Origin of the sequence: Streptomyces sp. NPDC016640, from assembly GCF_043076215.1 — a bacterium.
Taxonomy (GTDB): domain Bacteria; phylum Actinomycetota; class Actinomycetes; order Streptomycetales; family Streptomycetaceae; genus Streptomyces.
In genome coordinates, this window is record NZ_JBIBRG010000019.1 from 115,344 (window position 1) to 157,455 (window position 42,112).

At 74.9% G+C, this 42,112-nt stretch carries 21 protein-coding genes (1 of these 21 running past the window's edge); 12 read left to right on the top strand and 9 right to left on the bottom strand.

Going from position 1 to position 42,112, the window contains the following annotated elements:
- Both ACF07S_RS30600 and ACF07S_RS30605 read left to right on the top strand, forming a co-directional pair.
- Positions 1-363, top strand: partial view of an FMN-dependent NADH-azoreductase gene (locus ACF07S_RS30600; protein WP_391966684.1) — the 3' portion only. The gene continues 288 nt to the left of window position 1, outside the view; only the last 363 of its 651 coding nucleotides appear in the window; the start codon falls outside the window, past its left edge; its stop codon occupies positions 361-363.
- 253 nt (positions 364-616) lie between these two features.
- Positions 617-2,530 (top strand): AMP-dependent synthetase/ligase, encoded by a 1,914-nt coding sequence (locus tag ACF07S_RS30605; protein WP_391975665.1) that lies wholly within the window; start codon positions 617-619, stop codon positions 2,528-2,530.
- A 236-nt stretch (positions 2,531-2,766) separates the two neighbouring features.
- Here the strand turns inward: ACF07S_RS30605 and ACF07S_RS30610 are convergent, their stop codons facing one another.
- Positions 2,767-3,993: a cysteine desulfurase-like protein gene (locus ACF07S_RS30610; RefSeq protein ID WP_391966686.1), complete on the bottom strand. Its 1,227-nt coding sequence runs from the start codon at positions 3,991-3,993 to the stop codon at positions 2,767-2,769.
- 48 nt (positions 3,994-4,041) lie between these two features.
- Positions 4,042-5,139, bottom strand: coding sequence for an AI-2E family transporter (locus ACF07S_RS30615; RefSeq protein ID WP_391966687.1), 1,098 nt, complete (start codon positions 5,137-5,139; stop codon positions 4,042-4,044).
- 122 nt (positions 5,140-5,261) lie between these two features.
- Between ACF07S_RS30615 and ACF07S_RS30620 the strand changes: the two genes are divergently transcribed.
- Positions 5,262-7,919: a SpoIIE family protein phosphatase gene (locus tag ACF07S_RS30620; protein ID WP_391966688.1), complete on the top strand. Its 2,658-nt coding sequence runs from the start codon at positions 5,262-5,264 to the stop codon at positions 7,917-7,919.
- Between the two features lie 239 nt (positions 7,920-8,158).
- Here ACF07S_RS30620 and ACF07S_RS30625 read toward each other — a convergent pair whose 3' ends face one another.
- The 6 genes from ACF07S_RS30625 to ACF07S_RS30650 all read right to left on the bottom strand — a co-directional run bounded on the left by ACF07S_RS30625 (position 8,159) and on the right by ACF07S_RS30650 (position 20,192).
- On the bottom strand, positions 8,159-9,373 hold the full coding sequence (locus ACF07S_RS30625; protein ID WP_391966689.1) for a glycoside hydrolase family 64 protein: 1,215 nt from the start codon (positions 9,371-9,373) through the stop codon (positions 8,159-8,161).
- A 161-nt stretch (positions 9,374-9,534) separates the two neighbouring features.
- Positions 9,535-10,347: an aminotransferase class IV gene (locus ACF07S_RS30630; protein ID WP_391966690.1), complete on the bottom strand. Its 813-nt coding sequence runs from the start codon at positions 10,345-10,347 to the stop codon at positions 9,535-9,537.
- Positions 10,348-10,393: 46 nt separating this feature from the next.
- Complete coding sequence (locus ACF07S_RS30635; RefSeq protein ID WP_391975666.1) at positions 10,394-11,053, bottom strand: PAS domain-containing protein; 660 nt, start codon at positions 11,051-11,053, stop codon at positions 10,394-10,396.
- 538 nt (positions 11,054-11,591) lie between these two features.
- The gene (locus tag ACF07S_RS30640) at positions 11,592-14,399 is read right to left on the bottom strand and encodes an ATP-binding protein (RefSeq protein WP_391975667.1); all 2,808 of its coding nucleotides are present in this window, start codon (positions 14,397-14,399) and stop codon (positions 11,592-11,594) included.
- Positions 14,400-14,403: 4 nt separating this feature from the next.
- Positions 14,404-17,289, bottom strand: coding sequence for an AAA family ATPase (locus ACF07S_RS30645; RefSeq protein ID WP_391975668.1), 2,886 nt, complete (start codon positions 17,287-17,289; stop codon positions 14,404-14,406).
- A 5-nt stretch (positions 17,290-17,294) separates the two neighbouring features.
- Positions 17,295-20,192 carry an ATP-binding protein gene (locus ACF07S_RS30650; protein ID WP_391975669.1) on the bottom strand — a complete coding sequence of 966 codons (2,898 nt, stop codon included), beginning with the start codon at positions 20,190-20,192 and terminating at the stop codon, positions 17,295-17,297.
- Between the two features lie 337 nt (positions 20,193-20,529).
- On the opposite strand from ACF07S_RS30650, the gene ACF07S_RS30655 reads away from it, so the two are divergent.
- The 9 genes from ACF07S_RS30655 to ACF07S_RS30695 all read left to right on the top strand — a co-directional run bounded on the left by ACF07S_RS30655 (position 20,530) and on the right by ACF07S_RS30695 (position 35,404).
- Positions 20,530-21,906 (top strand): glycosyltransferase, encoded by a 1,377-nt coding sequence (locus tag ACF07S_RS30655; RefSeq protein ID WP_391966694.1) that lies wholly within the window; start codon positions 20,530-20,532, stop codon positions 21,904-21,906.
- Between the two features lie 80 nt (positions 21,907-21,986).
- A complete protein-coding gene (locus ACF07S_RS30660; protein ID WP_391966695.1) occupies positions 21,987-23,045 on the top strand; it encodes a DegT/DnrJ/EryC1/StrS family aminotransferase in 1,059 nt (352 codons plus the stop codon).
- Positions 23,046-23,113: 68 nt separating this feature from the next.
- Positions 23,114-24,295, top strand: coding sequence for a cytochrome P450 (locus tag ACF07S_RS30665; protein WP_391966696.1), 1,182 nt, complete (start codon positions 23,114-23,116; stop codon positions 24,293-24,295).
- A gap of 116 nt (positions 24,296-24,411) precedes the next feature.
- Positions 24,412-24,606 (top strand): ferredoxin, encoded by a 195-nt coding sequence (locus ACF07S_RS30670; protein WP_391966697.1) that lies wholly within the window; start codon positions 24,412-24,414, stop codon positions 24,604-24,606.
- A 266-nt stretch (positions 24,607-24,872) separates the two neighbouring features.
- Positions 24,873-25,643, top strand: a complete 771-nt coding sequence (locus tag ACF07S_RS30675; protein WP_391966698.1) for a thioesterase II family protein — start codon at positions 24,873-24,875, stop codon at positions 25,641-25,643.
- Between the two features lie 159 nt (positions 25,644-25,802).
- Positions 25,803-28,007: an aminodeoxychorismate synthase component I gene (gene pabB / locus ACF07S_RS30680; protein ID WP_391975670.1), complete on the top strand. Its 2,205-nt coding sequence runs from the start codon at positions 25,803-25,805 to the stop codon at positions 28,005-28,007.
- Between the two features lie 134 nt (positions 28,008-28,141).
- Positions 28,142-33,382, top strand: a complete 5,241-nt coding sequence (locus ACF07S_RS30685; RefSeq protein WP_391975671.1) for a beta-ketoacyl synthase N-terminal-like domain-containing protein — start codon at positions 28,142-28,144, stop codon at positions 33,380-33,382.
- Between the two features lie 119 nt (positions 33,383-33,501).
- Positions 33,502-34,524: an ATP-binding cassette domain-containing protein gene (locus ACF07S_RS30690; RefSeq protein ID WP_391966701.1), complete on the top strand. Its 1,023-nt coding sequence runs from the start codon at positions 33,502-33,504 to the stop codon at positions 34,522-34,524.
- A 31-nt stretch (positions 34,525-34,555) separates the two neighbouring features.
- Positions 34,556-35,404, top strand: coding sequence for an ABC transporter permease (locus tag ACF07S_RS30695; protein WP_391966702.1), 849 nt, complete (start codon positions 34,556-34,558; stop codon positions 35,402-35,404).
- A gap of 694 nt (positions 35,405-36,098) precedes the next feature.
- Here the strand turns inward: ACF07S_RS30695 and ACF07S_RS30700 are convergent.
- The coding region (locus ACF07S_RS30700) for an SDR family NAD(P)-dependent oxidoreductase (RefSeq protein WP_391975672.1) at positions 36,099-42,112 on the bottom strand (6,014 nt) is incomplete at its 5' end.

The window sequence follows — 42,112 nt, forward strand, 5'->3', positions numbered from 1 at the left end:
ATGTACAACTTCACGATCCCCTCGACGCTCAAGGCGTGGCTGGACAACGTGATCCTCATGGGCCGCACCGCCGGCGAGAACCCCTCCGCCCAGGGCACCCCGGTCACCGTGATCGCCAGCCGCGGCGGCTCCTACGCGCCCGGCACCCCCCGCGAGGGCTTCGAGTACGTCCAGAACTACCTGCGCGCGGTGCTCGGCGACGGCCTCGGACTCGACGTCGACTTCATCGTCCCGGAGCTGACCATGGCCCCGCACAACCCGGCGATGGGCGAGCTGGTCCCGCTCTTCGAGAGCTCCCGCGAGCGCGCCCACGACGACGCGGCCGCCAAGGCCAAGGCCCTCGCCGGGCGGCTGACGGCGTAGCCCCGGTCACGGCGCGCCCGACGCCGGGTCACGCCCGGCGCCCCCGGTCCGGGTGAACCCTCCGAGTGCGCCTGGCCGCCGGCGGCCAGGACCGGGGATCACGGCATCCGCGAGCCGGCCGAGGCGGTCCGCACGGCGGACCGTCTCGGCCGACCCGCCCGTCGGCTCTTCCTTACGCATTAGTAAGTTTACTCTCGGGTAAGTAAGCAGGGCAGCACCAGCACGAGAGCATCAGCCGCGACCGGGAGCCGTCATGGGCGTACGCAGGGATCTGGAACGGGCGAGACGACGCACCGATCCGGCGGGCCGTACCAGAGCCGAGACCGTCAGGGACGAGCGGGGCGTCGTGCGCGAGGCCCGTACGGCGCCCCTCGCCCCGCCGGCCACCGGCACCACCGCCGACATCCCGTACACCAACGCGGCCGAGGCGCCCGACGCGGTGGTCCTGCGGCGCGAGGAGCACGGCACCTGGCGTCCGGTCACGGCGGCGGCCTTCGCCCAGGAGGTCACCGCCGTGGCCAAGGGGCTGATCGCCGCCGGCCTCGAACCGGGCGACCGGGTCGCCGTGATGTCCCGTACCCGCTACGAGTGGACGGTCCTGGACTTCGCGATCTGGTCCGCCGGCGGCCGGACGGTGCCGGTCTACGCCACCTCGTCCGCGGAGCAGGTGGAGTGGATCGTGCGCGACTCCGGCGCCCGGTACGTCGTCACGGAGACCGCGGAGCACACCGCCACCGTCACCACCGGCACCGCCGCCCACCCCTCGCCCCCGCGCGTGTGGGAACTGGAGGCGGACGCCCTCGCCGACCTCACCACGCTCGGCGAAGGGGTCCTGGACGAGGAGGTCACCGAGCGCCGCGCGGCCCTGACCCCCGACACCGTCGCGACCCTCTGCTACACCTCCGGCACCACCGGTCGCCCCAAGGGCTGTGTGCTCACGCACGCCAACCTGCACGCCGAGGCCGCCAACACCGTGGAGTTGCTGCACCCCGTCTTCAAGGAGGTCACCGGCCAGGTCGCCTCGACCCTGCTGTTCCTCCCGCTGGCCCACGTCCTCGGCCGCACCATCCAGATCGCCTGCCTGCTCGCGCGCATCGAGATCGGGCACTGCCCGAGCATCAAGCCGGACGAACTGCGGCCCGCGCTCAAGTCGTTCCGCCCGACGTTCCTGGTCGGTGTCCCCTACCTCTTCGAGAAGATCCACGACACCGGCCGGGCCACCGCGGAGAAGATCGGCCGCGGCGCCTCCTTCGAACGCGCCCACCGCGTCGCCGTACGCTTCGGCGAGGCCCACCTGGACCGGTTCCTGGGCCGCGGAAAGGGCCCCGGCCCCGGTCTGTACGCCGCCTGGGCGCTGTACGACCTGCTGGTCTACCGCCGTGTCCGCGAGGAACTCGGCGGGCGCCTGCGCTACGCCATCAGCGGCGGTTCCCCGCTGGAGCGCGACCTCAACCTCTTCTTCTACGCGGCCGGAATCATGGTGTACGAGGGCTACGGCCTGACCGAGACCACCGCCGCCGCCACCATCGTCCCGCCGCTGGGCCCCCGCCCCGGCACGGTCGGCCTCCCGGTCCCCGGCACCGCGGTCCGGATCGCCGGCGACGGCGAGGTGCGCGTCAAGGGCGGCATCGTCTTCGGTGCCTACTGGAACGATCCGGCCGCCACGGGGGAGGTGCTCGACGACGGCTGGTTCACCACCGGCGACCTCGGCTCCCTGGACGAGGACGGCTATCTGACCATCACCGGCCGCAAGAAGGACATCCTCGTCACCTCCGGCGGCAAGAACGTCTCCCCGGCCGTCCTGGAGGACCGTCTGCGCAGCCGCCCGCCCGTCGGCCAGTGCCTCGTCGTCGGCGACAACCGTCCCTTCGTGGCCGCGCTGATCGCCCTCGACCCCGAGACGGTCGCCCACTGGCTGTCGGTCCGCCGGCTGCCCGCCGGCACCCCGATGTCCGAGGTGGTCCGCGACCCGCGGATGCGGGCCGACGTGCAGCGGGCCGTCGACCACGCCAACGAGGCGGTCTCCCGCGCGGAGTCCATCCGCGCCTTCGCCCTCGTCGAGGGCGGGTTCACCGAGGAGAACGGGCTGCTGACCCCCTCGCTCAAGGTCAGACGACAGGCGGCGCAGGAGGCGTACGCACGGGAGATCGAGGCGCTGTACTCCTGACCCGCTCCGTCACGGCGAGGAACGGAGGCACCGCGCGCGGACGCGGTTCCGGGCCGGCAGCAGGAGGGGGAGGAGCTGCCGCCAAGGGCCCGCCGGCGCGGCCCGGACGTCCTCTCCCCGCCCGGTCGTCACGGTCGCCTCGAACCGGCGGAGGCCCGGGCGGGGAGGCGGGCCGGAGCGGGGCGTCCGGGGCGGTGGCGCCGCGGGGGCCGTAGGTGAGGCCGGTGACGTCGCCGTCACCGGCCATGCGCCCCCGCCGTCCGTCCGAGGAAGGCGGACAGGCCGGCCAGGAGGCGGTCGACGTCCTCGCCGCTGGTGTAGGGCGCGAGGCCGAGGCGGAGGCCGCCGGTGTCCCCGAGGCCGAGACGGCGGGAGGCCTCCAGCGCGTAGAACGAGCCGGAGGGCGCGTGGACGCCGCGTTCGGCGAGGAAGCGGTAGGCGTCCTCGGTGCGGTGGCCGTCGAGGGTGACCAGCAGGGTCGGGGTGCGCCGGGCCGCGCGGGACAGGACGGTGACCTCCCCGAAGGCCGCCAGACCCTGCTCCAGCCGGCCCCGCAGCGTGCCCTCGTGTTCCTCGATCACCGCGAACGCCGAGCCGAGCCGTTCCCGGCGGCTGCCGCCCGGCCGCGCCGCCAGGCCGGCCAGGAAGTCGACGGCCGCGCGGGTGCCGGCGAGGAACTCGTAGGGCAGCGTGCCGAGTTCGAACCGCTCGGGGACCGCGTCCGCGGAGGGCAGCAGCTTGTCCGGGCGCAGTGTCTCCAGCAGCTCGGGGCGGGCGGCCAGAACGCCGTGGTGCGGGCCGAGGAACTTGTACGGGGAGCAGACGAGGAAGTCCGCGCCCAGCGCCTCGATGTCGACCAGGCGGTGGGCGGCGTAGTGCACGCCGTCGACGTACAGCAGCGCGCCCGCCTCGTGCACGATCTCGGCGATCTCGGCGACCGGGGGGATGGTTCCGATCAGGTTGGAGGCCGCGGTGACCGCCACCAGCCGGGTGCGCTCGCCGAGCACGGCCCGGACGTCGTCGGCCGTCAGTTCACCGGTGGCCGGGTCGAAGTCCGCCCACCGGACGGTGGCGCCGGCCCGCTCCGCCGCCTGCACCCACGGGCGGATGTTGGCGTCGTGGTCCAGCCGCGTGACGACCACCTCGTCGCCCGGCGACCAGCTCCGGGCCAGCGTGCGGGAGAAGTCGTAGGTGAGCTGGGTGGCGCTGCGCCCGAAGACGATGCCCGCCGGGTCGGCGCCCAGGAGATCGGCCATGGCGCGGCGGGCCTCGACGACGAGGGTCTCGGCGTTGCGCTCGCCGGGCAGGCCGTCGCCCCGGATCGAGAGGGGCCGGGACAGCGCGGCGCCGATCGCCTGGATCACGGGCAGCGGCGTCTGGGTGCCGCCGGGGCCGTCGAAGTGCGCGGTGCCGGCGGCCAGTGCGGGAATCCGGGCACGCAGGGCGGTGAGGTCGTACGTCATGGGGGCCTTCCTGTCGAACACGGCCTGGGGGGTGGGGCGGCACGCCGGTCAGGTGCGCGGCCCGTCGGCCGCCGGTTCCCGCGGCGGGTCGACGAGCTGCTCGCGCAGATAGTTCCAGACGACCGCGACCAGCGCGGCGACCGGTACGGCGAGCAGACTGCCGACGATGCCGGCCAGGCTGCCGCCCAGCGTCACCGCGAGCAGGACGACCGCCGCGTGCAGACCGAGACCGCGGCTCTGGATCATGGGCTGGAACACGTTCCCCTCCAGCTGCTGCACCACGATGATGACGGCCAGCACGATCAGCGCGTCCGTCAGTCCGTTGGACACCAGCGCGATCAGCACCGCGACCAGACCGGCGAACAGGGCGCCGATGATGGGCACGAACGCGGCCACGAAGGTCAGCACGGCCAGCGGAAGCACCAGCGGTACGTCCAGGATCCACAGGCCCAGGCCGATCAGTACGGCGTCGAGCAGGCCGACGAGCGCCTGGGAGCGCACGAACGCCCCCAGCGTGTCCCAGCACCGCGCGGTCACGACCGGGACGTCGGTGGCGAGCCGGCCGGGGAGCTGCCGGCCGAGCCACGGCAGGAAACGCGGACCGTCCTTGAGGAAGAAGAACATCAGGAAGAGTCCCAGCACGGCGGTCACCACACCGTTGAACACGGTGGTCACTCCCGTGACGACCGTGCCGACGATGGTTCCGGCACTGTCCTGGACGCGGGCGGTAGCGGTGTCGAAGGCACCGGCGATCCGGTCCTCCCCGATGTTCAGCGGCGGCCCGGCGGCCCACTCGCGCAGCCTCTGGATGCCCTCCACCACGCCGTCCGTCAGCTCACCGGACTGCGACGCCACGGGCACCGCGATCAGCGCCACGGTGCCCGTGGCCACCAGCAGGAACAGCACGGTCACCAGGGACGCGGCGAGCGCCGGTGGCAGACCGCGCCGGCGCAGGAAACGGGCGGGGGGCCAGGTGAGGGTGGTGAGGAGGAGACCGACTATGAGCGGCCAGACCACCGACCACATGCGGCCCAGGAGCCACAGCACCACCGCGGCGGCCACCAGGACCAGCAACAGCTCACCGGAGACGCGCGCCGAAGTGCGCAGCGCGGCGCGGGTTCTCCCCGCGTTCAACGTGGCAGACATGGAGGCACCCTATGGGGCCCGCCGGCCGGGTGATCGCCCGGGACCCGTGCCGGGGAGCCCGTCCGGCGGTGTTCCATCGTGCCGGCCGGGACCGGGCGGGCCGGGTGGGGCAGACTGGGGTCATGGGCGACGTCAAGGCCCGCGGGACACCGTCACGTCGGTTCCCCCCGGCGCCGGAGAGCGCGGCGGAGGCCCGGCGGTTCGTGCGGGCCCTTCTCGGCGAGGCCGCGCCGGACCTGATGGACACCGCACAGCTGCTGGTCAGCGAGCTGGTGACCAACGCGGTGCTGTACGCCCGCACGGAGGTCGAGGTGGCGGCTCGTCTCGAGGACGGCACCGTCCATGTGCGGGTGAGCGACCGGCGCCCGGACCGCGGGCTCGTGCCGCACGGCTGGTCCCCGTACTCGGGCACCGGTCACGGTCTGCCACTGGTCGCGCGGCTGTCCTCGCGGCGTGGTGTCGAGACGGACGACGAGGGCAAGACGGTGTGGTTCGAGCTGCGGCCCGAGGGACCTCCGCGGTACCCGGGCGGCTGGGAGCCCGTCGTGGCGCCCGCGGGCACCGGCGGGACCGTGACGCTGCTCGACGTGCCGTCGGCGCTCTGCTCGGCGTCCCAGCAGCACCGGCACACCCTGCTGCGCGAGGCCGCCCTGGCCGCGGCCGCGGGACGGGATCCGGCGGTGCCGCCGGACGACCTCGACGTCGCCCAGGACATGAGCGGCCTGATCACCGCGGCCGTGACGGACGCGCTGCGCCGGCGGCCCGCCGAGGGAGCCGTCCGGTCGCTGCCCCTGTCGCTGCCGCCGGACGCCGGGCCGTCGGTGCAGAGGCTGCGCGCGGTTCTGGACCTGGCCGAGGAAGGCGCCCGCGAGGAGCGTCTGCTGACCCTCCCGGCGCTCCCCCGGCAGCGTCTCTTCCACCGGTGGCTGTTCGACCAGATCGTCGGCCAGCTCGCCGGGGCGGAGCCCACGGCGTGGACGGTGGTGCCCGGTGAACCCGGTGTCCGTCCCTCGGAGCCGGCGCCGTGGGACGCCGGACAGGTGCGGGCGAGCAGGGTCCCGACGATCGCCGTGGACGAGCGCGACCGGATCATCGCGGCGAACGGACCGGCGGCGGACATGCTCGGGTGGCACCCGGACGACCTCGTCGGGCGGCCGCTCACCACGCTCATCCCGGAGCACCTCCGCAGCCGGCACAGGACGGCGTTCACCTCCCTGCTGCTGCGCGGACAGCCCCGGATCCTGGGCCGCTCGGTGCCGCTCCCCGCGCTGCACCGCGACGGCCGGCTGATCCCCGTACGTCTGGTCGTCCTGCCGCAGGAGACGGCCGACGGCCGCACCGTCTTCGTCGCCCAGCTGCTCCCACGGGGGGCCGCCCCCGGCCCTGCCGCGCACCCGGCCGGCCGGGTGCGGCCGGCGGCGCGGCCGGAGCGGGACCGGCGGCCCCCACCGGCCGGCGGCGGAGGCGGCCGGGGCGCGAGCCGGGCGGACGGGTCCGCGCTGGAGCGGCTGACCCTGCTCGCCGACACCGCGACCGCGCTCAGCAACGCCGCGGACCTGGCCGAGGGCCTGCGGGACGTGGGCCGGATCCTCACCCGGCGGCTGGCCGACTGGTGCACCGTGGACCTGGTCGTGGACGACGCCCGGGTGGAACGGGTCGCCATCGTCCACCGCCTCGAGCACGGCCCGTGGCCCGAGGAGTACGGGGGCCCGCTGCCCCCGGTGACCGCCGCCGCCCGGGGCCCCCTGGCCCGTGCGCTGCGCGGGGCGGGCCCGCTGCTGCTCACCGGGCCCCCCTCGCCCGGCGAGGTCGCGAGCCCTGTGGACGCCCACTACCTGGGACTCTTCCGGACCATGGGGGCGGACAGCGGCATCGTCGCCCCGCTCCGGGCCCGCAGACAGACCATCGGCGCCCTCACCCTGGCCCGCCGCGGACCGGACCGGCCGTTCACGGAGGAGGACCTGGCGCTGGTCCACGACCTGGCGCGCGGTCTCGCCCTGGGGGTGGACAACATCCGGCTGCACCAGGAGACCCGCACCATCGCCGAACGCCTCCAGCGTTCCCTGCTGACCGCGCTGCCGGAGGTCGGGAACCTGCCGATGGCGGCCCGCTACGCGGCCTCCTCCGCCACCGCCCAGGTCGGCGGCGACTGGTACGACGGCTTCGTCCTGCCCAACGGGGACACGGCGCTGGTCATCGGCGACGTCACCGGGCACAACCTCGACGCGGCCATCGCCATGAGCCAGCTGCGCAGCATGCTGCGCGCCATCGCCGTGGACCGTCAGGAGCCGCCGGAGGAAGTGCTGCGCCGGCTGGACATGGCCAACCACCACCTCTACCGGGAGGCCACCGGCACCTGTGTCTACGCCCTGGTCGAGGGCGCCCCTGACGGTCCCTGGGACCTGGTGCACTCCTCCGCGGGACATCTGCCGCCGCTGCTCGTCGCCGAGGACGGCCGCGCCCGCTACCTGACGGACGGCGCGGGGCTGCTGCTCGGTGTGGAACCCGACAGGCCCCGTCCCCGCGCCCGGGACGCGGTGCCGGCCGGGTCGACGGTCCTGCTGTACACCGACGGCCTCGTCGAACGCCGCGACGAGCACCTGGACGACGCCCTGGAGCGGCTCCGGCGACGGGCGTGCGCGCTGGCCCGCGAGCCCCTCGACGTGTTCTGCGACGAGCTGCTGATCGGCCTCGGCGCCGACAGCGCCGACGACATCGCCGTCCTCGCCCTGCGGCCGGCCCCGCCGCGCCGGGCGAACGGGCGTGCCGCCCGCGGCTGACGCCCCCGGACGGTCCTTCCCGCGGCCGGCGTGCCGCGCGGGCTGCCCGGCGACGGGATCGTCTCCGCCCGGGCGGCCCCGTCCCGGTCCGCGCGGCGGCGGTCCGGGCACCTCGGGAAGCCGGGGACCAGAGACCGGCCGGCGCGGGAACGCGCCCCGCGGCGCCCCGTCCGGACGACACCGGTGGCGGCGCCCGGACGGGGCACCGCCACCGGTGCGGTGTGTCCGCGGAGGAGCGGTCAGTTGAACGGGTCGAGCGTGATGGAGGCCTGGCGCGGGTTGCCGTCGTGGACGAGCGACTCGTGGTTGCCCACGTCGTCGAAGGCGAAGGCGTAGGCCCTGCCGTCGGCCATGTGCGCGTGGATGGCCCGCGCGTAGTGGTTGGTGACGGCGTCCTGGTAGAAGCCGGCCGAACCGGAGTCGGGCTGGTTGGGGTTGCTCAGCAGGGTGGAGCGGTGGAAGCCCGCACACAGGGTGCGCGAGATCGGGCCGCGCACCTGGTCGTTCGGCGCGTCGAGCCGCCCGTGGCAGCCGAAGATGGACGAGGCGTCGGGCTTCTGGAAGCTGGTGACGACGGCGCCCGTGCCGTTGGTGAAGTTCATGACGCCACCGGAGACCCGGCCGTAGTACTTGATGTCGGGCCGGTCGCCGAAGGGGGTGACCGTCAGGGTCTGGCCGGAGTACTTCTGCCAGACGCGGTTGACGTAGTCGTCCATGACCGACGCCGGCAGGGCGCCCGTCTCCACCCCGTACAGCGGGGACAGCGCCCGCAGCACGGTGCCGTCGGACCGGGTGTGGATCAGATTGGCCCAGCCGCCGGACTGTGCCCTCAGGGCGTTGAAGACCCCGTTGTAGCCGCCCGCCTTCAGCCGGCCGGTGGTCGCCGTGCTGCCGTCGGCGCGCTGCACCCCTACCGAGTAGGGCGCGGAGAACATGTCGACCTGGGTGCTGTTGAGCCACAGCCCCGAGTCGTTGAGCGTGTACTCCGTCCAGTTGAACAGGATGTTGCGGTTGGGGTCGCTCGGGTTCTGCACGGCGGGCTGCACCAGGCCGCCCGTGGTCAGCTTGAACACGAGCTTCTGGCCGTAGGAGAAGTAGATGCGGCCGGAGAACTTCGGCATGCGGATGGTCGCGGACCGCCCTGCCGCCGGGCCCGTTATCGACGCGTCGGGGGCGGGGGTGGGCGGGTTGCCGCCCGCGGGCCAGGGGTGGAAGGTGCCGCTCGCGTCGGCCCAGCCCTGACGGCCCGTCGACAGTTCGGTGCCCAGGTTGTAGACGTAGACCTGCTCACCGCGGCCGGAGTTGTTGGTGATCTGCAGGGGGATGGTGGCCGGGACTGCCGCCTCGGCGGCCCCGGCGGGCGCGGCCGTTCCCGCGGTGAGCAGCGAGCCGGCGAGGATCGTGGCGACGGCCGTTCCCACGGTGAGGGCGCTCCGTCTGAGCAAGCGGAACATGCTCTGTCTCCATTCGACTGTGTCGGTGGGGGAAGGATGTGAGAGCGCTCTCAGAGTTACGCCTTGATCTAGACCTGTCAACGGTTTGAGGGTGACGGACCCGACGGTGCCGGGTCCGTCACCCTCCGCTGCGTGCGCCCCGGGGCGGGGCGCACGGGGGACTACAGCCGTTCGGCCGGGAGCGACGCGTAGAGCTCGGCCAGAGCGGTCACCGCGGGGTGGCCGGCGGGGAAGCGGAGGTCGTCCACCCGCGTGACGGGGAGGACCCCGACGGCGGCGTTGGTGGCGAACACGGCTTCGCACTCGGCCAGTTCGGGCAGCGTGACCCGGGCGGCCGTCCCGGCCCCGGCGCGGCGCAGGAGTTCACGGGCGGTGCCCGCGAGGGCCGGGCCGGCGGGCCAGACCACCCGGCCCTCGCGGACGACACCGACGTTCCAGGTGCTGCCCTCCAGCACCGTCGCGTCGCCGTCGGTGAACAGGACGTCGTCGAAGCCGGCCCTGCGGGCCTCGCGCCGCAGCCGCAGCACGCCGAACAGACCGACGCCCTTCACCTCGGGCAGCTCCCTCAGGTGGACGGCGGACCGCACCCGCAGCGGCTCCTCCCCGGTCGCGGGCGCCGGTCTGGCCGTCACCAGGACCTGCGGGTCCGCGTCCTCGGCGATGGTGCCGAGGTGGAGGGACGGATCGAAGACGGTGATCCGCACGGTGCACCGGCCCTCCGCCGGCACCGCCCGGCGCACCCAGGCGCGGACCCGCCCGAGGTCGAGCGGCGCGTCGAAGAGGACACGGCAGTCCCGGGCCAGGCGTTGCAGGTGCAGCTCCAGTCCGCGGACCCTGCCGTCCTCGACCGCCATGGTGGTGAAGTGGCCGTAGTTGGTCAGGGCCAGTGTCCGCAGTGCCTCCGGGCCGGCGGGCGAGCCGTTCAGTTCGGCCGGGGAGCCCACCGTGCCGCCTGCCGGGAGGAGTCCCTTCACCGCTCGCCGCCTCGGCCGGGCGCGCGCCGGCCGGCGCGGAGCGGGCTCATTTGATGAAGTCCTCGACGACCTTCGGCGGCCAGGTGCCGACCTTGAGCACGCCCATGGAGTAGGCACGGGACACCAGGGCGGCCCGGTTGGGTACCTTGAGCTTACGGAGCAGGCCGGAGACGTGGTATTCCACTCCCTGGCGGCTGAGGTAGAGGCGGGAGGCGAGGGGCACGGTGGAGACACCGGCGGCTATGCCCTCGAGGATGCGGGCGTCGACCTCGCTGAGGAGCTTCTTCTTCGGCACCACCACCCCCGAGTCCGCGCTCTCGCCGTCCGCCGCGGGCAGCATCACCAGGATCGCGGCGACGTCGGGGATGTGACTGCCGCGCACGGCCATCGCGGTCAGCGGAAGCGTGCGCGCGGTGTCCTGGCCCACGGTGATGACCTCGGTGGCGAACCGGTGCCTCTTGCCCTCCAGCATGCGCGAGAACTGCTGCATCAGCGGCTGCTGGACGCTGGGGTGCACCAGATCGCAGAAGGGCCGGCCGCAGAGGTCCTCCACGGGGCTGCCGAACCGGCGGTCGAACTCCTGGTTGACCTGCTGGATGGTCAGGCTGGGATCCAGGCACGCCACGGAGGTGTGGGAACCGTCGACACCGGCGACAGCGGCGTCCAGCGGCCCCTGGGTCCCTCCTACGGCGTGCGGACGATCCAAGACGAGGTCGTGGGGGGAGAGCGTCAAGGAACTCAGGCCCTTCTGCGTTGTGCGGCAAGGAGAACCAAGAACACGGAGGTCATTCGACGGGAGGGCGTTGAGGCCCCTGATCCCACTGAATCGCCGTGCTGGTGAGTGGAATGTTCCGGAGATTACGGAGACGGGTATCCACAGGTCAATGTGAACCGGGGTGGGCCCGCCAATACTGTGGTCGCCCCTTCGGTAGGTACGGTCCCGTACCGAAAGGTTTCGGTGTGCGGGGGTTCGGTGTGACCGGGGTGACCGCACGCAGGCGCACCGCCCTTACCGGGCGAAATGCCCGGCGGGAGCACTCAGGGGAAGGGACGCGGCACACTGGGTCGACGATGCGGGCCCGAGGGGGGCGGCCGTGGCCACACCGGGCGGGCGGGCGTACCGCGGACGGTGCCATTGCCACACGGCGGGCTCCGCACACGGAAACACCCGGGCACGCTCGTTGAATTAAACGAACGGTTCCCGGGCGTTCCTGGGCGGCTCATTCCCCCGACGGGGACGGAAATTACGCGCCGGAAAACAGCGCGATGAGTTCTCGGCGACCTGCGATCCCGAGTTTTCGGTAGGAATGGGTGAGGTGCTTCTCCACGGCCCGGGAGCTGACCCCGAGGGTCTCCGCGATCTCCTGGTTCGTCAGTCCCTTGCAGGCGAAGGCCGCCACCCGGCGTTCGGTACGGGTGAGGACGGCCTCCGGCGCGGGGACGGCGGAGAGGGACTGCGCGCCGCCGACGGCGGCGCGTTCCGCCAGCCACGGCGCGCCGCACGCGGTGGCGAGCGTGGCGGCCTCACGGGCCAGGGCCTGCGACTCCACTCCCCCGCCCAGCCGTTCGGCGAGCGAGAGCAGGGCACGGGCCAGTTCCAGCTGGTTGGCGGAACCGCGCAGCACGGCGACCGCCTGCCGCAGCAGCGCCGTTCCCCGTCCGCCCTCCTCCAGGCGGCCCAGCAGGCGCAGCGCGCGGCCGAGGCCCACCGGAGCGCCCCACTGCTCGGCCCGGGCGTGCTCCTCCTCCGCGAGGGCGCGCGCCGCCCTGAGGTCCCCGAGGCGGCGGTGGACTCCGATGGCCCAGGGACGCCAGGGGAACAGCACCGGGTTGTGCCAGCCGGCGGCCTCGAGACGGCGGCCGCAGGACTGCAGGGAGTCCAGGGCCCCGGTGAGGTCACCGGCGGCGACGTCGCCGGCGGCCTGCAGCAGGCGCAGCATCGCGGTGACGGTCAGGCCCTGGGGGCGGATGTTCTCGGCGCGCCGCAGCACCTGCCGGGCCGGCCCGGGGTCCCGGGTCTCCAGCGCCACCATGGCGTGCGCGAGCGTGGCGATGCTGCCGAGGCTGTGCCGGTCGGACTCGGTCATGCCGAGGGCGATCTCCGACTGCTCGCGGGCCTGGGTGAGCCGGCCGCGGCCGATGTGGATCAGGGCCCGCTCGATGTGCACCAGCGCGTCGGCCGGCGCGGTGTGCTGCTCCCGGGCCCGGTACTCGACGGCGAGCCAGGAGTCGAGCGCCTCCACGGAGTCGGCGGCGACCATGGTGATGACCACCAGGGGAAGGGTGGACTGGACGCGGGCGGAGGTCGCCGGTTCGCGGTCGAGGACGCGTTCCGCGCGTCGCACCACGTCCGCGGCCGGCAGGCTGCCGCCGAAGGTGGCGGCGACGAGCAGGGCGATCGTCAGCTCCCGCTCGCCCCCGGTGTCCAGCGGCGGTTCGGGGCCGAGCCGCCTCAGCCGTTCGGCGGCGTCGGCGAGCTCGTGGGGGTCCTCGTAGGCGCAGTGGCGCAGCCGGGCCTCCAGGCGCAGGGCGAGGTCGCGCTCGGTTCCGGTGAGCGCGGCGGCGGGTCCCAGCCCGTCCGCGGCCTGGAGCAGCAGCTCGACGACGCCGGACGGAGCGGGCCCGAGCGGAGTCGGTGAGATGCGCAGCACCGCCGCGGCCCGGTCACGGGGCTCGGGCAGCAGGGCCGTCGCCTGCGCGATGTGCCGTTCGCAGGCGAGGGGGTCGAAGGCCCGCTCGGCGGTGCCGAGTTCGACGAGCAGGCGGGCGCGGTCCACGCCCTGGGCGGCGCTGTCGAGCAGGGCGCGGCGCAGGTAGCGGGCGGCCGCGTCGGGGGCCCCGCGGCGCAGCGCGGTGTCGGCGGCGGACCGCAGGACGTCCACGATCCAGGGCTGATGGCGGGTGACGGCGGCCATCAGCTGGGCGGCGACCTGCTCGGCGGGACGACCCCTGCGGTACAGCAGGGCGGCCGCATCGTCGTGGAGCTGTTCGCGCTGGACCATGGTCAGGGTCGACTCGGCGGCGTCCCGTACGACGCGGTGGACGAAGCGTGGTTCGGGGCCCGGGCGGACGAGTCCGAGGGCCGCGAGGGTGCGCAGTGCGGCCGCGTAGCCGACGGGGTCGAGGCGGGCCAGGTCGGCGGCGTTCTCCGGGTCGACGTGGTCGCCGAGGACGGCGATGGCGGCCGCGAGGTCACGGACCGGCTGTGCCTGGGTGCGCAGGATGCTGGCGAGGCGCTCGCGCAGCTGGGAGGGGCGCAACGACCGTGCCCGGTCGGCGTGTTCGGCAAGCGGCCGCAGGCCGTCGTGCTCCATGCGGAGCAGGATCGACAGCAGGAACAGGGGGTTGCCGACGGAGGTCTCGTGGCAGGCGCGGACGAAGGCGTCGTCGCCCGGCTCGCCGAGCCGCTCCTGGACCAGCCGGCGGGTGGCGTCGAGGCTGAGGGAGGCGGGCCGCAGGGTCTGGGTCGCGGCTTCCCTGACCTCCCGGACCAGGGTGTGGTGGGTGCGCGGGTCCCCGTCGCGCAGGGCGCACACCACGACGGCGCGCAGGCCGTGCAGTCGTTTCGCCAGGTAGGTGAGCCAGCGCAGGGAGGGCACGTCGGACCACTGGAGGTCGTCGACGAGGATGAGGAGTCTGCCGTCGGCGCTGACGTTGGCGAGGAGGGAGAGCAGGCCGTGCAGGACCGCCTCGGTGGCCGCGGCGGCCTGGTCGGCACCCGGTGAGGCGCTGTCGTCGGCGAAGACGTGCCGGGCGAAGGACGCGTGGGCGTCCATCCAGCGGGCGCGGGTGTCCTCGGGGGAGACGGACAGCAGGCTCTCGAAGAGCTGCCGCACGACTCCGAAGGCGAAGTCCTGCTCCATGGGGGCCGCGTTGGCGCGCAGCACCCGGATGTCGTCGTGCCCCTCGGCGAGGGCGGGCAGGGACCGCAGCAGGGCGGACCGGCCGATGCCGAGCGGTCCGGTGATGAGGATCAGGGAGGATCTGCCCTGGTCGGCGGCGGCCAGTGCCGCCTCGACCAGGGACGTCTCGGTGGTGCGCTCCAGCAGCATGCGGTCAGTCGTCCTCCGTGCCTTGGGCCAGGGCGCGCAGTTCGTCGCGTCCTCGGATGCGCAGCTTCCGGTAGACACTGCTCAGCCGCAGTTCCACGGTGCGGGTGGTCACCGACAGCGCGGCGGCTATCTCCCGGTTGGCGAGGCCTCGCGCGGCGAGCACGGCGGCGGCCCGCTCCCCGGGTGAGAGGGACGGCCATACGGGCGGCAGCGGACCGGGCCGGACCGGAGCGGGTGCGGGCGCCGGTACGGGCGAGTGCAGTGCGACGACGGCGTGGTGGCCGGCGGACGGGACGCCGGTGCCGGCCGTGCCGTACGCGGGTGGGGCGAGGGCGGTCACCCGCTCGGGTTGCGCGCCGTTCCCGGCGGAGGCCAGGGCCACGACCGCGCGGGTGTACGCGGCCCGGTCGGGAGCCCGGCCGAGGTGCTCGACGGCCGACCGGAGCCGCTGGACGCGGTCCTCACCGCTCATCATGGCGAGGGAGAACTGGGCCGCGCCGATCGCCCCGGGAGCTCCCCAGCGTTCGGCGAGCTCGAGCTCCTCCCGCGCCGGTTTCAGCGCCTGGGCGGCGTCACCGAGGGCGTGCGCGGCCTCGGCGGCCCGGGAGCGCCAGGGCAGGAGGGCCGGGTTGACGCAGCCGTACTGCAGGAGCCAGCGCCCGCAGGCCCGGAAGAGGGCCGCGGCCCGGTGGGGATCGCCGTCGGCCTCGGCGAGCAGGCCGCGGGCGTACAGCAGGTGGGCGCCGGTGACGGACTCCTCGGCCGGCGGCGGCACGGGGCGTTCGGCGGCCGCGCGCGCCCGGTCCGTCCGGCCGTTGGCGAGGTCGGTGACGACGCCGAGCGCCGTCCAGTACGGGTAGGACAGCGGATGCCTGCTGTCCGGGGGCAGTTCGAGGTCCGCGGCGGACAGGTCGCGGGCGGCGAGGTCGGGGCGGCCCTGGCGCAGGTGCAGTTGCGCGCGGAGGGCGAGCACCCGGGCGACGGTCACGGAGCGGCGTTCGCGGTGGGCCTCGGTGAGCAGGGCGCACAGGTGGGTCTCGGCGTCGTCCAGGTCCTCGGTGAGGAGCAGGGTGCGGCAGGCCAGCAGCCGGGGCACGGTGAGCGGGGGCCACCCGGCGGGGTGGGGGCCCAGCGCGGCACGGGCCAGCCGGCGGGCCTCCTCGCGATCCGCTCCCCGCGCGGCCGCCTCCCACGCGCGCACACCGCTCGCGGCGGGTGTCAGCGGGGCGCGCGGTGGTTCCGGCGCGGGCGGGACGGCGATCTCGGCGAACGTCCGGCGGAGCGGCTGCGCCACCCGCAGCAGGGCCGTCAGTTCCTCGTGCCGGGCCGCGGCCTCCTGCGCCGCCCCGGGCTCCTGCGGCAGTTCCCCGCTCCCCGCGGGCCCGTCCTCGGCGAGGCATTCGGCGAGGGCGCGCCAGGCGGTGTCCGTGTCGCCGCCGAGGAGGCACAGGTCGGCGGCGCGGGACCGGTGGGCGGCGTACTCCTCTGCGGGCTCGCGCATGATGCCGTGGATGCGGCGTCCGGCGGCGACGGGCGCGATCACCAGTTCCGTTCCGGCCAGCTGGAGCTGGACGCGGACGCGGGTCCTCGGGGGCAGCGGTTCGTCCAGGGCGCGGGAGAGGTAGGCGGCGGCACGGTCGCGGTCGCCGCCGCGCAGCGCGGCGCCCGCGGCGCGGCACAGCGTGTCCACCGCCCACGCGGCGCCGACCGGGCGGGCCCGCAGCAGCAGATCGCCGATGCCCTGGTCGTCGGCGGCCGCCCGGTGGGCGAGCTCGGCGGCGCGTGCGTGGAGGTCGGCGCGCTCGGCGGCGGGCATCTCCTCGACGATCCGGTCCCGCACGACCGGACCGCTGACCCGGAACCGGCCGTCGGACACGGCGACGAGTCCACTGTCCAGCAGGGCGGCGCGCAGCCGGGTCTCGGGCACGGCCCCGGACCCGGCCAGGGCCACCACCAGGGGGAAGTCCAGGAGGTCGCCGCAGACGGCGAGGGCGCGCAGGACGTCGAGGACCACGGGGTCGCGCAGGGAGCCGAGCGCCGAAGCCGCGAGCTCACCGGTCACCTCGGCCGCGATGACGCGGACGTGGTGCACGTGATCGGCGTCCGGCGTGTGCCCGGCCCGGGTGAAGCGGCGCAGGGTGTCGCCCACGACGGTGGGGTTGCCCCCGGTGGCGTCGACGACGGCGTCGACGAAGGAGCGGTCGCCGACGGTGCCGCAGACGGCCCGGACGGCGGTGCCCGTGCCGGTGCGGGTGAGGCCGGGCAGCGCCAGCTCGACGGTGGTGGCCGAGCCGGTGAGGGGGCTGCCCGCCCACCAGTCCGGGCCGGCGTCGGCCGTGCAGGTCCTGCCGGTGAGCAGCGCCAGCGGCGCGTGGGGCAGCCGGCGCGCCAGGGCCTCCAGCCAGCGCAGTGAGTCGGGGTCGAGCCGGTGCACGTCCTCCACCACCAGGAGGGTGGGCCGCTCGCGGGCCGCACCGAGCAGCCGGGTCAGCCCGGGGAACCGCCCGGGCCGGTCCCGGTCGAGGAAGAGATGGGGCAGATGGTCGGTGAACGCCTGGTGGCCCGCGAGCAGTTGGCCGACCACGCCGTAGCGCAGGTCCTGTTCGGCGGGGGTCGCGCGAGCGGTGAGGACACGGATGCCCCGCTCGGTGGCGTGCCGGGCCGCCCATCTCAGCAGTTCGTTCTGTCCCGCTCCGGGCTCGCCCGTGACGGTGACCAGGGCCGGCCGGCCCGCGCCCAGTTCCCCGATCACGGCGGACAGCAGCGCCTGCTCGCGGTCGCGTTCCAGGAGCAGGAGGCCGGCGGCCGGCAGGGCGTGGGCACGGGGACGTCCGGGAGCCCGCCGCTGCTCCCCCGGTGCGGTGTTCTCCCGATCGTCCGGTTCCCCCATGGCGCTCACCGGGGAGTGTCGCGTCCGGCGGGCCGGCCGGGGAGGTCCGCGGCGTCCTCGCGCAGGACGTCCGCGAGATCGGCCCGGCGGGTGACGCCGAGCTTGCGGTAGATGCTCGTGAGATGGAGTTCGACGGTTCGCACGGTGACGAAGAGTGCTTCCGCGGCCTCTCGGTTGCTCACCCCCGACGCGACGAGGGCGGCCACCGTGCGTTCCGTGCCCGTCAGCATGTCCAGCGGCGACACGGTGATCTCCCGCATGCGTCCGCCGGCTCCGACCAGCTCCTCGCGTGCCTGCCGGGCGAGCGCCACGCAGCCGCAGCGCAGGGCGAGGGCGACCGCGTTCCGCAGGTGTTCGCGGGCCTCGCGCGGCGCGCCGTCGGCCAGCAGCGCCCGGCCCAGCAGCAGCAGCGCGCGGGCGTGGTCGGCGCGGGCCGGTGAGGCCGACAGCAGCCGCACCGCCTCCTCGAGCGCGGCGGTTCCGGCCGGGCCGGGCGTGGCGGCGCCGCGGGCGAGGGCGGCGTAGCCCAGGGCGCGGGCGCTTCCCCAGCGCCCGGCCAGTACGGCACCGTGACCGGCCGCCGCCCGGGCCTCCTCGAGGCGGCCGGACTCCGCCAGCAGGCAGGCGGCGTCCAGCCACCAGGGGGCGAGCACCGGGTTGGCGAGTCCGGCCCCGGCGAGGGAGTCCCCGCACGCGCGCAGGAGGTCGAGAGCGCTCCCGGTGTCGCCACGGGCCCGGCGGGCCCGCGCCCGGGCCATGAGGTACCAGTGGTATTCCCACGCGAAGTCCTCGATGCGCGGCCGCTTGACGGTGTCGAGCACCGCTTCGGCCCGCTCGGGCTCTCCGCGTTCGGTGAGGGCGAGCGCCAGGACGGTGTGGGGCATGACGGCGCTCTCCCCCCAGTCCTCGCCCTCGCAGAGGTCCAGGGCGGTCTGGGCGTCCGCCATGGCCTGGGGGATGCCGCCCTGGTCGAGGTGGACGGAGGCGCGGGTGGCGAGCGCGAGGCCGTAGGTCCACACCGCCGCGGCCCGCCGGCTGTCGCGCAGCACGGTGTCCAGGGCGTCGAGCGCCTCGTCGGTCTCGTCGGCGAGGGACAGGGCGAGGGAGGCGGGCAGCAGGGACCACGCGCCGAGCGGCAGCCCCGGGGAGCGCAGGGCGCGCCGGGCCTGCCGCACCGACTCGGCGGCGGACCGGCCGTCCATGGCGGTGAGCACGGTGAGCATGGCGAGCTGCTGGCGCTGGGCGGGCGTGTCCCCCGGCGGCGGGGTCAGCCGGGCGGCCCGCTCGCGCACCGCCGGCAGGGTGGTCTTCTCGTCGGCGCCGACGATCAGCAGGGTCGCTTCGACCATGGTGAGGAGTTCGCGGTCGGCGGGTTCGGGGTCGGTGCCGAGTTCGGCGGTGAGGGCGTCCAGGGCCTCGGACAGCACGCGGGCCCCCTCGGGCGACTGCTGGACGCGCAGACAGGTCAGGCCGAACCGGACCGCGGCCGTCGCCCGGGTGCGGACGTCGCACGCGAGGGCCAGCGCCTCGCGCAGCAGGGTCAGGGAGCGTCCGGGGTCGGTCTCGGCGAGGACCCCGGCGAGCCGTATCCGGACCTCCGGCGCGTTCGGCCGGGCCTTCTTGACGCGCTCCAGGTAGCGTACGGCGGCCTCGGGGGCCCCTCGTTGCTCCGCCTGTGCGGCGGCGTCCAGGAGTACGGCGGTCATCCACGGCTGGTCGGCCCGTGGCAGGAGCAGCAGCTGGCCGGCGATCTGCTCGGGGGACCGTCCGACGTCGCTGAGCAGCTGGGCGGCCCGGGTGCGCAGCGCGGCGAGGGCCGCGGGGGCGACCGTGGACAGGACCGCCGCGCGCACCATGTCGTGCACCATGTCGGTCCGGTCGTGGTGCACGAGAGCGGCCCGCCGCAGGACGTCGAGGGCCTCCTCGGCCTGTACGGCGGACACCCCGGCGAGGGCGGCGAGGTGTTCCGGCCGCTCGGGGCCGAGTACGGCGAGGGCCCGGGCCACCTCCCGGACCCGGCCGGGCTGGCCGTCCAGGACGTCGTGCACCGTGGAGGCGACGATCCGTCCGCCGAGCTCGGTGACGCGCCGGGCACCGGCGTCGTCGGGGTCCACGCCGGTCATGCGCAGCTTGTGCAGGAGCCTGTTCAGTTCCAGCGGGTTGCCGCCGGTCACGTCGGTGAGGGCGCCGACGAAGGACGGCTGCGGGGAGGCCTCGGGGAAGGCCCGGCGGACGAGTTCCCCGACGTCGCCGGCCGACAGCGCTGCCAGGGGCAGGGTGAGGGGCCGGTGGTGGGCCACCAGGTCGGTCAGGGCCGGTCCGGCGGCCCGGCCGGAGTCGGTGCGCCGGGCGAGCACGACGAGCAGCGGCATCCCGTCGGCGCGGCGCAGGAGGAAGTCCAGCCAGCGCAGGGAGCGCTCGTCGCACCAGTGGGCGTCGTCGAGGGCCAGCACCAGCGGGCGGTCCGCCATGAGGTTGGCGGCGAGCCAGTACAGGCCGTTCAGCACGGGGAAGGTGGCGCCGGGCGTGCTGTCCGCACCGGCGGGATCGGGGGCGAGCGCGGGCAGGGCGTGGCGGGCGCCGCCGCGCAGCAGGGAGGCGGAACGGCCCCGGCGGGCGGTGAGGTTGAGCGGTCCGAACAGGGCGCGCACGCCGCTGTAGCCGATGCCGGAGTCGACGGCGCGGCAGGCTCCGTACAGCACGGTCATGCCGTCGCAGGGTCCGCCGGGGTCAAGGGCGGTCCGGAGCAAGGAGGTCTTGCCGACCCCCGCCGGTCCGTCGAGGACGACCATCTGGGGCTGTCCGGCACGGGCGGCTGCGGCCCGGGCGGAGAGCGTTCCCAGGTGGGCCGAACGGCCGACCAGGGGAAGGGACGGGCCGGTGGCCCGTTCCCGGTTGGTCACGTGGTCTCCCTTGCGTCGTGCTCATGCCGGGACGGCGCTCCGGTGGGCAGCCCCCGTCATTCGGCGCGTACGGAACGCTCGGTGCGCCCCACCGTACAGGGAACACAGGAGTTCCTTGGACGGGCCGCCCCAGCGGTCCCGCACCCGGCGCCTTCCCCCTCCGCGGGCGAAGTCTAAGGATTTCCCGGTTGTGCCCGTGAGATCAAGGTGTGGTGCGGTCGGCGCCGCCCGAACCGGGCCCCGGCCGACGGGCCGCACACGGACCACTCCGTCCTGCCCGCCGGTCGTGCCCGCGCGGGTGGGACCGGCGACTTCGGCAGCCATTGAAAGGGCCTCCATGGAAACCGCCGCACGGCCGATCCTCTTCGTCGGTCTCCCCGAGAGCGGGCTGCTCAACCCGTTGCTGGTGCTGGCCGGTGAACTGGCCCGGCGGGGTGTGCCCGACCTGTGGTTCGCCACCGACGAGCACCGGCGCGCGGACGTCGAGGCGCTGGCCGCCGACTCCGCGGTGTCGTTCGCCTCGCTGGGCGAGGTGGTGTCCGAGCTGTCGGCGGTGACGTGGGACGACGCCGTGTACCGGGAGGTCACTCAGTCCTCCCGGTTCAAGGCGCACCGCGCCGTGGTCCGGCAGTCGTACAAGCCGGCGCTCCAGGCGCGCAAGTACCGCGCCCTGGAGAAGGTGGTCGAGGAGGTCCGGCCGGCGCTGATGGTGATCGACTGTGTGAGCGGCTTCGGTGTCGACCTGGCGCTCACCCACCGGATCCCCTATGTGCTGTCGGTGCCTTTCGTCCCGAGCAACGTGCTGACCTCGCACAACCCGTTCGGCGCGTCCTACACCCCGAAGAACTTCCCGGTCCCGAACTCCGGTCTGCCGCTGGAGATGACCCCCCGGCAGAGGCTGGCGAACACGCTGTTCAAGTGGCGGACGCTCTTCATGTTCCTCCACCCGTCGATGGGCAAAGTGCTCAAGGAGGACGCCGCGATCCGCAAGGAGCTCGGCATCGCCCCGCCCAACGCCCTGACCCGGGTGGACGCGGCCGAGATGGTGCTGTGCTCCTCCATCCCGGAACTGGACTACCCCTTCGACGTCCCGGACAAGCTCCGCCTGGTGGGCGCCCTGCTGCCGCCGCTGCCGGAGTGCCCGGACGAGGAGGACCTCCGCGGCTGGCTGGACCGGCAGTCGTCGGTGGTCTACATGGGCTTCGGCACCATCACCCGGCTGACCCGCGAGGAGGTCGCGGCGCTGGTGGAGGTGGCCCGCCGGATGTCGGACCGGCACCAGTTCCTGTGGAAGCTGCCCAAGGAGCAGCAGCACCTGCTGCCGCCGGCCGGGACGCTGCCCGGCAATCTGCGGGTGGAGAACTGGGTGCCGTCCCAGCTGGACGTGCTGGCCCACCCGAAGGTGTCGGTGTTCTTCTCGCACGGCGGCGGCAACGCCTACCACGAGGGCGTCTACTTCGGTAAGCCGCAGGTGGTGCGGCCGCTGTGGGTGGACTGCTTCGACCAGGCGGTGCGCGGCCGCGACTTCGGCATCAGCCTGACCCTGGACCGGCCGGGGACCGTCGACCCCGACGACGTCGTCGACAAGCTCACCCGGGTCGTCGAGGACCCGTCCTTCCGCGAGCGGGCGGAGCGCCTCGGCGCCCTCCAGCGCGCGGCCGGCGGGCGCAAGGCGGCGGCCGACCTGGTCCTGGGCCTGCTGCCGAGGCCATGACGCCCCACCGTGCGCCGGCCGGTGCCGAGCCGGCCGCCCCCTCCTTCCAGCCACCGCACGCACCACCGCAGCGAGGACGCATGTCTTTCACCCATCCCGTCTCCCGGCCCACTCTGGGCGGGCGCGAACTGGAGTACGTCACCGACGCCGTCACCGGCGGCTGGATCTCCTCGCAGGGCCCCTACGTGCGGCGCTTCGAGGAGTCGTTCGCCGAGTGGAACGGCGTGGCGCACGGCGTCGCCTGTTCCTCCGGCACGGCCGCGCTGACCCTGGCGCTGCGCGCGCTGGGCATCGGGCCGGGCGACGAGGTGATCGTGCCGGAGTTCACCATGGTGGCCTCCGCGTGGGCGGTGACCTACACCGGGGCGACGCCGGTCTTCGTGGACTGCGGGGACGACCTGAACATCGACGTCTCCCTGATCGAGGAGAAGATCACCCCGCGCACCAAGGCGCTGATGCCGGTGCACGTCTACGGGCGCCGCTGCGACATGGACGCGGTGATGGACATCGCGCACCAGTACAACCTGCGGGTGGTCGAGGACTCGGCGGAGGCGCACGGAGTGCGGCCGGTCGGGGACATCGCGTGCTTCTCGCTCTTCGCCAACAAGATCATCACCGCGGGCGAGGGCGGCATCTGCCTCACCGACGACCCGCGGCTGGCCGGGCAGCTCGCGCATCTGCGGGCCATGGCGTTCACCCGCGACCACAGTTTCCTGCACAAGAAGCTGGCCTACAACTTCCGTATGACCGCCATGCAGGCGGCCGTGGCGCTGGCCCAGGTGGAGCGGCTGGACGAGATCCTGGCCGCCCGCCGCGAGATCGAGGCCCGCTACGACGCGGGGCTCGAGGGCATTCCCGGGATCACGCTGATGCCGCCGCGGGACGTGCTGTGGATGTACGACCTGCGTGCCGAGCGGCGCGAGGAGCTCCGGGCGCACCTGGCCGAACGGGGCATCGAGACCCGGCTGTTCTTCAAGCCCATGAGCAGGCAGCCCGGTTACCTCGATCCGGTGTGGCCGTCCCTGAACGCGCACCGTTTCAGCGAGGACGGCCTGTACCTGCCCACCCACACGGGACTGACCGCCGCCGACCAGGAGTACGTGACCGGTGCCGTCCGGGAGTTCTACTCCGCGGGCTGACCGCCGGGACGCACCGCGGGATCGCGCGGCGCCCCCGGAAACCTCAGGAAGAGGAAGAAGGAACGGACATGACGACCAGCACCGACCCCACGGTGGTCGGGTTCCCCCGGCGCACGCCGGAGGAACCGCTGCCCCTGTCCCAGTACGCGAGCCACCGCGAGCAGAACGGTCTGGTGCTGTCCCACCTGCCGAACGGGGTGCCGATCTGGCTGGTGACCCGGCACGAGGACGTGCGCGCGGTGCTCACCCACCCGAAGATCAGCGCCAATCCGGACAACGAGGGCTTCCCCAACGTCGGTGAGACGATGGGCGTGCCCAAGCAGGACCAGATCCCCGGCTGGTTCGTCGGCCTGGACTCACCCGAGCACGACCGGTTCCGCAAGGTGCTCATCCCCGAGTTCACCGTGCGGCGCGTCCGGGAGCTGCGCCCGGCGATCGAGCGCACCGTGGACGAGCGCATCGACGCGATGCTCGCCGCGGGCGACCACGCCGACCTGATCAGCGACTTCGCTCTGCCGGTGCCGTCCCTGGTGATCTCCTCGCTGCTGGGTGTGCCGCCGGCGGACCGTGACTTCTTCGAGTCCCGCACCCGCACCCTGGTCGCCATCCGCACCTCCACCGACGAGGAGCGGGCCACCGCCACCCGGGAACTGCTGCGCTACATCAACCGGCTGATCGCCATCAAGGAGAAGTGGCCCGGTGACGACCTGATCAGCCGGCTGCTGGCGACCGGGCAGCTCACCAGTGTGGAGCTGTCGGGCGTGCTGCTGCTCCTGCTGATCGCGGGACACGAGACCACCGCCAACAACATCGGCCTCGGCGTGGTCACCCTGCTCGCCAACCCGCAGTGGATCGGCAACGAGCGGCTGGTGGAGGAACTGCTGCGGCTGCACTCGGTGGCCGACATGGTGGCGCTGCGCGTCGCGGTCGACGACGTGGAGATCGCCGGTCAGCTCATCCGCAAGGGCGAGGGCATCGTCCCGCTGCTGGCCGCCGCCAACCACGACACCGAGGTGTTCGGCTGCCCGCACGCCTTCGATCCGGAGCGCTCCGAGCGCCGGCACGTGGCGTTCGGCTACGGCGTCCACCAGTGCCTCGGCCAGAACCTGGTCCGGGTCGAGATGGAGATCGCCTACCGCAAGCTGTTCGAACGCATCCCGACACTGGAACTGGCCGTCCCGACGGAGGAGCTGGCCTTCAAGTACGACGGGATCCTGTTCGGACTGCACGAGCTGCCGGTGCGCTGGTAGGCCACCGGCCCCGGGTGCCGCCGGACGGTCCCGGCGGCACCCGGTTCCGGCCCGCCGGCCCGGCACCCACCCCCCGTACCCACGCCCACGTCACCACCCCTCAAGGAGCAACGAGCATGCGCGTCACCGTCGACAGCGAACGGTGCGTCGGAGCGGGCCAGTGCGCGCTGAACGCGCCACAGGTCTTCGACCAGGACGACGACGGGATCGTCACCCTGCTGGTGGAGGAGCCCGAGGAGGCGGACGCGGAGGGCGTCCGGGCCGCGGGCGACCTGTGCCCGTCGGGCTCGATCACCGTCCATGAGGACTGACCGCCCCCGGTCCGGGCGGGACGGCGGGGCGCGCGCGCCCCGGGGCGGCGGACGGGAGGACTTCCGTGGCGGGACGGGGCGACAGCGCCGGCCCGGCCGCGGTCTTCCCGGCGGGACGTACGGGGTCCGAAGGGCCCGGACGTCCCACCGGGAACGCAGGGGCCCGCGGCGGGCCGGCGCGGGAGGTGCGCCCGTCCCGGACCGCCACGGACCCTCCCGGCCGGCGGAGCACCGCCGGCCGCAGCATCACCGAAGGGACTCATACCGTGACCACCGCTGACGACACCGGGGCCCTGTGGCTGCGGCGCTACCACCCGGCCGACGCCGACGCGGTACGGCTGGTCTGCTTCCCGCACGCGGGCGGTTCGGCCAGCTTCTACCACCCGGTCTCGGCTCGGTTCGCCCCGGCCGCCGAGGTCCTGTCGCTGCAGTACCCCGGCCGCCAGGACCGGCGCAAGGAGCCCTGCGTGGAGGACCTCGGCCGGCTGGCCGACCTGGTCGCCGAGCAGTTGCTGGCGCTGGACGGCCGGCCCACCGTGTTCTTCGGGCACAGCATGGGCGCGGCGCTGGCCTTCGAGACGGCGTGGCGACTGGAGCAGAAGAACGCCGGACCGCTCACCGTCATCGCCTCCGGCCGGCGCGGGCCGTCGACCACGCGTGCCGAGGAGGTGCACCTGCGGGACGACGACGGGATCGTCGCCGAGATGAAGCGGCTGAACGGCACCGCCGCGGGTGTCCTCGGCGACGAGGAGATCCTGCGCATGGCCCTGCCGGCGCTGCGCGGCGACTACCGCGCCATCGAGACGTACTCCTGTCCGCCGGACCGGACGGTGCACTGCGGGATCACCGTGCTCACCGGCGACGGCGACCCGCTCACCACGGTCGGGGAGGCCGAGCGCTGGCAGGACCACACCGAAGGCCCGTTCCGGCTGCGGGTGTTCACCGGCGGCCACTTCTTCCTCACCCAGCACCTGACGGCGGTCAACGGCGAGATCGCCGACGCCCTCGACCTGGCACGCTCCGCCCCGGCGTCCTGACGTCCGCCCGGGTGGTGCCGCCGTACGGCACCACCCGGGCAGGCGCAGGAGTCGTGGTCGACCCACCACCGGAGAGCCCGCACACGGCCGGACCGTCACCCGCGTCCGTCACGTTCCACGTCACTTTCCGCTCACGCGCCTCCCGGACAGGAAACGCTCATGCGCACACTGCTCGTCGACAACTACGACTCGTTCACCTACAACCTGTTCCACTACCTGTCCCGGGTCAACGGGCGGGAGCCGGAGGTGATCCGCAACGACGACCCGGCGTGGCGGCCGGGGCTCCTCGGCTCCTTCGACAACGTGGTGCTCTCCCCCGGCCCCGGCACACCGCACCGGCCCGCCGACTTCGGGCTGTGCGCGGGCATCGCCGAGGAGGGCCGGCTGCCCGTGCTCGGGGTGTGCCTGGGCCACCAGGGCATGGCGCTGGCCCACGGTGCCTCGGTGGGCCGCGCGCCCGAGCCGCGCCACGGCCGGACCTCCGCCGTACGGCACGACGGCACCGGCCTGTTCGAAGGCCTGCCGCAGCCGCTGGAGGTGGTCCGCTACCACTCCCTGGCCGTGACGGACCTGCCGCCGGAGCTGGAGGCCACCGCCTGGTCCGCGGACGGGGTGCTGATGGGTCTGCGCCACCGGACGCTTCCGCTGTGGGGCGTGCAGTTCCACCCGGAGTCGATCGGCACCCAGGAGGGCCACCGGCTGCTGGAGAACTTCCGCCGGCTGACCGAGGAGCACGGCCGCGCCCACGGCGGCGCGTCCCGGTCCGCCGCCGCGAAGGGCGTCCCCGCGCAGCGCCGGTCGCCGGAGGTCCCCGGCGCGACGCCGGCGGTGGCCGGACCGGGTGCGGTGGCGGCCGGGGACGGTGACCGGGAGGCGGGCGGCGGCTCGCCGCGGCGGCTGCGGGTCCTCGTCGAGCGGCTGCGCACCCGCTGGGACGGGGAGGTCGTCTTCGACCGGCTGTTCCGCGGCGGCGACCACCCGTTCTGGCTGGACAGCAGCCGCCCGGGCGGACGCCTGGGGCAGCTGTCCGTGATGGGGGACGCGTCCGGGCCGCTGGCCCGCGTCGCCAAGGCGGACGTGGGGAACGGCACCGTGACCGTCACGGAGGGCGGCACCACGCGCGTCGAGCGGTCGCCCTTCCTGTCCTGGCTGGAGCGGGACCTGGCCGGGCTGCGCACCGAAGTACCGGAACTGCCCTTCGACTTCGCGCTGGGCTGGGTCGGCTGCCTGGGCTACGAGCTGAAGGCCGAGTGCGACGGGGAGGCGGCGCACCGCTCCCCCGACCCGGACGCCGTCCTCGTCTTCGCCGACCGTGCCCTGGTGCTCGACCACCGTACCGACACGACGTACCTGCTGGCGCTGGCCGAGGACGGCGACGAGGCGGCGGCCCGGTCCTGGCTGGACGCGGCCGCCGGCACCCTGGAAGGCGTCGCGGGCCGGGAGCCGGAGCCCTACGAGGCGCCCGCGGCCGGCGGTACCGGTCCGGTCGTGCTGCGCCACGACCGGGACGCCTACCTCAAGCTGATCGACGTCTGCCAGCAGGAGATCGCGGCCGGCGAGACGTACGAGGTGTGCCTGACCAACATGGCCGAGGCGGACACCGATCTGGACCCGTGGCAGGCGTACCGCTGTCTGCGGCGCGTGAGCCGGGCGCCGTTCGCCGCGTTCCTGCACTTCGGGCCGATGGCCGTGCTGAGCACCTCGCCCGAGCGGTTCCTGCGCATCGACCGGAACGGTGTGATGGAGTCCAAGCCCATCAAGGGCACCCGGCCGCGGGCCGCCGATCCGGCGGAGGACGCGCGGCTCGCCGGGGACCTGGCGGCCAACGAGAAGGACCGCGCCGAGAACCTGATGATCGTCGACCTGGTCCGGCACGACCTCGGCCGGTGCGCGGAGGTCGGCTCGGTCGTCGCGGACCCGGTGTTCCAGGTGGAGTCGTACGCGACGGTGCACCAGCTGGTGAGCACGGTGCGGGCGCGGCTGCGCCCGGATCTCAGTCCGGTCGCCGCCGTGCGCGCCGCGTTCCCCGGCGGGTCGATGACCGGTGCCCCGAAGATCCGCACCATGCAGATCATCGACCGGCTGGAGGGCGGTCCGCGCGGGGTGTACTCGGGCGCCATCGGCTACTTTTCGCTGACCGGGGCGGTGGACCTGAGCATCGTCATCCGCACGGTGGTGCTCAGCGGGAACCGGCTGCGCTACGGCGTCGGCGGCGCCGTCATCGCGCTCTCGGATCCCGCGGCGGAGTTCGAGGAGACGGCGGTGAAGGCGGCGCCGCTGCTGCGGCTGCTCGGCGCCGCGTTCCCGGGACGCGAGGACCTGGCGGGCGGCACCGTGGCGGACGTGGCGCCGGCGGGCTCGTAGGCGGAGCCGGGGGCCGTCCCCCGTTGCCGGTCCCCGCATGCCTGCGGCGGCCCATGTCTAGGGAAAACCCGGGGTGCTGGGCAACAGCCTGGGAAGGTCCCCCGTTCGCCGGAAACGCTCGACCCCCGGGAGTGATGGTGCCCGTCCACGCCGACGACTACGAGATCCAGCCGCCCGGTGCCGCCGAGGGCGAGCTGGACGGTCTCACCCTGCCCGACGTCTTCGCCGCCGCCGTGCGCGGCGGCGGCGACGCGGTGGCGCTGGTGGACGGGGAACGCGCCCGCACCTGGCGGGAATGGCGGGCCGACGTGGACGCGCTGGCCCGCGCGCTGCAGGAGGCCGGTGCCGGGCCCGGCGACGTGGTCGCCCTGCACCTGCCGAACTGCTGGGAGTACGTCACGCTGCACCTGGCGGCGGCGTCGGTCGGGGCGGTCACGCTGCCCGTCCACCAGGGCAACGCCCCCGCCGACGCACGGGCGTTGCTGGAGCGGGTCGGTCCGACGGTGCTCGTGCTGCCGCCGGGCACCCAGGAGCCGGGCGGCCCGCTGGCCGCGGCGGCCCTGCGGGAGGCGCTGCCGTCGCTGCGCACGGTCCTCGTGACCGGCGACGACCCGGCGGAGGGCACGGAGTCGGTCGGGGACCTGCTGGCACGCTGGACGGGCGAGCGGCCCCGGCCGGTCCGGGTGCGGCCCGACGCGCCGTTCCTGCTGTTCCCCTCCTCCGGCACGACGTCCGCGCGGCCCAAGATCTGCCTGCACACCCACGACTCGCTGCTCACCAACTCCCGTGCCGCCACCGAGGACAGCGCCGGGGCGTTCGCCGGCACCCTGATCACGGCCTGCCCGCTGACGCACTGCTTCGGACTGCAGTCGATGTACTCGGCGCTGTTCCGTTCCGGCCGGCAGGTGCTGCTGCGCGCGTGGGACGTGGACCGGTTCCTGGAGCTCGCCCGGTCGGTGCGGCCGAGCGTGGTGGTCGCCGTGCCGGCGCAGCTGCACGACGTGGTGTCCCGGGTCCGGGAGTCGGAAGGGGGTGCCGGGTTCCGCCCGGAGCGGGTGCTCACCGCCGGCGCCGCCCTGCCCGCCGCCCTGGTGCGCGACGTGCGCGAGACCCTTCGGACCGCGCTGGTCGTGGTGTGGGGGATGTCGGAGGCCGGGAACGGCACCAGCAGCCTGGCCGGGGACCCGCCGGAGGTCGCCGCGCACAGCGTGGGGCGGCCGGTCCGGGGCGCGCGGCTGCGCGTCCTCGGCGAGGACGGCCGGCCGTGCGCTCCCGGCGAGGCCGGGGAGCTGTACTACCGCAGCCCCAGCATGTTCCGCGGGTACTACGGGGAGCCGGAACTGACCCGGTCCGTGGTGTCGGAGGACGGCTGGCTGCGCACCGGTGACCTCGCCTCGATCGGCGAGGACGGTCTCGTGGTGTTCCACGGCCGCTCCGCCGAACTGATCAACGTCGGCGGCCGCAAGTTCAACGCCGTGGAGATCCAGGGCCTGCTGGCGGACCTGCCGGGCATCGGTCCGCTGGCGGTGGTCGCCAAGCCGGATCCGCGGCTCGGGGAGTACCCCTGCCTCGTGGTGACCGCCCGTCCGGCCGGCCCGTCCGCGGCGCCGGATGCCGGGGACGTGCCGGAGAGCCCGGTGGGCCTCGGGGAGGTGACGGCGTTCCTGCGGGAGCGCGGCGTCGCCGAGTACAAGATCCCGCTGGAGCTCGTGGTGCTGCCGGACCTGCCGCGCACGCCCGCCGGGAAGCTCAACCGGCGGGCGCTGGAGCAGATCCTGGCCGACGCCGCCGCGCACCCCGGGCCGGTTCCCGCCGACGCGCCCCGCCCGGACCCGCGCACCGCCCTCGACCTGGTCGTGGCCGCGGTCGCCGAGGTGCTCGGGAACCCGGAGGGCGCGGAGCCCATCGGACCGGACGTCACCTTCCGCGCGCACGGCCTGGACTCGGTGGCCTCGGTGCGGCTGCGCAACGCGCTCGCCGGGGCGACGGGCCTGCCGCTGCCGGCGGCGGTGGCCTTCGACTTCCCGACCCCGGCCGCCCTCGCCCGGGAACTGGCCGGGCTGAACCGCCGGGACGAGGAGCCGGCGCCCGGCCGGGTGTCCGGTGACGAGCCGGTGGCGATCGTGGGCATGGCCTGCCGGCTGCCCGGGGGCACCGCCTCCCCGGAGGCGCTGTGGGCGCTGCTCGGCGAGGGCGGCGACGCCGTGTCGGGGTTCCCGACCGACCGTGGCTGGGACCTGGACACCCTCTTCGACGACGACCCGGAGCACCCGGGCACCACCTACGCCCGCGAGGGCGGCTTCCTGCGCGACGCCGCCCACTTCGACGCGGGGTTCTTCGGCATGTCGGCGCGGGAGGCGCTCGCCACCGACCCGCAGCAGCGGCTGCTGCTGGAGGTCGCCTGGGAGGCCGTGGAACGGGCCCGGATCGATCCGCTGTCGCTGCGCGGCAGCCGTACCGGTGTGTTCACCGGTGCCATGTACCACGACTACGCGACGGGGGCGACCGATCCGTCCGGGGAACTGGAGGGGCTGCTGCCGGTGGGCACCTCCGCCGGTGCGCTGTCCGGGCGGATCTCGTACACCCTGGGCCTGGACGGCCCGGCGCTGACCGTGGACACGGCCTGCTCCTCGTCGCTGGTGGCGCTGCACCTGGCGTGCCGGTCGCTGCGGTCGGGGGAGTCGGAGCTGGCCCTCGCCGGCGGCGTGGCGGTGATGGCGACGCCCGCGCCGTTCGTGGGCTTCTCCCGGCTGCGGGGCCTGTCCCCGGACGGCCGCTGCAAGTCCTTCGGCGAGGGCGCCGACGGGGCCGCCTGGTCGGAGGGCGCCGGTCTGCTGCTGCTGGAGCGGCTGTCCGACGCGCGGCGCAACGGCCATCGGGTGCTCGCCGTGATCCGCGGCTCGGCGGTCAACCAGGACGGCGCCTCCAACGGCCTGACCGCGCCCAACGGTCCCGCCCAGCGCCGGGTCATCCGGCGGGCGTTGGCCGACGCGGGGCTCACGGCGGCGGACGTCGACGTGGTCGAGGCGCACGGCACCGGCACACCGCTGGGCGACCCGATCGAGGCGCAGGCGCTGCTCGACACCTACGGGCGGGAGCGTCCCGAGGGGCGTCCTCTGTGGCTGGGCTCGGTCAAGTCGAACCTGGGCCACACCCAGGCGGCGGCCGGCGTGGCCGGGGTGATCAAGATGGTGCTGGCGCTGGAGCACGGGGTGCTGCCGCGCACCCTGCACGCGGACACCCCCAGTCCGCAGGTGGACTGGTCGTCGGGGACCGTGCGGCTGCTGAGCGAGGCGCGCGAGTGGAGGGCCGGGGAGGGCAGGCCCCGCCGGGCGGCCGTCTCGTCGTTCGGCATCAGCGGCACCAACGCCCACCTCGTGCTCGAGGAGGCCCCGGCCGAGGCCGGGGCCGCACCGGCCGGCCGGGCGGGGAACACCGGGCGGGCCGTCGTGCCGTGGCTCGTGTCGGCCCGGGACGCGGCGGCACTGCGGGGCCAGGCCCGGCGGCTGGCCGAGTACGCCGAGGCGCACCCGGAGGTGCCGGCCCGCGACATCGCGTACTCCCTGCTCACCACCCGTTCCCTGCACGGCCGTACGGCGGTGCTCACCGGGGCCGGCCGGGACGCGCTCGTCGCGGCGGCCGCCGCCTTCGCCCGGGGCGACGGCACCGGGGCGGCGGGCCGGGGCGCGGGCGGCGGCTCCGCGGAGACCGCGTTCGTCTTCACCGGTCAGGGCAGTCAGCGTCCCGGCATGGGCCGCGCGCTCGCCGCCGCGTTCCCGGTGTTCGACGCCGCGCTGCGCGAGGTGTGCGCGGAGCTCGACCCGCTGCTGGAGCGGCCGCTGACCTCGGTGATGTGGGCCGGCCCGGACAGCGAGGAGGCCGGGCTGCTGCACGGCACCGGCTACGCGCAGCCCGCCCTGTTCGCCTTCCAGGTGGCCCTGTACCGGCTGCTGGCCTCCTGGGGGGTGACGCCCGCCCGGCTGGTGGGCCATTCGGTGGGTGAGATCGCCGCCGCGTACGTGGCGGGCGTGCTGAGCCTGCCGGACGCCTGCGCGCTGGTCGCCGCCCGCGGGCGGCTGATGCAGTCGCTGCCGCCGGGCGGGGCGATGGTCGCCGTCCGCTGCTCCGAGGCCGAGGTGCGGCCGTGGCTCGAGGGGCGCGAGGCGGACATCGCCGTCGCCGCGGTGAACGGCCCGCGCTCGGTGGTGCTGTCCGGCGCCGACGGTCCGCTGGCCGACCTGACCGGGGAGCTGACCGCCGCCGGGCACAAGACGCGCCGCCTGGTGGTCAGTCACGCCTTCCACTCGCCGCTGATGGACCCGGTGCTCGACGAGTTCCGGGCCACCGTGGCGTCCCTGTCCTTCGCCGGGCCCGAGGTGCCGCTGGTCTCCGGGGTCACCGGCCGCCCGCTCACCGCCGAGGAGGCCCGCGATCCCGGCCACTGGGTGCGGCACGCCCGGGAGGCGGTCCGGTTCGCGGACGCGGTCGGGCACCTGGCCGACGCGCGGACCGGCGTCTACGTCGAGCTGGGCCCCGAGGCCGCGCTCACCCCGATGGTCGACGAGTGCCTGGAGGAACGCCTCGGGCAGCGGGAGCCGGGCACCGGGCCGGTGGTGGAGCCGCTGCTGCGGGGCGGGGAGGACGAGGAGGGCGCCCTGCTCGCCGCCGCCGTGCGGCTGCACGCGCACGGCCTGTCCGTCGACTGGCCGGCGGTGCTGCCCGGCGCGCGGACGGTCCCCCTGCCCACGTACGCCTTCCAGCGCGAGTCGTACTGGCTGGCCTCGGTGCCCGCCGGCACGGTGACCGTGGCGAGCCCCGAGACGGTGGGGGCGGCGGACGCGGCACCGGCGCTGGCCGAGCGGCTGGCGGGCCTGACGGAGGCGGAGGGCGAGGCCCTGGTGACGGAGCTGGTGCGCGGCGAGCTGGCGGCCGTGATCGGCGGGGAGCTGCCGCCGGACGCCGGTGCGGGCCTGGCCTTCACCGAACTGGGCGTCACCTCCGTCACCGCCGTCGAACTGCGCAACCGGCTCACCGCCGTCACCGGGGTCCGGCTGCCGCCGACCCTGGTCTTCGACCACCCCTCCCCCGCCGCGGTGGCCCGGCTGGTGTGCGACACGCTCCGGCGGTCCGGGCCGGTCCGTGTCCGGGACGCGGGCGCCCTGGTCGACGAGCTCGAGGCACTGCTCACGTCGGGCGCGGACCTCGGCTCCGGGACGGCGGTGCGGCTGAGGACGCTGGCCGCCCGCTGGGCGCCGGCCCGCGCCGACGGCGGGGAACCGGCCGTCGGCCCCCTGGACCTGGAGGACGCGACGGACGAGGACCTGTTCCGCCTCATGGACGGGGCGGCCGGTACGGACGCGCCGGGCGGCCGGTAGACGGTCCCCGGCGTGTCCCCACGTGCCCCTGTCCCGTCGCCCGGCGGGCGGCGGCTTCCACGGGCCGGCCGGTGGCCGGTCCTCCACCCAGCGCACATCCACCAGCGGGAGATCACCTCATGAGCGGGCTCGTCACGCCCCCCATCACCCAGCCCGGAGCGGGGGCCGGATCCGGCCCGGGCTCCGGCTCCGGCGGCGATCCGATGATCGTGGCGGATTCCGTCAGCAAGTCGTTCGGCACGGTCAAAGCCCTGGACTCGGTCAGCGTCAGCGCCCACCAGGGCACGGTCCTGGCGCTCCTCGGCCACAACGGAGCCGGCAAGACCACGCTCGTCAACATTCTCACCACCGCGCTGCCCCTGTCCTCCGGACGGGCCTCGGTGGCGGGGTACGACGTGACCCGCGACCCCTTCGAGATCCGCCGCCGTATCGGTCTGACCGGCCAGTTCGCGTCGGTGGACACGCAGCTCAGCGGACGGGACAACCTCGTCCTGATCGCCCGGCTGCTCGGGGCGGGACGCCGGGCCGCCCACTCCCGGGCCGGGGAGCTGCTGGAGCTGTTCGAACTGACCACGGTCGCCGACCGGCGCGCGAGCGGCTACTCGGGCGGCCTGCGGCGCCGCCTCGACCTGGCCGTGTCCCTGGTCGGCGGCCCTCGGGTGATCTTCCTCGACGAACCCACCACCGGTCTGGACCCGTCCAGCCGGCTGAAGCTGTGGGAGATCGTCGAGGGCCTGGTCGAGCAGGGGGCCACGGTCCTGCTGACCACGCAGTACCTGGAGGAGGCCGACCGGCTCGCCGACTCGATCGCGGTGCTCTCCGCCGGCAAGGTCGTCGCCTCCGGCACCGCCGACGAGCTCAAGGCCACCGTCGGCCGGCGCACCGTCACGCTGACGCTGGACAGCGACGACGCGCCCGCGCGGGCCGGGGCCGCGCTGCGCGGCGCCGGGTTCGCGCCGGTCGGCGGCGAGGACGGCACCCGCAGCCTCGTCGTCCCGATCGACACCACCCGGGAGATCGCGGACGTCATCCGCGCGCTGGACCAGGTGGGCGTCGAGGCCGACGAGCTGACGTTCGGCGAACCCACCCTGGACGACGTGTATCTGACCCTCGCCGAGCAGCACGCCCGGACCCCGGCGTGACCGCCACCCGACGCCCTCTGTGGAGGACCTCTTGACCACGCACCTCACTCCCGCCCGGCGTCCGGACGCGCCCGCGGCCGTCGCACTCAAGGCACTCGACTTCGGCGGGAGTTCGTTTGTCGCCCAGGTGCGGGTGCTCACCGGGCGGTCGCTGCGGGCGATGGTGACCGACCCGGGCATCGTGCTGTTCGGCCTGATCCAGCCGGTCGTCATCCTGTTCGTGCTGACCCAGGTGTTCAGCAAGATGGGCATGCCCCCGCACTTCCCGGACGGTGTCAGCTACCTCGACTTCGTGCTGCCGGCCGTCCTGGTGGACAACGCCGCCCAGTCGGCGATGCAGTCCGGGGTGGGCCTCGTGGAGGACCTGCGCAACGGCGTGGTCGCCAGGCTGCGTTCGCTGCCGGTGCACCCCGGGGCCCTGCTGGTCGCGCGCAGTCTCGTGGGGCTGGTGCGCAGCGCCGTGCAGATCCTGGTGATCATGGTGCTGGCGATGACGGTCCTGGGCTACTCCCCCAACGGGGGCATCGCCGAACTCGCCCTGTCCGCCGGGCTGACGCTCTTCATCAGCTTCGCCCTGGGCTGGGCCTTCATCGCGGCCGGCGCCTGGCTGCGGCGCGCGGAGCCCCTGCAGAACCTCGCCCTGATCGTGATCTTCCCGCTGATGTTCGCGTCCAGCGCGTACGTGCCGGTCGCCGACCTGCCGGACTGGCTGGCGGCCGTCGCCCAGGTGAACCCGCTGACGTACGCCATCGACGCCACCCGCGCCCTCGCGCTGGACGTGCCGGGCCTCGACCACGCGATTCCCGCGCTGCTCATCGGCGCGGTGATCAGCGCGGCGGGCGCGATCGCCGCCCTGGCCGGCTTCCGCCGGCCCCTGTAGTTCCGCACCGCTCCCCCGCCCGGGGGACCCGGCCCGTGGGTGCCTTCCGGCACCCACGGGCCCTTTTCGTGTGCGGGCACGGACCTCGCCGTGCGGGCTGCGGGGCCCTCCTCGTGTGCGGGCCACAGGCCCTCGTCGTGCGGTTTCCGGCCCCTTGTTCACGCGGACTCCCGGCCCTTTTTCCGTGCGGGCGCGGTGCGGGGGGCCGAACGGGCGCACCAGAGCCGTGACCAGGGCACGGAAGGGGGGTCCGCGCGGGGCGGACCGCGGACGCCCCGCCTCCCGTGCCGGTCCCGCCGCCCGCGTCCCGGTCGGGCGCGGTGCGCGCCCCGGGTTCGCGGGGAGTCCGCGGCCCCCTGCCCGCCACGGTCATCGACCGCCCCTGAACGGGCGGGGTGAGGTGTCGGGCCGACGGCAAAAACGCTGTTCAGAGGGGTGCGCACCGATCCGCACCCGCTCCGAACGGGCATCCGGAGAGCGGGAAACGGGTCGACCTCCCTGTTTTCAGGGGTGAAGCGGTGCCCGCGAGGACGCGGGGAGCGGCCCGCCCACGCGTTCGGCGTCCCACGGCCGCCGGTGGACCGGGGGCGGCTGCCCGGTCCGGGGACGGCCGCCCGCGACGATGCCGCCCTCCCCGCCGGTGGCGGGGAGGGCGGCATCGTCGGCGCCGGGGCTCCGCCCGGACGACGCGTGGCTAGGAGAGGCCGAGTTCGTTGTCGAGCATGTCGAACACCTCCTCGTCCGTGGCGGAGTCGAAGTCGAACGCGTCGTCCTCCTCGCCGGACGCGGCGGACGCCTCCGTGCGCAGCGACTGCCACTTGCTGCGCAGCACCTCCAGCCGGCCCGCGACCTGTTCGAAGAGGTCGGCGCCCACTTCGATGCCCGTGATGCTCTTCTCCAGCCTGTCCAGCTCCGCCAGGACCGCCTCCGGTCCGTCGGACGGGGCCGGGGCGACGCGCGCGTACAGGTGGGCGACGAGTTCGCTGGGCGTGGGGTAGTCGAACAGGAGGGTGGCCGGGAGGCGGGTGCCGGTGAGCGCGCCGAGCCGGTTGCGCAGTTCGACGGAGGTCAGCGAGTCGAAGCCGAGGTCCTGGAAGGGCCGGTCCGGTTCGACGGCGGCCGGGTCCAGGTGACCGAGGACGGTGGCGATCTGACCGCGCACCAGCTCCAGCAGTGCTTCCCGGCCCTCCGCCGGGGTGAGTCCGGACAGCCGCTGGGTGAGGTCCGCGGCGGCGGCCGCCGTCCCGGCCGCCGGGGCCGTACGGCGGGACGCCACCCGGATCAGTGACCGGAACAGCGGCGGGACCTCGCCGAGGGACCGCAGGGTTCCCAGGTCCAGCCGCACGGGCAGGACCGCGGCTCCCGCGTCGGCGGCGCGGAGCGCGTCGAACAGGGCCAGGCCCTGCTCCGGCGGCATCGGCGGCATGCCCGCCCTGGTCATCCGCGCGATGTCGGCCTCGCCGAGCTCGCCGGTCATGCCGCTGCCCCGGGTCCAGGGGCCCCAGCCGAGGGACAGGGCGGGCAGGCCCCGGTTCCGGCGGTGCCGGGCGAGGGCGTCCAGGAAGGCGTTGCCCGCCGCGTAGTTGGCCTGTCCCGCGTTGCCGAGCGTGCCGGCCACCGAGGAGAACAGCACGAACGCGTCGAGCGGGAGGTCCGCGGTCGCCTCGTGCAGGTGCCAGGCGGCGTCCGCCTTGGGCCGCAGCACGGCGGCGAGCCGCTCGGGCGTGAGGGTGCCGATCATTCCGTCGTCCAGGACGCCCGCCGCGTGGATCACGGCGCGCAGCGGCCGGTCGGCGGGCACCTCGGCGAGCAGCCGGTCGAGCGCGGCGCGGTCCGTCACGTCGCAGGCGGCGACGGTGACCCGGGCACCCTCCGCCTCGAGAGCGGCGGCGAGTTCCCCGGCGCCGTCGGCGGCGGGGCCGCGCCGGCTGACCAGCAGCAGGCTCCGCGCGCCGTGCTCGGTCACCAGGTGGCGGGCGACTGCGGCACCGAGACCGCCGGTCCCTCCGGTGACGAGGACGGTTCCCTCGACGTCCCAGCCGCCCGTGCCCTGCGGCTCGGGTGCGGTGACCCGGACCAGCCGGGGCACGAGCACCCGGCCCTCGCGCACCGCAAGTTGCGGTTCGTCGGAGGCGGGCGCGAGAACGGCGGACGGAAGTACCGCCTCCGTTCCCGTCCCCTTCTCCGTGCCCGGGTCCGTGGCCGTGTCCGGGTTCTCCAGGTCCAGCAGGGTGAACCTGTCGGGGTGTTCCGCCTGGGCCGCGCGCACCAGGCCCCATACGGCGGCCGCGGCCGGGTCGGCCCCGTCGGTCGCGCCCCGGGTGACGACGACCAGGCGGGAGGCGGCGAACCGGTCGTCGGTGAGCCAGGTGCCGAGCGTCTCCAGGACGTGGGCCGTCGCGGTGTGCGCGGCCCGTGCCCTGTCGGCCGGTGCGCTGCCGGTGTGGACGGGCAGGAGGACGACCGGCGGTACCGGTTCCTCCGCCGCCGCGCCGGCCAGTGCCGTCAGGTCCGCGTACCTGCCGGCAGCGGCGGCGGCGTTCCGGACGGCCGCGTCGAGGACGCCGTCGTCCGGGCCGATCAGGGCGACCCGCGCGGCCGCGTTCCCGCTCCCGGCCGTGGATCCGGCCGTCGGTGCCTGGGACGGCGTGCCCGCCGTCTGCTCCGGCGCCGGGATCCAGTCCAGGGCGAACAGGGAGTCCCGGTCGGCACCCGCCGCGCCGCCGAGCTGCTCGGCGGAGATCGGGCGGGTCACCAGGGAGTTGACGGTGGCCACGGGGGCGCCGGTGGTGTCGGCGACGGCGATCGCGAGGGTGCCGTCGTCGCCGCGGGAGAGCCGGATACGGACGGCGGAGGCGCCGACCGCGTGCAGGGACACGCCGTTCCAGGAGAACGGCACCCCGCCGCCCTGCGAGGTCCCGCCGTCCTGCGGCGAGTCGCCGTCGGGGGCGGTGCCGGCCAGTGCGGTGGCGTGCAGTGCGGCGTCGAAGAGCGCCGGGTGCAGGCCGTACGCACCGCCGTCGGTGCCGTCGGGCAGGGCGACCTCGGCGAACACCTCGCCGTCGCGCCGCCAGGCGGCCCGCAGGCCCCGGAACACCGGCCCGTAGGTGAAGCCGGAGTCCTCGAAGCGTTCGTACAGGCCGTCGGTGTCGAGCGGTTCGGCCTTCTCGGGCGGCCAGACGGACGCGTCGAAGTCGGTGGCGTCGGAGGCCGCCGGGCCGGTCGCGAGGGTGCCCTCGGCGTGTGTCGTCCAGGTGGCCCCGGGGTCGTCGGCGGGCCGGGAGTGGATGCCCAGGGAGCGGCGGCCGGAGTCGTCGGGGGCGCCGATGCCGACCTGGAGCCGGACCGTGCCCCGGGCGGGCAGGACCAGCGGTGCGGCGAGGGTGAGTTCCTCCACCAGCTCGCAGCCCAGGGAGTTCGCGGCGTGCACCGCCAGCTCCAGCAGGGCGGTGCCGGGGACGAGGACGGCGCCCATGACGACGTGGTCGGCGAGCCAGCCGTGCGTGCCGACCGACAGCCGTCCGGTGAACAGGTGACCGTCGGATCCGGCGAGTTCGACCACACCGCTGAGCAGCGGGTGGTCGGCGGGCGTCAGACCGGCGGCCTCCGCCCCCGCGCCCATGTGCATCTCCGTGGGCCAGAAACGGCGCCGCTGGAAGGCGTACGTGGGCAGGGCGACCCGGCGGGCGCCCAGGCCGGCGAAGAACGCGGCCCAGTCGACGGGCACGCCGTGGCCGTGCAGCCGGGCGAGGGCGTCGACCAGGGCGGTCTCGCCGGGGGTGGTGCGCCGCTGGGCGGCGACGGTCACGGCGTGCTCGGGCAGCGTCTCGCGCGCCATGGCCGAGGCGACGCCGTCGGGGCCGAGTTCCAGGAACCGGGTGACGCCCTGTTCGTGCAGGGTGTGCACCCCGTCGGCGAAGCGGACGGCCTCGCGGACGTGCCGTACCCAGTAGTCGGCGGAGCACAGCTGGTCCTCGGTGGCGAGGGCTCCGGTCAGGTTGGAGACGACGGGCAGGGCGGGCGGCCGGGGCGACAGCCGCTCCAGCACGGCCCGGAACTCCTCCAGCATCGGTTCCATCAACGGGGAGTGGAACGCGTGCGACACCCGCAGGGCGGTCGTACGGCGGCCCTGCTCCCGGAAGACCACGGTCACCTTCTCCACGTCCTCCGTGACACCCGACACCACGACGGAGGCGGGGCCGTTGACGGCGGCGACACCGACGCCGTCGGTGAGGTACGGCAGCACCTCGGCCTCGGTGGCCTGCACCGCCGCCATGGCACCGCCGGCGGGCAGCGCCTGCATCAGCCGGCCGCGGGCGGCGACCAGCGCGCAGGCCTCCTCCAGGGTGAAGACCCCGGCGACGTGGGCCGCGGTGATCTCGCCGATGGAGTGTCCCGCCACGTACTCGGGGACGACACCGAACGACTCGGCGAGCCGGTACAGGGCCGTGCCGAGGGCGAAGAGGGCGGCCTGGGTGTAGGCGGTGCCGTTCAGGGTGTCCTCGTCGTCGCCCCAGACGACCTCGCGCAGCGGCCGGTCCAGGTGCTCGTCCAGTCCGGCGCAGGCCGCGTCGAAGGCCTCGGCGAACACCGGGAACCGGTCGTACAGGTCCCGGCCCATGCCGAGCCGCTGCGATCCCTGGCCCGGGAAGAGGACGGCGAGCAGCCCCTCGCGGGCCGTGGTGGCCGGTTCCTCGCCCCGTGCGACCGCGCCCAGGGCCGCCAGCAGCCCGTCGCGGTCCGCGCCGACGACCGCGACGCGGTGTTCGAACGCCGCGCGGGTGGTGGCCAGCGAGTACGCGATGTCGAGCGGGCGCGGCGCGTCCGCACCGGCCGTCCCGGCCCCCTCGATGTGCGCCAGGAGGCGTTCGGCCTGGGCGCGCAGGGCGTCCTGGTCGCGCGCCGACAGCAGCCACGGTACGACCGCGGCCGGCGCCGGGCCCGCGTCGTCCGCCCCGCCGGGTGCGGCGGGGGCCGCCGGCGCTGCGGCAGGTGCCTGCTCGACGATGACGTGGGCGTTGGTTCCGCTGATGCCGAAGGAGGAGACACCGGCGCGGCGCGGGCGGCCGGTGCCGGTCCACTCCCGCTGCTCGGTCAGCAGCGCGACGGACCCGGTGGTCCAGTCGACCTGGTCGCTGGGCGCGTCCACGTTGAGGGTGGCGGGCAGCACACCGTGCCGCATCGCCATCACCATCTTGATGACGCCCGCGACGCCGGCGGCGGCCTGCGTGTGGCCGATGTTGGACTTCACCGAGCCGAGCAGCAGCGGCCGGTCGTCCGGGCGGTCCTGGCCGTAGGTGGCCAGCAGCGCCTGCGCCTCGATCGGGTCGCCGAGCGTGGTGCCCGTGCCGTGCGCCTCGACCGCGTCGATCTGGTCGGCGGCGAGCCGCGCGTTGGCGAGGGCCTGCCGGATCACGCGGCGCTGGGCGGGGCCGTTGGGGGCGGTGAGTCCGTTGCTGGCGCCGTCCTGGTTGACGGCGGAGCCCCGGACCACGGCCAGCACCTCGTGCCCGTTGCGCAGCGCGTCGGACAGCCGCTCGATCACCAGGAATCCCGCGCCCTCGGAGAAGCCGGTGCCGTCGGCCGCCGCGGCGAACGACTTGCACCGTCCGTCGGGCGCGAGCCCGCCCTGCCGGCCGAACTCGACGAACACACCGGGCGTGGCGAGCACGGTGACACCGCCGGTGACGGCGAGCGAGCAGTCGCCCTGCCGCAGTGCCTGCACCGCGAGGTGCAGCGCGACCAGGGAGGACGAGCAGGCGGTGTCCACGGAGACCGCCGGGCCCTCGAGGCCGAGCTTGTAGGCGATGCGGCCGGTGACGACGCTGCCGTTGCCGTCGCTGCCGGGGTAGTCGTGGTACATCACGCCGGCGAAGACACCGGTGCGGCTGCCCTTGAGCGAGCCGGGGTCGATGCCCGCGCGCTCCAGCGCCTCCCAGGACAGCTCGAGCGCCAGCCGCTGCTGCGGGTCCATCGCCAGTGCCTCGCGGGGCGAGATGCCGAAGAACCCGGGGTCGAAGTCGGCCGCCCCGTCGAGGAAGCCGCCCTCCCGCGCGTAGTAGCCGTCGGGGTGCCTGGCCTCCGGGTCGCGCAGCATCGACAGGTCCCATCCCCGGTCCTCGGGGAACGGGGTGATGGCGTCCGCGCCGTCCGTCACCAGCCGCCACAGGTCCTCGGGCGAGGTCACTCCGCCCGGGTAGCGGCAGGCCATCCCGACGATGGCGATCGGCTCGTGCTGGGCGGCGGTGAGCCGTCGGTTGTCCCGGCGCAGCCGCGCGGTCTCCGCGCGGGCGGCACGCAGGGCGTCGGGGGCCGCGGGAGCCTGGGAGGGCTCGGGGAGGAGGTCGTCCTGGGCGTCCGGGACGGCGTCGACGGTGCCGTCGGCGTCGTCGTCCGGGCCGGTGCCGTACTCCTCCCCGTCTGCGACGGCCCCCGCGTGCGCCGGCGCTCCTTCGTCGTCGGCGAGTTCGAGGAGGACGTCCATCAGACCGGCGTCCCGCAGGCGCCTGGTCGGGATCGACCGCAGTGCGCGGCGGATGCCGTCCTCTCCGGCGTCGCCGTTCGCGTCGTCGCCGGACGCCGGGTGGGCGGCGGCCAGTTCGGCCTCCACGAACTCGGTGACGGCGAGGGCGTTGGGGTGGTCGAAGACCAGGGTCGCGGGGAGTCGGAGTCCGGTGAGGTTGTTGAGCTGGTTGCGCAGTTCGGTCG

Coding starts and splice junctions, on each gene's coding strand:
- ACF07S_RS30660 (WP_391966695.1), top strand. CDS start 21,987: ATGTCTTTCACCCATCCCGTCTCCCGGCCCACTCTGGGCGGGCGCGAA.
- ACF07S_RS30665 (WP_391966696.1), top strand. CDS start 23,114: ATGACGACCAGCACCGACCCCACGGTGGTCGGGTTCCCCCGGCGCACG.
- ACF07S_RS30655 (WP_391966694.1), top strand. CDS start 20,530: ATGGAAACCGCCGCACGGCCGATCCTCTTCGTCGGTCTCCCCGAGAGC.
- ACF07S_RS30610 (WP_391966686.1), bottom strand. CDS start 3,993: ATGACGTACGACCTCACCGCCCTGCGTGCCCGGATTCCCGCACTGGCC.
- ACF07S_RS30690 (WP_391966701.1), top strand. CDS start 33,502: ATGAGCGGGCTCGTCACGCCCCCCATCACCCAGCCCGGAGCGGGGGCC.
- ACF07S_RS30620 (WP_391966688.1), top strand. CDS start 5,262: ATGGGCGACGTCAAGGCCCGCGGGACACCGTCACGTCGGTTCCCCCCG.
- ACF07S_RS30670 (WP_391966697.1), top strand. CDS start 24,412: ATGCGCGTCACCGTCGACAGCGAACGGTGCGTCGGAGCGGGCCAGTGC.
- ACF07S_RS30645 (WP_391975668.1), bottom strand. CDS start 17,289: ATGGGGGAACCGGACGATCGGGAGAACACCGCACCGGGGGAGCAGCGG.
- ACF07S_RS30605 (WP_391975665.1), top strand. CDS start 617: ATGGGCGTACGCAGGGATCTGGAACGGGCGAGACGACGCACCGATCCG.
- ACF07S_RS30685 (WP_391975671.1), top strand. CDS start 28,142: ATGGTGCCCGTCCACGCCGACGACTACGAGATCCAGCCGCCCGGTGCC.
- ACF07S_RS30640 (WP_391975667.1), bottom strand. CDS start 14,399: ATGCTGCTGGAGCGCACCACCGAGACGTCCCTGGTCGAGGCGGCACTG.
- pabB (WP_391975670.1), top strand. CDS start 25,803: ATGCGCACACTGCTCGTCGACAACTACGACTCGTTCACCTACAACCTG.
- ACF07S_RS30625 (WP_391966689.1), bottom strand. CDS start 9,373: ATGTTCCGCTTGCTCAGACGGAGCGCCCTCACCGTGGGAACGGCCGTC.
- ACF07S_RS30615 (WP_391966687.1), bottom strand. CDS start 5,139: ATGTCTGCCACGTTGAACGCGGGGAGAACCCGCGCCGCGCTGCGCACT.